Origin of the sequence: Methylobacterium platani (assembly GCF_001653715.1) — a bacterium.
GTDB classification, from domain to species: Bacteria; Pseudomonadota; Alphaproteobacteria; order Rhizobiales; family Beijerinckiaceae; genus Methylobacterium; species Methylobacterium platani.
Genome location: NZ_LWHQ01000070.1, coordinates 1 through 44,414 on the forward strand (window position 1 = coordinate 1; position 44,414 = coordinate 44,414).

The window sequence follows — 44,414 nt, forward strand, 5'->3', positions numbered from 1 at the left end:
GCTCTCATGATCCGTGTCCGGATCACACAACCACACACGATGACGACACGACGGGCGGCCACAGCGGCCGCCGGTCACCATGCTTGCCCGAACGCGACGTGCTTGGCCGGTCTGGTGGTCTGAGCGGGGTGATCAGAACCCGATCCCATCTCGAACTCGGCCGTTAACCGCCCCAGCGCCTATGGTACTGTGTCTCAAGACACGGGAGAGTCGGTCACCGCCAGACCTGCCAAGCACGTCACACCTTCCCTCATCGCGAACACACCCTGGCGCGGGGTGGAGCAGCCCGGTAGCTCGTCAGGCTCATAACCTGAAGGTCACAGGTTCAAATCCTGTCCCCGCAACCAAGACAACGAAGAAGCCCGCTGGCGAAAACCCGCGGGCTTCTTCGCGTTGGCGCAGATCATGCGCGCGCAAGCCGAACTCGGGATCCCCGCTTGGGTGGAGCCGGAAGGGGAGGGGGGATGCGCCATATCCCGCCTGCGACCTCCGACGATCTCGCCGTCGAGCAGCGTGAGCCCGCGCGTTCGGGACGGGAGGCGCAGCCGGGGGCGAGCGCATCGTCGTTCTCGTCCAGGGCGATCCGCAGACCGCCGGCTCGCCGGGCTTGGTCTTTGCCGCGCGTCGTTCCGGCGGGGTGTGGCGTCGAGGTGCCGAGGTCTCGCGGAGCCGGCAGCGACAAGCGTCATGGCCTGCGATCTCTCTCGGCATCCCGGCCCGGCCCGGTCGATAGCGACGGTCGCGGCAACGACATCCGCATGATGGTCGACGACGTCGCGCCGCCGTGCCGGCGAGGGCGGGCGCCCGGAGACACCCGCCGGGTCGTCGTTCGACTTCGGCGCTTCCCACTCCACCGCGTGCCGGACTTGCGGAAGTCGGACCGCGAGCCTTCATCGCGGCGACGTTGCGGGTGAATGCGTCCGACGTGACGATCCGGACGGTCGCCCGGGCGAACCATCGAGTGCCGCTCACAGCGGCCCGGCCCGCGGCTCGTCACGCTCCGGCGTGGGCGGGCCCCTCGCCCTTCTTCTGCGGCCGGATCCGGTACCAGCCGACATAGAGCGCCGGCAGGAAGAACAGAGTCAGGAAAGTCGCCGCGATGATGCCGCCGATCATCGCGTAGGCCATCGGGCCCCAGAAGACCTCGCGGGCGATCGGGATCATGCCGAGGCTGGCGGCCGCCGCCGTGAGCAGGATCGGGCGCATGCGGTGGCAGGTCGCCTCCACCACCGCGTCCCAGGGATTCATGCCCTCGGCCTCGAACTCGTCGATCTGGGTGACGAGGATCACGGCGTTGCGGATGATGATGCCGATCAGCGCCAGCACGCCGAGGATCGCGACGAAGCCCATCGGTGCGCCCGAGGGCAGCAGGGCCGCGACGACGCCGATCAGGCCGAGCGGCGCCACGCTCGCGACGAGAAACAGCTTCTGGAGGCTCTGGAGCTGCACCATCAGGAAGAACGCCATCACGAGCAGCATCACCGGCACCACCGCGGCGATCGGGCCCTGGCCCTTGGCGCTCTCCTCCACCGCGCCGCCGGTCGCGAGGTCGTAGCCGTCGGGAAGCTCGGCCCGGAACCGCGCCATGGCGGGCTCGAGCGCCGCCACCACGGTCGGCGGCTGGGTCGCGTCGGTGATCGCGGCCCGCACCGTGATGGTCGGCATCCGGTCCCGGCGCCAGACGATCGGCTGTTCGAGGTCGGAGTGGATCTTCGCGAAGGCCAGGAGCGGCACGGTCGCGCCGCCGGCGGTCGGCACCTGCAGGCTCTGGAGGGTGTCGACGGAGCGGCGCTCCGGCCCCTGCGCCCGGCCGACCACGTCGACGAGGTAGATCGCGTCGCGGACCTGGGTGATCGTGGTGCCGCCGACGATGCCGTTGAGGATGCCGGCGATGTCCTGCGAGGTCACGCCGAGCTGGCGCGCCTTGTCCTGCAGGATCTCGACCCGCAGCACCTTGCCGGGCTCGTTCCAGTCGAAGGTCGGCAGGCCGACATGGGGATTCTGCGCCACCACGTTGGCGAGCCTGAGGGCCTGGGTGCGGACCACCTGCAGGTCGGGCCCGCTGATCCGGTACTGGATCGGCCGGCCGACCGGGGGGCCGAGGTCGAGGGGATGCACGAACACGTCGGTGCCGACGAAGTCGCGTCGCGCCAGCGCGGTGAGCCGCGCCATGGTGCGGTCGCGGGCTTCCAGCGACACGGTCTCGATCACGATCTGACCGTAGAAGGCGTTCTGCAATTGCTGGTCGAGGGGCAGGTAGAAGCGGATCGCACCCTGGCCGACATAGGAGCTCCAGCGCTTGATCTCGGGGTCACCGGTCAGCGCCGCCTCGAACCGGTCCATCTGGGCCTTGGTCTCGGCAATGCTGGCATTCTGCGGCAGGGTCAGGTCGACCAGCACCTCGGGCCGGTCGGAGGAGGGGAAGAACTGCTGCTGCACGTGGCCCATGCCGACCACCGCGAGCCCCAGCATGCCGACGCACACGGCCACCGTGATCCAGCGGAAGCGCATCGCCGGCAGCAGCAGCGCCCGGAAGGCGGAGAGCAGGCGGCTGGGCTTGTCGTGGTGACCCTTCATGGTCTTCGGCAGGATCTTCACGCCGATCAGCGGCGCGAACAGCACCGCCACCACCCAGGAGACGAGCAGCGCGGCCGCGATCACCACGAAGAGCGAGTAGGTGTACTCGCCGGCGGCCGAGCCGTTGAAGCCGATCGGCAGGAAGCCCGCCACGGTGACGAGGGTGCCGGTGAGCATCGGGAAGGCGGTCGAGGTATAGGCGAAGGTCGCGGCCTTGTGCAGGCTGTCGCCGGCTTCCAGCCGCGCCACCATCATCTCGACGGTGATCATCGCGTCGTCGACGAGGAGGCCGAGCGCGATGATGAGGGCGCCGAGCGAGATGCGCTGCAGCGTGACCCCCATCACCTCCATGACGACGAAGACGATGGCGAGCACCAGCGGGATCGAGAACGAGACCACGAGGCCCGCCCGCATCCCGAGGCTGAGGAACGAGACCACGAGCACGATCACCACCGCCTCGACGAGGGCCTTGGTGAATCCGCCGACCGCCTCCTCGACGATGCGCGGCTGGTCCGAGACGAGGTGGATGCCGACGCCGACGGGAAGCTCCGCCTCGACCTGGCGCATCCGGGTCTTCAGCGCTTCGCCGAAATCGAGCAGGTTGCCGCTCTGCTGCATGGCGATGGCGAGCCCGATCGCCGGCCGGCCGTTGTAGCGGAACAGCGGCTCGGGCGGGTCGGCGTAGCCGCGCTCGATCTCGGCGACGTCGGAGAGGCGGAAGAAGCGGTCGTTGACCCGCAGGTTGATGGCCTTCAGGCTGTTCTCGTCGGTGAACTGGCCGCCGACCCGGACCGAGACCCGCTCCGGCCCGGCCTGGATCACGCCCGACGGCGCCACCGCGTTCTGCGCCTGCAGGGTCTTGATCACCGACTGGATGTCGACGCCGAGCCCGGCGAGCTTGCGGGTCGAGAAGTCGAGATAGATCATCTCGTCCTGGGCGCCGATGATCTGGGTCTTGCCGATGCTCGGCACCTTGATGATCCGGGTGCGCACCGTCTCGACGTAGTCGCGCAGCTGGCGCATCGACAGGCCGTCGGCGGTGAAGGCGTAGACGTTGCCGTAGACGTCGCCGAACTCGTCGTTGAAGAACGGGCCCTGCATGCCCTGCGGGAAGGTGCCCTTGATGTCGCCGAGCCGCTTGCGGACCTGGTAGAACAGCCACGGGATGGTCTGCGGCGGGGTCGTGTCGCGCAGGTTGACGAACACCGTCGCCTGGCCGGGCGTGGTGTAGCTCTTGGTGTAGTCCACCGCGCTGATCTGCTGCAGCTCCTTCTCGATCCGGTCGGTGACCTGATCGAGGGTGTCCGCGATGGTGGCGCCGGGCCAGCTCGCCTGCACCACCATGGTCTTGATCGCGAAGGCCGGATCTTCCTCGCGGCCGAGCTTGCGGTACGACATCGCGCCGGCGACGATCGCCACGGCCATCAGGAACCAGACGAAGGAGCGGTGCGACAGCGCCCATTCGGAGAGGTTGAACGACTTCATCGGGCGCGGCCTCGCGCTGAACGGGGTCGGGACGCGGGCCGTCGGGCCGCGCGCGGGAAATTCGGGCGAGAGGTCAGAGCCCGGACGCGGCGAGGCGCACCGCCTGGCCGTCGGCGAGGCTGTGGACGCCCGCCACCACCACGGTCTCGCCCGCGCTCACGCCGTCGCTCAGGGTGACGGTCGCGCCGTCGCGCTCCGCCGGACCGCCGCCCGCGACGAGCGTCACGTCGCGGCGCGCGACCGACCTGCCGTCCGGTGCGACGACCCAGACGCTGGTGCGGTTCTCCGCCCGCAGCAGGGCGGTGGCCGGCAGGGTGATGCGCGGCGAGGTCGGGCGTTCCAGCGCCACCGTGACCGTGGTGCCGAGGCGGAAGGCCTCCGGCGGGTCGACGAGGGTCATGCGCACCCGTCGCGTGCGCGTCGCCGGATCGGCGAGGGGACCGATCTCGCGCACCCGGCCCCCGGCGGTGATGGTGGGGGCGGCCTGCAGCGTCACCGTGAAGGCGGTGCCGGCCTCGATGCCGGCCATCAGCCCGTCCGGGATGTCGACCACCGCCTCGCGGATGTCGGGGCGGGCGAGCGTCACCACCGCCTGGCCGGCGCTCACCACCTGGCCGATCTCGGCGTTCCAGGCCGTCACCACTCCGTCGACGTCGGCCTTCAGGGTGGCGTAGCCGAGCTCGTCGGTCGCCTTCTGCAGCGCCGCCTTGCCCTGCGCGAGGCGCGCCGCCGCGGTATCGCGGCTCGCCACCGCGCCGTCGAGGGCGGCCTGCGTGACGTTGCCGCCCTCGAACAGGGTGCGCTGGCGCGCCTCGACGGCGCTGGCATTGGCGAGCTGCGCCTCGGCATCGGTGACGTCGGCCCGCGCCCGGGTCACGGCGAATTGCAGCACGGTCGGATCGAGGGCGGCGAGCCGCGCCCCCTTGGGCACGAGGTCGCCGACATAGACGTCGCGGGCGACCATCCGGCCCGGCACCCGGAAGCCTCCTTGCGTCTGGTAGCGCGGCTCCACCGTGCCGGCGAAGGGCCCGAAGGTCTCCGCGGTGCGGACCTCGACCCGGGTGGTGAGCACCGGGCGCACGGGGGGCGGCGCCTCGGTCTTCTCCGCCTGGCAGCCGGCGACGGCGACGAGGGCCAGGAGGGCGATCGCGGGCTTCGTCATTCGCGCGGGTGTCGCGCGCTGCGCGGGGCTCACTTGCCGTCCTCCCCCACCACAGCGACCGTCTGGCCGGGGCGCAGTAGCTGGATGCCGGCGGTGACCACCCGCTCGCCCGGCGCGATGCCGTCCGACAGGACGATGGCCGAGCCGGCATAGCGGTCGATCGCGACGGTCTTCGGCGCGACGGTGCCGCTCGCCGGATCGAGCACCCAGACCGCGGGCCGGTCCTGCCAGCGGAACAGCGCGCTCCAGGGCAGGCTCACGGCCTGCCGGGCGCGGAAGCGGCCGAGGCCCGCCACCGCGGCGCCGAGCGACATCTCGGGCGGGGCCTTCGCGAGGCCGATCTTCACCCGCACGCCGCCCGAGGCGGGATCGACCGCCGGCGAGATCTCGCGCACCGTGCCGGTGGTGCGCACCTTCGGGTCGGAGAGCAGGATGATGTCGATCGTCTTGCCTTCCGGCGGCTCGGCGAGCAGCGTCTCGGAGACGATGAACACCGCGTCGCGCGGCCCGTCCTGGGCCAGGGTGAACACGGTCTGGCCGGACTGCACCACCTGGCCGGCTTCCGCGTTGCGCGCCGTGATGATGCCGGCGACCCCGGTCTTCAGCTCGGTATAGGAGAACTGCTCGCGGGCATTGCCCAAGGCCGCCTTGGCGGAGTCCACCGAGGCCTGGGTGGTGCGCAGGGTCTGCTCGGCCTGGTCGTAGGCGGTGCGGGTGGTGTAGCCGCTGCGCATCAGCGATTGCTGGCGCTCGAAGCTGACCCTGGCCTGGGTCAGGAGAGCCTCGGCGGAGGCCAGCGCCGCCTGCGCGGTGTCGACGTTGACCTGCTGCTCCTGCGGCTCGAGCCGGGCCAGCACCTGATCGGCGCCGACGTGCTCGCCGATCTCGACCAGCCGCTCCTGGATCTTGCCGCTGACACGGAACGCGATGTTGCTCAGGAACTTGGCCTGGATGTCGCCGGTCAGAACGACCTGCGCCGAGACCGGGGCGAGCGCGGCGGTGACGACCCGGACCTCGGCCAGGGCGGGGTCGCGGGTCGCCGCAGGGGTCGTCGCAAGGGTCGTCGCAAGGGTCGTCGCGCTCCCGGCCTCCTTGGCATCGTGCCGCGCCGGGGCGGGCGCCTCGGCGCCGGCCGGGCTCGCGGCCGCCAGGACGAGGGCGATCAGGGCGGCGCCCCGCGGGATCGGGCTGGGTCTCATGGCAATTCGCGGGTACCGGTTCGGCGGGAGACGTTGGGAAACGTAGCGAAAAAACGAGGGGAGCACATGTGAAGGAGCGGCCGCGAGGGGGCGGATGCGGCCGCTCCTTCCAGATGCCGGGCGTTCTTTTCCGAAGGAGAGGGCGCCCGGCATCTGTGGGGGGAGCCCCGGCGATGCGCCGGGGCGAAGCTGCGATCGGAAAGGGCCGGCTCAGAGCTGGCCCGGCTCGACCGGGCCGGCGGGCCAGGCGGGCGCTACCGGGTCGAGGCGGGTCCAGGCCAGCAGGCCGGCCCATCCGGCGAGCGCGAAGAACAGGAGCGCCAGGGTCGAGGCCTGGATCCGCCGCGGCAGCAGCGGGCGGGCGACCGCCAGCGGAGGGGCGTGCAGGTCGAGGCCGTTCGGCAGGCGGCCGAACCGGAACCGGCCCGGTTCCGTTCGTTGCGGCGGGGCAACTCGGGTTCGGCCGATCACCGTACGGGGCAGGATCACCCGGCTGGGCATGGCGCGCTCCTTGAAGGCGACGCCCGCTTCGTACTAATAACTGACCAGGCAGTCAATAAGGAACGACATGGCTAGTGCGGGGCGGCGCCAGCGGCGCAAGGAGGAGCGGCCGGGCGAGATCGTGGAGGCGGCGTTCGAGGAATTCGCGCGCAGCGGCTTCGCGGCGACCAAGCTCGACGACGTGGCGGCGCGGGCCGGCATCACCAAGGGCACGATCTACCTGTACTTCCCGAGCAAGGAGGACCTGTTCCTCGCCACCGTGCGGGAGATGAACCGGCCGTCGCAGGAAAACCTCGCGGCGCTCACCGCCGCGCCGCAGGGCCCGGCGATGGCGATCCTGCGCAGCCACTTCGCCTTCGTGTACGAGCAGATGGTCGAGGACCGGCGCGCCCGCGAGATCCTGCGGATGCTGATGGCCGAGGTGAGCCGCTTCCCCGACCTCGCCGAGCGCTGGCGCGTCGAGGTGATCGGCCCGGCGGTGGAGGCCCTGCGGCGGGTGGTGCGCTACGGCATCGAGCGGGGCGAGTTCCGCCCCTCGGCGGCGGAGGAGTTCCCCCACCTGCTCTTCGCCCCGGTCATGATGGCCTGTACGTGGCGGATGATGTTCGGCGACGACCACGCCCTCGACCGCGCCGCGTATCTCGCGGGGCATCTCGACCTGATGGAGCGGGGGCTGGTGCGGGGGCCGGGGGAGGGGGAATGAGGGCGGCTTCACGCGCCGGATCGCAGGGTCGCCCTTCGGCCCTCCGTCTCGGGCTCCGTGCCTTCCTGACGAGCCTGGCCCTGTCCCGGATCTCCCTCCGCCGACGCTTCAATCACTCGTCCGGGAAAGAGCGGGTCGTCGCGCGGTCGGGTGACGCGCGGGGGCGGAGCGAACCGCCCCAGCCCGCCTCACGCGGCGACGCGGAACGCCTCCGGCGACCCCGCCACGGGCAGCACCCGCCCGGTCGCCCGCACCATGCCGGCGGCCCCGTCGAGGGCGCCTGGCACGAGGTCGAGGGCCAGGAACCGCTCCGGCGCGAACGGACCGGGCAGGCTCAGGGCGCCCACCCGCTCGCGGGTGAAGCCGAAGCGGGCGTAATAGGGCGCATCCCCGACCAGGATCACGGCGCGGTGGCCGAGGGTGGCGGCGCGGGCGAGCGCCTCGCGCATCAGCCGGTGGCCGAGGCCGAGGCCCTGCAGGGCCGGATCGACCGCGATCGGCCCGAGCATCAGGGCGGGAATGCCGCCGGCATCGACGTTCCACAGGCGCACGGTGGCGACGAGACGGTCCTGCATCTCGACCGCCAGGGCGAGCCTCTCCGCCGGCAGGCGGCCCTCGCGCAGGCGCTCGCAGGTCTTGGTGAAGCGGGCCTCGCCGAAGCACGCATCGAGCAGGTGCTCGCGGGCGGCGCCGTCGGCGGCGCGCTCGTCGCGGATCTGGATCACGGCCGTACCCTCCCGAGACTGACAAGACGGGCAAAGGACAGCCCTCGCACCTGCCGCGCGCGGCAGGCCGTCCGGGACTTCGAAGGATGAGGATGGAGGCGCGGACGCGCCGGGGCCCCGATAACGGCGAACCCGGCGCATCGTTCCGGCGGTCTGCGCCCGGAAAGGCGCAGACCGATCAGATCACGTAGGACTGGAGCGGCGGGAAGCCGTTGAACGCCACCGCCGCGTAGGTGGTGGTGTAGGCACCCGCGCCCTCGATCAGCACCTTGTCGCCGATCGCCAGCGAGATCGGCAGCGGGTACGGGGTCTTCTCGTAGAGCACGTCGGCCGAGTCGCAGGTCGGGCCGGCGAGCACGCAGGGGACCGTGCGGTCATCGTCGTGCTCGGTGACGATGCGGTAGCGGATCGACTCGTCCATCGTCTCGGCGAGGCCGCCGAACTTGCCGATGTCGAGGTAGACCCAGCGCACCTCGTCGGCGGCGTCGGACTTCTGGGAGACCAGCACCACCTCGGCCTCGATCATTCCGGCATTGCCGACCATGCCGCGGCCCGGCTCGATGATCGTCTCCGGCAGCTGGTTGCCGAAATGCTTGGTCAGCGCCCGGAAGATCGCGTCGCCGTAGGATTCCACGCCCGGCACCGCCTTGAGGTACTTGGTCGGGAAGCCGCCGCCGAGGTTCACCATCGAGAGATGGATGCCGCGGGTCGCGCATTCGCGGAAGATCATCGAGGCGGAGGCGAGCGCCCCGTCCCAGGCTTCCGTGTTGCCCTGCTGCGAGCCGACGTGGAACGACACGCCGTAGGCGTGGAGGCCCGCCCGGGTGGCGTGCTCGAGCACGTCCACCGCCATCTCCGGCACGCAGCCGAACTTGCGCGACAGCGGCCACTCGGCTCCGGCGCCGTCGCACAGGATGCGGCAGAACACCTGCACGTCCTCGCGGGCGACGTTGACCGCCTCGGCGGCGCGGGCGATCTTGTCGACCTCGGCCTGGCAGTCGACCGCGAAGAGCCGCACGCCGAGCTGGAGGGCGCGGGCGATGCAGCGCTCCTTCTTGATGGTGTTGCCGAACGACACGCGGTCGGCGGTGGCGCCGGCGGCGAGCGCCATCTGCACCTCGACCACCGAGGCGGTGTCGAAGCAGGAGCCCATCTCGGCGAGCGCGCGCAGCACCTCGGGGGCCGGGTTCGCCTTGACGGCGTAGAAGACCCGGGTGTCCGGCAGGGCGCGGGCGAAGGCGGTGTAGTTGTCGCGCACGACGTCGAGGTCGAGGACCATCACGGGACCCTCGTCCCGGCCGAGCTCGCGGCGCACGCGCAGGAAATCGCGGATGCGATCGGTCATGATCAGCCCCACCAAAGGTTCGAGAGGGCTCCCGCGGGAACCCGAAGTCGAGATCGAGACGGCGCGCGTCGGCCGTCCGGCGTCAGGGGGCGATGCGGCGCGGCGCGGACGTGCTGTGGAGACACGCCGTGCGACGCGGGCGCAGAGCACCCGGAAGCTGCCTTTGCTTGGAACGGGGAAACCCGATCCGCACTCGGGGCAAGGAGAAACAAGCCTCTTCGGTGTCGGCCTTTGGAGGGCCGACGAGACCAAAAAAGCCCGTTCGTCGTTGCTTTAAGCTGCGTCCCCCGTGGAGAGCGGGGTTCGCCGGTTTTGCCTCCGGCTGCCGGTTGTTGTCGGGGTCCGGTGTCGCCACCTGGATGCCGGCCGGAGGGATCCACCCTTCCCGGCCATCGATCCTTTAAGACCCCTGGCGGCTGTCCGGCCTCTTGTCCGGATGCCCACCAACCGGCACGCGGCCACAGGCACGTGCGAAATTGGGCAAGGCGGTAGATACGGACCACGGACCCCCGCCGCAAGCCCTGTCACGCCGATTTCCGCCGGATTTTCCCGCCGTGGCGTGCAGGACACGGACCCGCCCCGCGGCATGGAGAAAGCGTCACGTCGCGGGCCCTTCTCAAGTGGCGCCGGACGGGCCATTCAACCGGGCGACGCACGGGCGCGCGTTCAGCCGGCGCGCCTTATTCTCCGGGACACCATGACCATCGCACCCTCGCGCCGCGCGCTGCTTGCCGGCCTGCTCTCCTCCGCCGCCCTCTCCCGGGCCGCCGCCGCCCAGGTCGGGCCGACCCAGCCCGGACCGAGCGCCCTGCCGCCGCCGGCCCCGAGCCCGGCTCCGGCCGGCCCGCCGCGCTTCCGCTTCGACGAGGTGGTGCGGCGGGCGCGCGCGCTCGCGGGAGCCCCGTTCGAGGCCGGCGTGGCGCCGCTGCCGGCGCCGCTCGCCGCCCTCGACTACGACGCCTGGCGCGACATCCGCTTCCGGCCCGACAAGGCCCTGCTGGGGGACCAGGACGGGCCGTTCCGGCTCCAGCTGTTCCATCTCGGCTTCCTCTATACCCGGCCGGTGACCGTGAACGTGGTGCGCGACGGCGTGCCGACGCCGGTGCCCTACCAGCCCGGCCTGTTCGATTACGGCCGCACCACCATCGACAAGCCGCTGCCGGTCACCCTGGGCTTTGCCGGCTTCCGGCTGCACTATCCCCTCAACAAACCGGGCGTGCTCGACGAGCTGATCTCGTTCCTCGGCGCGAGCTACTACCGCTTCCTCGGCCGCGACCAGCTCTACGGGCTCTCGGCGCGGGGGCTCGCCGTCAACGTCGAGGGCGTCGGCGGTCCGGAGGAGTTCCCGGTCTTCCGCGAGTTCTGGATCGAGATGCCGCCGAAGGGCGCCGACCGGGCGGTGATCTACGCGCTGCTCGACGGGCCGTCCTGCACCGGCGCGTTCCAGTTCCTGGTCTATCCGGGCGACGAGACCGTGGTCGACGTGCGCTGCTCGCTGGTCCCTCGCCGGGAGCTCGCCGCGGTCGGCATCGCGCCGCTGACCTCGATGTTCTTCATCGGCGAGAACGACCGCCACCACTCGGACGATTACCGGCCCGAGCTGCACGATTCCGACGGGCTGCTGATGCAGTCCGGCGGCGGCGAGTGGATCTGGCGCCCCCTGCGCAACCCGAAGGAGCGCTGGATCTCGGCCTTCCAGGACCGCAACCCGAAGGGCTTCGGGCTGATGCAGCGCGACCGGGTGTTCGAGGATTACCAGGACCTCGAGGCGTTCTACCACCGCCGCCCGGGCTACTGGGTCGAGCCGCAGGGCGAGTGGGGCGAGGGCACGGTGCGCCTCGTCGAACTGCCGACCGAGAACGAGACCCACGACAACATCGTGGCCTCCTGGCAGCCGAAGCAACCCTACCAGCCGGGCGAGGCGGTGGAGCTTTCCTACAGGGTCCGGGCGCTCGCCGAGACCGACGACCTCCATCCCGGCGGACGGGTGGTGAACACCTACGTCGCCCGCACCACGGCGAGCGGCGGCACGGCCGACGGCAGCGCCCCGCTCACCCGCCGCTTCCTCGTCGACTTCTCGGGCGGCGACCTCGCCTACTGGCTCACCGACCCGAAGGCGGTCGAGATCGTGCCCTCGACGACGGCGGGCAGGATCACCGCGGTCTCGCTGGTGCCGAACCTGCACGTGAAGGGGTTCCGCGCGGCGATCGACGTGCGCCTCGACCAGCCCGGCCAGGCGACCGACCTGCGCGCCTTCCTGCGCGCCCGCGGCCAGACCCTGACCGAGACCTGGACCTATCCGTGGAAGGCCGCGTGAGCGGTCCTCCGTCCCACCCGCCGGCGGTCGCGATCCGGCCGGCGATCCGGGCCGATCTCGACGCCCTGATGGCGCTCGAGGCCGCGGCCTTCGCCACAGACCGGGCCGAGCGCCGGGCGATCCGCCACGCCATCGCCTCGGCCTCGATCTCGCTCCTCGTCGCCCTCGACGATGCGGTGCTGGTCGGCGCCGCCACGATCGAGCGCCGCCGCGGCAGCCGCCGCGCCCGCCTGTCCTCGATCGCGGTGGCGCCGAGCCGGGCCGGCACCGGCCTCGGCCGGGTGCTGCTCGCGGCCGCCGAGGCCGAGGCCCGGGCCCGGGGCTGCGACGCCCTGCGGCTCGAGGTCCGCGAGGATAACGGCGCCGGCATCCGGCTCTACGAGCGCAGCGGCTACCGCCGGTTCGAGACCGTGCCGGACTACTACGAGGACGGCACCACCGCCTGGCGTTACGAGAAGCCGCTCGCGGCCGGGGAGGGGAGCGGGCCTGTCCCGTCCTGATACGGCCCGGCACTGTCCGGGACCGGACATTCGCCGCCGACGCCGCTTTCCGCTGCGGCATGTGCCATCACGGCATGGTTTCCGGTTTGTTGCGGTTGGCACGCCGGACGCAGAGATCCCGGGGACCGAGGCATCAGGTGCCTCACTCCGGGATCTTCGAGGACAAGGTGGCAGCCATGGCCGTGACCAACGCCGATTTTCGCAGGATGATCGCCGGGAGCCGCGGTGCCGTTGCAGAGGCGTTGCCGCCCCTGACCGTGCCGGACCGGCTGCCTCATCGTTTCGAGCCGGCGTCCCGCCTTCCCGCCCGGGCCGAGCCGCGCACCATCGAGATCGTCTGGGCCCCCGCCGCGCCGGCCGGCGGCCGCTGGCTCGGCGGCCTCGCCACGCTCGCCAAGGTGCTGGCGGTGCCGGTGCTGCTGGCCGGCGGCCTCTACGCCCGGCCGGTCTACGAGTGCCACAAGCAGAAGAGCCACGGGATGCTGTATTATGGCACCACCGTGCAGATGTGCGTCGGCGAGCGCATGGCCGAGAAGGTCGAGAGCGTGCAGGCCTTCGTGAATCGGCAGATGCGCGCGTTGTGAGGAGCCGGCCGGACGTGGTTCAGGGCGCGCTTGGCCGGCAAGAGCGCCGATCTGCCGCGCGCCTCGACACCTCTCCACGTCATCCTGGGGCTCGCCGCAGGCGAGAGCCCGGGATGACGTGAGGACGGCGGACCGGGCTGATCCGATCCACCGATCGCCTCCGGATCAATACGCCACCCGCTTCTCGACGTACCGGAACTGGATCGCCGTCAGCCCGATGACGATCGCCATCAGCACCACCGACTGCGCCGCCGAGCCGCCGAGATCGGCGCCGATGCGGCCGTCCTGGTAGACCTTGTAGACCAGGGTCTGGGTCGCCCGGCCCGGCCCGCCATGGGTGAGCACGTCGATGACGCCGAACGTCTCGCAGAAGGCGTAGACGACGTTGACCACCATCAGGAAGAACGTCGTCGGCGAGAGCAGCGGGAACACGATGGTCCAGAACCGCCGCGCCGGGCCGGCGCCGTCGATCGCCGCCGCCTCGATCACGCTGGCGGGGATCGCCTGGAGGCCGGCGAGGAAGAACAGGAAGTTGTAGGAGACCTGCTTCCAGGCCGCCGCCATCACCACCAGGATCATGGCGTGGTTCCCGTCGAGCAGCGGGTTCCACGGGATGCCGATCTGGGTGAGCCCGCGGGCGACGAGGCCGAGGCCGGGCTGGAACAGGAAACCGAACAAGACGCCGGCCACCGCGGGGGCGACCGCGTAGGGCCAGATCAGCAGCGTGCGGTAGAGGCCGGCGCCGCGCAGCTCCCGATCCGCCATCGCGGCGAGCAGCAGCGCGAAGCTCAAGGAAAGCCCCGCCACCGCCGCCGCGAAGACCAGCGTGGTGACGAGGGACTGGTAGTAGCCCGGGTCCGAGAACAGGGCCCGGTAGTTCTCGAACCAGACGAACTCCGTCGAGAGCCCGAACGCATCCTGCATCTGGAACGACTGCCAGACCGCCTGCACGGCCGGCCAGTAGAAGAACAGGCCGACGATGAGGAGCTGCGGCGCGATCAGCGCCGCCGGCAGCAGCCGGCCTCCGAAGGTGACGCGCTCGGGACCCATGATGCTACCGTCCGGCCTGCTTCTCGAACTGGCGCAGCATCGTGTTGCCGCGGGCCGCGGCCTCGTCGAGGGCCTGCTTCGCCGTCTTCTTGCCGGCGAGCGTCGCCTCGATCTCCTCGGCCCACATGTCGCGCATCTGCGGCAGGTTGCCGAGGCGCAGGCCGCGGGAATTCTCGGTCGGCGGCTTGTTGGTCAGCTCCTTGATCGGCACCTCGAGGGCCGGGTTCTTGTCGTAGAAGCCCTCCGCCTTCGATTTCTCGTAGGCCGCCTTGGTGATCGGCATGTAGCCGGTGGTCTGATGGAGCTTGGCCTGCCGGTCGGTGTCGGACAGGAAGGCGAAGAACTTCGCCACGCCCTTATACTCGTCGGGCTTCTTGCCGCCCATCACCCACAGCGAGGCGCCGCCGATGATGCTGTTCTGCGGCGCGCCCGACACGTCGGGATAGTACGGCATCGGCGCCGCGGCCCAGGCGAATTTCGCCGCGCCCTTGACGTTGCCGTAGGAGCCGGACGACCCGAACATGATCGGGCACTCGCCGGCGGTGAAGCGGCCGAAGCCGCTGTCGTAGCGGCCGGAATAGTCGAAGGACTTGTCCTTCTGCGCCTCGGCGAGGTTGGTCAGGTGCTTGACCTGTACCGGGCCGTTGATCTCGAGCGTGGTGTCGAGGCCGTCCATGCCGTTGGCCTTGGTCGCCACCGGCACGTTGTGCCAGGCCGAGAGCTGCTCGATGTTGAGCCAGGTGACCCAGGTGGTGGAGAAGCCGCAATTCGGGAAGCCGTTCTGCGTCAGCTTCTTGGCCGCCGCGAACAGGTCCGGCCAGGTCTTCGGCGGCTCGGAGAGGCCGATCGACTTCAGCGCGTCGAGGTTGGCCCACATCACCATCGACGACGAGTTGAACGGGAACGACAGCATGTCGCCCTTGGTCGTCGAGTAGTAGCCGGTGATCGCCGGAAGGTAGGCGTTCGGGTCGAACGGCTCGCCGGCATCCTTCATCAGCTGGTAGACCGGCTTGATCGCGCCCTTGGCCGACATCATCGTGGCGGTGCCGACCTCGAACACCTGCATGATGTGCGGCGCGGTGCCGGCGCGGAAGGCCGCGATGCCGGCATTCAGCGTCTCGCCGTAATTGCCCTTGTAGGTCGGCACCACCTTGTAGTCGCTCTGGCTCGCGTTGAACTCGTCGGCCAGGCGGTTGACGGCGTCGTTGTTGGCGCCCGTCATCGCGTGCCACCATTGCAGCTCGGTCACGGCGAGCGCCGGGGTTGCCGCCAGCGCCAGGCTCAAGCCCGCGAGCGCGATGCGGATGGTCGTCGTGGGGGCCATCGGGGTGTCGTCTCCTCGTGTGCGGCCCCTCATGCGGGGCCGGCGTGACACTCCGACGACAGGGACGCCGGGGGACACGCGGCCCGCACCGTCTTGGGGCGGCGGGGCGCTTGTTAGTAGCTGGCTAAGCACAGCCGTGATCGTGGGACAAGTGCGGTCACGGGAGTCTGCTCGATCCACCCGGCGGAATTGAAGCGCTCGGGGTCATCCCGGGCTCGGCTGCGCGGCCCCGGGATGACGCGGAGGATGGCGGGACTGTCGAGGGTCGTCGGAACAGCCGCCTCGGAGGATTACGACCGCTTGCGGTCCCGCAGCGCCTGGATCGTCGTCGTCGGCGTGATCGCCTCGGGGTCGATCGGGCAGTGCAGGATCGCCGGCAGGCCCGACGCGATCGCCCGCGTCAGCGCCGCCGGGAAGTCCTCGGTCCGCTCGACCCGCTCGCCGTAGCCGCCGAAAGCGGTGGCGTAGGCGGCGAAGTCGGGGTTCTTGAGCGCGGTACCGGAGACGCGGCCGGGATATTCGCGCTCCTGGTGCATCCGGATCGTGCCGTACATGCCGTTATCGACCAGGATGACGATTACCGGCAGCCCGTACTGCACGGCGGTGGCGAATTCCTGCCCGTTCATCAGGAAGTCGCCGTCGCCCGACACCACGACGACGGTGCGCTCCGGCAGCAGGCGCTTGGCGCCGATGGCCGCCGGCACGCCGTAGCCCATCGAGCCCGAGGTCGGGGCGAGCTGGCCGTCATGGGCGCGGAACGGCCAGAACCGGTGCACCCAGGTGGCGAAGTTGCCCGCGCCGTTGCACAGGATCGCGTCCGCCGGCAGCGCCTCGCGCAGGTGGGTCATCACGCCGCCCATCTGGAGCGTGCCCGGCGTGGTGATCCGGGCCGGATCGCTCCAGGCGAGGTAGTCGGCGTGCAGCGCCTCGGTGCCGGCGGCCCAGGGCAGGGCGCGGGGCGGCTGCACCGTCTCAATCGCCGCCGCGAAGGCGGTCGGGCTGGCGTTGATGGCGAGCGCCGGGCTGTAGACCCGTCCCAGCTCCTCCGGGTCCGGATGGACGTGGACGAGGTGCTGGCGGGGGCCTGGAATGTCGAGGAGCGTGTAGCCCTGCGACGGGATCTCCGACAGCCGCCCGCCGACGACGAGGAGCAGGTCGGCCTCCTTGATCCGGGCGAGCAGCTTCGGGTTGACGCCGAGGCCGAGATCGCCGGCGTAGCAGCGGTGGTCCGCCGGGAAATGGCCCTGGCGCCGGAACGAGCAGGCGACGGGGAGCGAGAACAGGTCGGCGAAGCGCGCGAAGCGCCGCACGGCTTCCGCCGACCAGCGGCTGCCGCCGAGGATCGCGAAGGGTTTCTCGGCTTTCGCCAGCATGGTCTGCAGCGCGACCATCTGGGACAGGGCCGGATGGGTCTCGACCGGGGTGAAGGCGGGGGCGTCCGCCACCGTCGCGGTCTCGACCAGCATGTCCTCGGGCAGCGCGATCACCACCGGGCCGGGCCGGCCGGCGGTGGCGACGTGGAAGGCGCGGGCGATCAGCTCGGGGAGACGGTCGGCGCTGTCGATCTCCGTCACCCACTTGGCGATGGTGCCGAAGACCGCCCGGTAATCGAGCTCCTGGAACGCCTCGCGCTCCCGCGCCGCCCGGTCGATCTGGCCGACGAACAGGATCATCGGGGTCGAATCCTGCTTCGCGATGTGCAGGCCGGGCGAGGCGTTGGTCGCACCGGGGCCGCGGGTGACGAAGCAGATGCCGGGCTTCCCCGTCAGCTTGCCGTGCGCCTCCGCCATCATGGCGGCGCCGCCCTCCTGCCGGCAGACGGTGAGGCGGATCTGCGCGTCGTGCAGCGCGTCGAGCACCGCGAGGTAGCTCTCGCCGGGGACGCAGAAGATGTCGCCGACGCCGTGACGGGCGAGCTGGTCCACCAGGATCTGCCCGCCGGTGCGGGGGCGGGGGGCGTCGGTCATGGGTGTGTCCTCTGTCGAGCGACGGTCTTGAGTTGCTTCTCTCGGGTATTCGAAAGCGGACCAGTCCACGCAAGAAACGGACGGAATCGGCTCGCCATGATCATGCATCGTCGGCCGACCTCACACCTCACGGTTTGAGAATCCGTGCCAGCGCGATGACGGCGCCGATGATCGCGAGTGTCTGAAAACCGATCAGTCCGGCGACCCATTTGATGATGTCGCTCTTCGTCGATTCGATGCGCGCTTCCAGACGCAGCTCGGTTTCCCGCTGGCTCGCCTTGACGCCGTCGATATCCGATTTCGTGCTGGCCCGCAGCGCATCGACGCTGGCCTTGACGCCGTCGATATCCGATTTCGTGCTGGCCCGCAGCGCATCGACGCTGGCCTTGACGCCGTCGATGTCCGATTTCGTGCTGGCCCGCAGCGCATCGACGCTGGTCTTGACGCCGTCGATATCCGATTTCGTGCTGGTCCGCAGCGTGTCGACGCTGGCCTTGAGGCCTTCGATACTGGCTTTGACGCTTTCGATGTCCGACTTCGTGCCGACCCGCAATGCGTCGATGCTCGCCTCGACGTCCTTGAGATCCGCTTTCGTCGGAATATCGCCCTGGATCGCTTCGAGAAGAGCGTCGGACAGACCTTCCGCCTGCTCGGGAGACATCTTCGCCCGGTCGCGCAACGTCCGGGCGAATTTGAGCGTGTCGAACGCGATCGAGGTCATGGAGTTCGGGCGTTTTCCGGAAGGCTCGTACCGAGCAATATAGCAGTCCGCGGGGGTCTTGGCTCGCGCAGCCTGCACCGGCGACGGCCGTCACCCGCCCCAGGCCGGATCCGCCAGCACGCTCTGCGTATGATCCCCCACCTGCGGCGAGGCGGTCTCGGCCGCCATCGGCACGCCGTCGATGACGATCGGCGAGCGCACGCTCGGGATCGTGCCGCCCTTCGCGCGCGGATCGGCCAGATCGAGGCGCATCCCGCGATGGACCACCTGCGGGTCGGAGAAAACCTCCGCGAGGTCGTTGATCGGGCCGACCGGCACGTTGACGGCGCCGAGGCGGGCGAGGAGATCGGCCTTGCTGTGGCGGCTCGTCTCGGCCGCGATAAGCGGGATCAGCACGTCGCGGCGCGTCACCCGGCCCGGATTGGTCGCGTAGTCCGGATCGAGGTGCCAGGTCGTGCCGAGGACGCCGCAGAACTTCTGGAACTGCCCGTCGTTGCCGCAGGCGACGATGATGTGGCCGTCCGCGGTCGGGAAGACCTGGTAGGGCACGATGCTGGTATGCTCGTTGCCCATCCGGGGCGGCAGCATCCCGGAGACGAGATAGACCAGCGCCTGGTTGCCGAGCACCGAGACCTGCGTGTCGAGGAGCGCCATGTCGATGTGGCAGCCCTTGCCGGTGGCGTGCCGGCCCTGGAGGGCGGCGAGGATCGCCACGGTGCCGTAGACGCCGGTGAACACGTCCGCGAAGGCGACCGCGGTCTTGACCGGCTCGCCCTCGGGCTCGCCGGTGAGCGACATGATCCCGCCGAGGCCCTGGATCATGAAGTCGTAGCCGGCGCGCGGCGCGTAGGGGCCGTCCTGGCCGAAGCCGGTGACCGAGCAGGTGACGAGCCGCGGGTTGAGGGCGCTCAAGGCCTCGTGGTCGAGCCCGTACTTCTTCAGGCCCCCGACCTTGAAGTTCTCGATCACCACGTCGGCATGGGCCGCGAGCTTGCGCACCACCGCCTGACCTTCCGCGGTCTCGAAATCGGCCGCGACCGAGCGCTTGCCGCGATTCGTCGAGTGGAAATACGAGGCGGAGAGCGTCGCGCCGTCCGCGCCCGCGACGAAGGGCGGGCCCCAGGAGCGGGTGTCGTCGCCGACGACCGGGCGCTCGACCTTGACCACGTCGGCGCCGAGATCCGCCAGGAGCTGGCCGATCCAGGGACCGGCCAGGATGCGGGCGAGCTCGAGCACCTTGATGCCGGCGAGGGGCTTATGCACGAAGAACGGACCTCCCAACCCGGCGCCTCCCGTTCGCGGGATGGCGCGTCAGATCCCACCATCCGGGACCCCGTGCCGCCTGCATAGACCGCGGCTTGGCCGGCGGGAACGCATGCCCGCTCCGGTCAGCCCTGCGCCAGCCGCCGCCCGGTGGCGGGGTCGAACAGGTGCAGGCTCCGTCCGTCGATCCCGAGCCGCACCGTGTCGCCCTCCTGCGGGCCCGAGCCCGCCGGCACCTGCACCGCCACGTCGGTGCCGGCGAGCGGCCCGTGCAGCAGGCGGGTGGCGCCGAGCTCCTCCACGAAGGCGATGCGGAACGGCAGGCCGTCCTCGGCGATCCGCAGGTCCTCGGGCCGGATGCCGGCCTCGACCGCGGTGCCGGGGACGAGGCCGGCCGCCGGGATCACCGTCCCGTCGATCCGCACGCCGCCGGCCACGGCCTCGGCCGGGAGAATGTTCATCGGCGGCGAGCCCATGAAGGTCGCGACGTAGCGGGTGGCCGGGCGGCGGTAGATTTCGATCGGGGTGCCGACCTGCTCGATCTCCCCGCCGTTCATCACCACCAGCCGGTCGGCCATGGTCATCGCCTCGACCTGGTCGTGGGTGACGTAGACCGTGGTGACGCCGAGCTGGCGCTGCAGGCGGCGGATCTCGACCCGCATCTGCACCCGGAGCTTGGCGTCGAGGTTCGACAGCGGCTCGTCAAACAGGAACACCTGCGGCTTGCGCACGATCGCCCGCCCCATGGCGACGCGCTGGCGCTGGCCGCCCGAGAGCTGGCGCGGGTAGCGCGTCAGCATCGCCTCGAGGCCGAGGAGCCGCGCCGCTTCCCTCACCCGGGTCTCGATCTCGCCCTTCGGCGTGCCGCGGTTGCGCAACCCGTAGGCGAGGTTGTCGTAGACGCGCATGTGGGGATAGAGCGCGTAGTTCTGGAACACCATCGCGATATCGCGGTCGGCCGGCTCGACGTCGTTGACGGTGCGGTCGCCGATGGTGATCGCCCCCGAGGTCACGGTCTCGAGGCCGGCGATCATGCGCAGCACGGTGGACTTGCCGCAGCCAGAGGGGCCGACGAGGACACAGAAGGCGCCGTCCGGCACCTCGAGCGAGACGCCGCGCACCGCGTCGACGCCGCCGGAATAGGTCTTGCGCAAGGAGTCGAGGGCGAGGCCGGCCATCAGACGCATCCGATCGTACGGAAAGAGGTCACTTCTCGGTCTCCACCAGGCCGCGCACGAACAGCTTCTGCATCGCGAACACCACGACGACCGGCGGCAGCATCGCCAGGACGGCGGTCGCCATGACGATCTGCCACTCGGTGAGCTGGTCGGTGATCGAGGTCATCTTGCGCAGGCCGATCACCACCGTCTGCATGTCGTCGCGGGTGGTGACGAGGAGCGGCCAGAGATACTGGTTCCAGCCGTACAGGAACTGGATCACGAACAGGGCCGCCATCGTGGTGCGCGAGAGCGGCAGCAGGGTGTCGAGGAAGAACCGCACCGGCCCGGCCCCGTCGATGCGGGAGGCCTCGACGAGCTCGTTCGGCACCGTGAGGAAGAACTGGCGGAACAGCAGCGTCGCCGTCGCCGAGGCGATCAGCGGCAGGGCGAGGCCCGCATAGGTGTCGAGAAGGCCGAGATCGGCTGCGACCTTGTAGGTCGGGTAGATGCGGACCTCGACCGGCAGCATCAGGGTGACGAAGATCGCCCAGAACGCGGTCTGCCGGAACGGAAACTTGAAGTAGATCAGCGCGTAGGCCGAGAGCAGCGAGATCGAGATCTTGCCCAGCGCGATGGCGAGCGCCGTGATCGTGCTGTTGAGGAGCATCAGCCCGACCGGCGCGCCGGCCATGCCGGATTCGGTCAGCGCCCGCCGGTAGGTCTCGAGCCCGTGGGTGCCGGGCCAGAGCGGCATCTGGCCGTTGGCGATGGTAGCGGCGTCGTGGGTCGAGCCGATCAGCGCGAGGTAGACCGGGAAGACGACGACGCCGACCCCGAGGCAGAGCACGAGATGCGGGATCAGGTTGCCGAAGCGGCGGTTCTCGACCAAAGGGGCCGCTCCCTGGCGGATGGTTTCTTGACTGCCGTGCCGCACGCCCGTGACGGACGTGCGACGCTCGCGTCCCGGTGCGCCGCAGCCTGTCTTCGCAAGACCGGCAACCACCGTTGCGAAGCCGGCTTAGCATCGGTCAAGCTCTGACGGAAGCGCCCGCAGCCAGGGGCTGCCTACAGCCCCGACTGCTCGGCCAGCGCCTTGAGGTCTCCTTGCGGCCGGGCGCCGAGATGCGAGATCACCTCGGCCGCCGCGACCGCGCCGAGGCGGGCGCAATCGGCGTGGTCGAGGCCGCGGGCGAGGCCGGCGAGGAAGCCCGCCGCGAACAGGTCGCCGGCGCCGGTGGTGTCGACCACCGCGCGCACCGGCGAGGCCGGCACCGACCGGGTCTCGTCGCCCGAGACCACCAGGGCGCCCTCTTCCGAGCGGGTGACGATCCCGAGGAGCCCCGTCTCCTGGCGCAGCGCCGCCAGGGCCGTGTCGGCATCGGCGGTCTGGTACAGGCTCTTCAGCTCGTGGATGTTGGCGAACAGGATGTCGAGGCTGCCGTCGCGGATGAGCCCCAGGAACTCGTCGCGGTAGCGGTCGACGCAGAAGGCGTCCGACAGGGTCAGCGCGACCTTGTTGCCGGCATCGTGCGCGATCTGCGCCGCCTTGCGGAACGCCTCCTTGGCGGCCGGCGGGTCCCACAGGTAGCCCTCGAGGTAGACGTGGCGCGCGCTCCGCACCGTCTCCTCGTCCACGTCCGAGGCCGAAAGGCCCTGGCAGGCGCCCAGATAGGTGTTCATGGTCCGCTCGCCGTCCGGCGTCACCAGCACGAAGCAGCGCGCCGTGGCCGGGCCCTCGCTCGCCGGGGCGACGTCGAAGCGCACGCCGGTGGCGTTGAGGTCGTGGGAGAACAGCCGGCCGAGCTCGTCGTCGCGCACCTTGCCGACGAAGCCGGCCCGCGCGCCGAGGAGGGCGGCGCCCACCGCCGTGTTGGCGCCCGAGCCGCCCGAGATGATCGTGGCGGGGCCCATCACCTGAAACAGGTGCTCGGCCCGGGCCTCGTCGATGAGCTGCATCGCGCCCTTGTGCACGCCCTCGCGCACCAGGAAGGCCTCGTCGGTGCGGGCCATCACGTCGACGATGGCGTTGCCGAGGACGAGGAGATCGAGGGGAGCGGTCATGCAGGGGCTCGCGCGCAAGGTGTTGGAGCGCCTGTCGCATCCGCGGTCGGGAGGGTCAAGCGCGGGAGCTCACGGCTCCTCGAACAGGGCGGCGACAGGGAGTTCGAGGCCCGGCGGGTCGAGGACCAGGGTGCCGTCCTGCAGGAGGGTGGTCTCGATCTCGCTGCCTGCGCGGCGGTGATGGACGACCATGCGCCGGTCTGGATCGACCATCAGGTAGTGCCGGATGCTCGGGACCCGGAAGTAGCCGGTGAGCTTCTCGCTCGAATCCGTCCGGCGGGTGCTCGGCGACGAAACTTCGACGACGATGACCGGATCCGGCACTTCGACGGACTTGGGGTCCCGGCGCGGTCCGCAATAGACAAGGGCATCCGGCTCGTAGGCCGTGCGGGCGTCCACGCGCACCGTCATTCCATCGGGGATTGCCCAGCAGGGAAGGCCGGCCGCACGGATGCCGCGCCGCAGCGCCGTGTAGACGGCGGCCTTGACCTCCGCGTGCAGCAGGCGTTGTGGCGTCATCTCGTAAACCTCACCGCGCACGAGTTCGTACCGTCCCGGATTGGTCTCGCTCCAGGCCAGGTACTCGTCGACGGTCATGCGGGTCTGCGGAAACGGCTTCATCGCGTCGAACCTGCCGATGGCTCCTTGCCCCGGCATCGTAGCACGCCGCTCACTGTTCGCCGAAGAGATCCTCTGCCGCGATCGCCGGCGGCGGCGCCTCGACCGCGTCGGGATCCATCCGGGATCGGGGCGGGCCAGCCATGGACTGAGCCTGCCACGGGACAAGCCTGCCACGCCCCCGTCACTGCAGCGACTGCATCTCGCAATTGGCGTAGGCGACGCTGCCGTCGGCGTAGGCCTTGAGCTTGCGGGCGTAGGCCTCGGCACCGGTGCGGTAGGGGCCGAGCTGCGCGTTGTAGGCCTTGATCCCGTCGTTGTAGGTGTAGGCCTCCCAGCCCGGGCAGCCGCCCTTGGCGTCGAGGCAGGCGGGTTTCTGCGGCAGGGCGGGCTTCACCGGCTTCTCGCTCGCCGGCGGCGGCATCGGCGCGGTGCAGGCGGCGTGGGCCGCGACGGGTGTCAGGAGCAGGAGGGCGGCGAGGGCTGTACGGGACACGGCTTGTCTCCTCACGGGGCGGGCTTTCGCGCTCGCGAAGGCCTCTCACGCCATCGTGTGGTCGGCGGCCCGGGTCAAACCCCAGCTCGCGGCTTATCTGTGGCGCATTCCGCATCGCATTCAGGTCCCGTATGACCGTCCACCCCCGGATCGCCGCTCCTCCGCCCGCTCCGTCTCGCGCCGTCTCCGCTCGGATTGCCTGGCCGTGGCTCGACCGGGCCGGCCGCCTGTCGCGGTTCAAGCTCGCGGTCTTCCTCCTCGCCCTGGCGCCCGGCCTGTGGTTCACCGGGGCCTACGCCCTCGACCGGCTCGGCGCGAAGCCGCTCACCGCCTACCTGCACGCCATGGGCGACTGGTCGGTGCGGTTCCTGATCGTCTCGCTCGCGGTCACGCCGATGCGGCGCATCGCCAACGCGCCGAAGCTCATCCTGGTGCGGCGGATGCTGGGGCTCACCGCGCTCGCCTACGCGGTCTTCCACTTCACCCTGTACATCGCCGACCAGAAGTTCGACCTCGCCCGGGTGGCGAGCGAGATCGCGTTCCGCATCTACCTCACGATCGGCTTTGCCGCCCTGCTCGGCCTCGTCGTGCTCGGCGTCACCTCGACCGACGGGATGATCCGGCGCCTCGGCAAGGCCTGGCCGCGGCTGCACCGGCTGGTCTACCCGCTCACCGCCCTGGCGCTGCTGCACTTCTTCATCCAGTCGAAGATCGACGTCTCGAACCCGGTCTACTGGAGCGGGCTGTTCCTGGCCCTGATGGGCTGGCGGCTGATGCACCGGCTCAAGGTGCCGACGGCGCCGCTGCCGCTCCTGGGGTTGAGCGTGGCGGCCGGGCTCGCGACCGCGGCGGTGGAGGCCCTGTGGTATGCCCTCGCCACCAACGTGCCGGCCACGGCGGTCCTGTCCGCAAATCTCGACTTCACCGACGACGTGCGGCCGGCCTGGTGGGTGTTCGCCACGGTGATCCTGATCGTGCCGCTCAACCTGTGGCAGAACCGGACCGTCTCCGGCGGCAAAGGGCCGGCGGCAAAGGGGTCGGTGCGCACCGCCAAGGCCTGATCGGGTGCGCTGACGGAACGGGAGTTTCTCGGTCATCCCAGGGCCGCGCAGCGGTGCCTGGGATGCATGGACGCCGACGGTTCAGGATGATGCGGGGGGATGACCGACTGGTGCTCGCCGCGGATGCGACGTCGAGCCCTCTTCCTCTCCGGCACGTCGAGACGGCCTCTCGGACAAGCTGGTTCAGCTCGCGTGCCGGCAACAAATCGTCGTTTGAGGAATGAAGAGAAATGGTGCCCGGGGACGGAGTCGAACCGCCGACACTGCGATTTTCAGTCGCATGCTCTACCAACTGAGCTACCCGGGCGCACCGGCCGCGCAAGGCGACGGTCCAAGCGCCAGAGATCGTCCCCCTCGAAGGACGGCACCACCCTTACCGACGATAAGGAAGTGGTGCCCGGGGACGGAGTCGAACCGCCGACACTGCGATTTTCAGTCGCATGCTCTACCAACTGAGCTACCCGGGCCCGCCGGCTGCGTGGGGCAGCGGCGTTGAGCGGCGGTATAGAGACGCTCGGTTCGCCTGTCCAGCCGTCTCATGCGGGCGCGCGGGCGATTGTTTGCCGGCACCGGCCTCACGCCCCGGCGGCGCGGCGGCGGCGCGGCGCGCGGCCCGGGCTCGCGGCCGCGCGGGGGCGGCGGGCCTTCTTCGCGGGCGTCTCGCGGGCGGGGGGCGCCTTGCCCGCCTTGGCCTCGCCGCCCGCATGGGCGTCGAGGAAGGCGCGGCAGGCGGCGAAGTCGGTCTCGATCTCGGGCGGCAGCGCCTCCAGGCGCTTCTCGCGGGCGAGCGAGGCGGCGAAGCGGAGCATCGCCGGGGTCGGCGGGCGGGCTTTGCCCTCGCCCGCCGGGGCCGCCTTCGGTCCGGCATGGGTGTTGAGGAAGACCCGGCAGGCGCCGGCCTCGCGCGTCGCCTCCGGCGGGAGGGGGATTCCCTTGCGGGCCGCCAGCGACTTGGCGAACGACACCATCGCGGCGGTCGGCGCGCGGCCGCCGCCGCGGGACGGCGCCTCGGCATCCACCTCCAGACGCTCGACCCCCGACACCGCGCCGATCAGCGCCTCGACCCGCTCGCGGGTGCGCTGGCGAAACGCCTCGGCCCGGCGTAACGCCTCCGCCTTCGTCGTCGCCCGGCCGATCTCGGCGAGCTCCGATTCGAACACCGCCCGCCCGACCGGATCGCCGTAGGCTGGGAACACCCGGCGCACCGCGGCGACGAAGGCGAGGCCGACCTCCGTCACGGCGATCGCCGGGTCCTTGCCCTTCAACAGCGTGACGTAGTGGCTCTTCATCAGCTTCGGCAGCACCGCGTCGCGGGTCGCGGCGGTGCCGAGACCCTTCGGCTCGGTCGGGTTGGCGGGGTTCTCCAGCGCCCGCTTCAGCGCCGGATCCTCGATCTGGTCGATCAGCCGGCCCATCACCACCGGCAGCTCGCCCCGGGTGATGCGCCGCGGCGGCTCGGTCCGGGCGGTCTCGATCACCGGCTCGCCGCCGGTGCCGGCCTCGCCGTCGCGGACCGCCGGCAGGCGCCCGGTCGTCGGCTCGTCGTCGGCCTTGGCCTTGCCGGGCACGACCTCGTCCTCGTCGGCCTCGGTGCCGTAGAGGGCGCGCCAGCCCGGCACCTTCACCACGCTGCCGGTGATGGCGAAGCGCTTCTGGCCGAGCGGGGTCGCGATATCGGCCGTCACCGTGGTGCGGGCGTCGATCCCGTCGGCCATGTGGGCGGCGAGGAAGGTCTTGGCGACGAGCAGCCACAGCCGCAACGCCTCGGGCGCCACGTCGCCCGGCCCCGGCACCTTGCGCAAGGGGACGATGGCGTGGTGCTCGCCCGGATCCTTGACGTAGTGGCCCCTCGGCCCGCGGCGGATCTGCGGGGTGTCGGGCGCATGCGCCGCGATGGTCGTGTCGGCGGTTGCGATCGCGGCGATCACCGCGGCGGCGTCCTTTCCTTGCGACTCCGGCAGGTGGATCGATTCGGTGCGGGGATAGGTGAGGTACCCCTTGTCGTAGAGCGCCTGGGCATGGCGCGCCGTCACCTGCGGGTCCCAGCCGAAGCGCTTGGCGCAGGCGCGCGCCAGGGTGTCCTTGGAATGCAGCTTCGGGGGCGTCCGCCGCACGTCCTTCTGCATCACCGCGAGCGGGCCGGCCCAGCCCGTCGCCGCGTCGCGGATCGCCTCGGCGTCCTGTATGTCGAAGATCTTCTCCTTCGGCGCGTGCCAGAGCGTCAGGCTCGCGCCGCTCTCGATCGTGACCGGCAGGGCGATCTTGTAGAAGTCGCGCGGCACGAAGGTGCGGATGCGCTCCTCGAGATCGGCGAGGATCGCCAGCGTCGGGGTCTGCACGCCGCCGAAGCGCCACGGCTCGCGGAAGGCCGGCGGGCGCAGGCGCAACGACACCGCCCGGGTACCGTTGAGGCCGAGATGCCAGTCCTCGTATTGCCGGCACAGGGCCTCGAGATAGGCCGCGTAGTCGCGCTCGCCGGAATCGTCCTCACGGGCCAGCAGCCCGAAGGCGCGGCGGATCGAGATCTCGTCCAGCGCCCCGAGCCGAAGCCGGTCGACCCGGCCGCGCCAGCCGAGATGCTCCAGCACCTCCCAGGCGATCATCGAGCCCTCGCGGCCCGGATCGGTAGCGATGATGACCCGCTCGACGCCGCTCAGCGCCTGGCGGATCGCCGCGATCTTCGGGGCATGCGACTGGCCCGAGCGGCCGTGGCCGGGGGCGACCGGCAGGCGCTCCATGGCGATCGGCAGCGCGTCGAAGCGCCAGGGCTTCCAGTCCGGCCGGATCTCCCCGGGCTCCGCCACCTCCAGCAGATGCCCCTCCGCCGCGACGCAGACCGTGCTGGCCGAGCGGAAGAACCGCTGCACCTGGCGCATCGCCGAGGGTTTCTCGAAGAAGAACAGCGTCTTGCCGCGGGAATCCGGACGGGACGACGAGCCGGGGGAGGTGGCCTGCGCCATGGCAGCGGGACGCTCCTGGACGGGCGGGCGGCCCGAACGAAGAGAGAACATACCGGAGGCGCCCGGGTACGGTCAACGCGGGGTTTCGGGAAAAGAATGGGCGCTGGTACTCCCCCTCTCCCCGCGGGCGGGGAGAGGACTTCATCGACCTTGTTGTCGATGAAGTGAGCGGAGGCGAAAGCCGGAGCGAGGGTGAGGGGGTCTCAACGAGTGAGGCTCCTCCGGAAGTACCTCCTCACCCTCGCGCTTCGCGCTACCTTCGCCCCCGGCAAGGGGGGCGAAGGCCTCTCCCCGCCCGCGGGGAGAGGGGGAGTACCCGCGCTTTGTCCTTTTCTCGGACCGCTCTGCCCTGAACCGGCGTAGCTCTCACCTCCGTGATTGCGTGCGATTCACCCCTCCCCGCCACGATCCCGCCCGCGTAAACGCCGCTTGCACCGTCGGCACTCCTCACATAAAGATATCTTTATGTTTCGCATCGGAGGCGAGGAGCCCCTCGGTATGACCGCCACCGTCCCCTTCGTCGACGCCCTGGGCGTGCTGCGGGCCGCCGCGGAGGAGACGCGCCTGCGCATCCTGGTGCTGCTCGGCGAGGGCGAATTGTCGGTTTCCGATCTCACCGACATCCTGGGCCAGTCGCAGCCGCGGATTTCCCGCCACCTCAAGCTCCTGGTCGAGGCCGGGCTGGTGGTTCGCCACCGCGAGGGTGCGTGGGCGTTCTTCCGCCTGCGCGAGGGCGCGGTCGGGCTGGTGGCGCCGCTCGTCGCCGCCCTCGATGCCGGGGAGCCGCCGCTCTCCGAGGACCGGGCCCGGCTCCAGGCGGTGCGGGCTCAGCGCGCGGAGGCCGCCCAGAGCTTCTTCGCCCGGCTGGCGCCGCAATGGGACCGGGTGCGCTCGCTCCACGTGCCGGAGGCCACCGTCGAGGCGGCGGTGCTCGAGGCGCTCGGCTCCGGCCCGATCGGCAGCCTCGTCGATCTCGGCACCGGCACCGGGCGGATGCTCGGCCTCCTGGCGCCGCGCGCCGCCCGGGCGACCGGGCTGGATGCCAACCACGCCATGCTGTCGGTCGCCCGCGCCAACCTGGAGCGCCAGGGCCTGACCCGGATCGACCTGCGCCAGGGCGACATCCATGCCCCGCCCTTCGGCCGGGCGAGCTTCGACCTCGTGCTGATCCACCAGGTGCTGCACTATCTCGACGACCCGGCCCGGGCCCTGCGCGAGGCCGCGCGCCTCGTCGCCCCGGGCGGCCGCCTGCTGGTGGTCGATTTCGCCCCCCACAGCCTGGAATTCCTGCGCGCGGACGAGGCGCATCGCCGCCTCGGCTTCGCGCCCGAGCAGGTCGCCGGCTGGCTCTCCGAGGCCGGCCTGACCGACGTGCGGCTGCGCCACCTCGCGCCTTCGGGGGGCGCGGAGCACCAGCTCACCGTCACGCTCTGGCTTGCCCATCACCCCGAATCCGCCGCCGGCCTGCCCGACCGCGCCGTCGCCTGAAGATCCGCCCTCATCCGTTCGCCGAGGCCGCCGATGTACCCCACCGCCTTCCGCCCGAGCCGCGACAGCCGCCGCCCGATCCGCGTTTCGTTCGAGTTCTTCCCGCCGAAGACCGCCGAGATGGAGGCGACCCTGTGGTCGTCGATCGAGCGTCTCGCGCCGCTCGGCCCGAGCTTCGTTTCGGTGACCTACGGCGCCGGCGGCTCGACCCGCGAGCGCACCCACAACACCGTGTCGCGCCTCGTCCGCGAGACCGACCTGAAGCCCGCCGCCCATCTCACCTGCGTGGCGGCCACCAGGGGTGAGGTCGACGAGGTGGTGCGCGCCTATCACGAGGCCGGCGTGCGCCACATCGTGGCCCTGCGCGGCGACCCGGCGGAGGGCGTCGGTACCGCCTACACGGCGCATCCGGGCGGCTACGAGCGCTCCTGCGACCTCGTCGCCGGCATCAAGCGCATCGGCGACTTCGAGGTCTCGGTCTCGGCCTATCCGGAGCGCCACCCCGAGGCCGGCTCCCTCGACCAGGACCTCGACGCGCTGAAGGCCAAGGTCGATTGCGGCGCCGACCGCGCCATCACCCAGTTCTTCTTCGACAACGACCTGTTCTTCCGCTACCTCGACCGGGTGCAGGCGCGCGGCATCGACATCCCGATCATCCCGGGCATCCTGCCGGTGCAGAACTTCAAGCAGGCCGCCAACTTCGCCCGCCGCACCGGCGCCTCGGTTCCGGACTGGCTCGCCGCCCGCTTCGAGGGGCTGGACGACGACGTCGCCACCCGCAAGCTGGTGGCCGCGGCGGTCGCCGCCGAGCAGGTGCTGGACCTCGTCGACCGCGGCGTCACCGACTTCCACTTCTACACCATGAACCGCGCCGACCTCGTCTACGCGATCTGCCACCTCTTGGGCTTGCGCGCGGCGTCGCCTGCGGCGGAGAAGGCGGCGGCCTGATACCCCGATGTCTCGACATCGCTGACGTTCGTCCGGGCCGCATGACGCGGCCCGGACCGATTCCATACCTCGATCGACCCGCTGGAAACCCCACCCCGATGACCGATTTCCGCCCCGCCGACGGTGCCGACATCCTGACCGCCCTGCGCCGGCGCGCGGCGGAGAAGATCCTCGTCCTCGACGGGGCGATGGGCACGGTGATCCAGCGCCTCGGCCTGACCGAGGCCGATTTCCGCAGCGACCTCTTCCGCGACCACGCCCACGACCAGAAGGGCAACAACGACCTCCTGATCCTCACTCAGCCCGACGCGATCCGGCAGATCCACCTCGACTACTTCCTCGCCGGCGCCGACGTCGTCGAGACCAACACCTTCTCGGGCACCACGATCGCCCAAGCCGATTACGGCATGGAATCGGTGATCCACGAGCTGAACGCGCAGGGCGCGCGGCTCGCCCGCGAGGCGGCGGTTCTCGCCGAGAAGCAGGACGGGCGCCGCCGCTTCGTCGCCGGCGCCATCGGCCCGACGAACCGCACCCTGTCGATCTCGCCGGACGTCAACAATCCGGGCTACCGCGCCGTCACCTTCGATCAGGTCCGCGAGGCCTATGCCGAGCAGGTGCGCGGCCTGATCGCCGGCGGCGCCGAGCTGATCCTGATCGAGACGGTCTTCGACACGCTGAACGCCAAGGCGGCGGTGGCGGCGGCCTGGCAGGTCTTCGAGGAGACCGGCACCCGGCTGCCGATCATGATCTCGGGCACCATCACGGATCTCTCGGGCCGCACCCTGTCGGGCCAGACCCCCACCGCCTTCTGGCACTCGTTGCGCCACGCCGATCCGCTCACCTTCGGCCTCAATTGCGCGCTCGGCGCCCGCGAGATGCGCGCCCATATCGACGAGCTCTCGCGCACCTGCGACACGCTGGTCTGCGCCTACCCCAATGCCGGCCTGCCGAACGAGTTCGGCCTCTACGACGAGAGCCCGGAGGCGATGGCCAAGCTCGTCGGCGAGTTCGCCGAGAGCGGCCTCGTCAACATGGTCGGCGGCTGCTGCGGCACCACGCCGGACCACATCCGGGCCATCGCCGGGGCGGTGGCCGGCAAGGCGCCGCGCCGGGTGCCGACCGTGAAGCCGCTGATGCGGCTGTCGGGCCTCGAGCCCTTCACGCTGACGCCCGAGATCCCGTTCGTGAACGTCGGCGAGCGCACCAACGTCACCGGCTCGGCGCGCTTCCGCAAGCTCGTCACCAACGGCGACTACGCCGCCGCCCTGGATGTCGCCCGCGACCAGGTCGCGGCCGGCGCCCAGATCATCGACGTCAACATGGACGAGGGCCTGCTCGATTCGCAGAAGGCGATGGTCGAGTTCCTGAACCTCGTCGCCGCCGAGCCCGACATCGCCCGGGTGCCGGTGATGATCGACTCGTCGAAGTTCCCGGTCATCGAGGCCGGCCTGAAATGCGTGCAGGGCAAGGCGATCGTGAACTCGATCTCCCTCAAGGAGGGGGAGGAGAAGTTCATCCACGAGGCCAAGATCTGCCGCTCCTACGGCGCCGCCGTGGTGGTGATGGCCTTCGACGAGCAGGGCCAGGCGGATTCGCTCGAGCGCAAGGTCGCGATCTGCACCCGCGCCTACAAGGTGCTGACCGAAAAGGTCGGCTTTCCCCCTGAGGACATCATCTTCGATCCCAACGTCTTCGCGGTGGCGACGGGCATCGAGGAGCATGACGGCTACGGCGTCGCCTTCATCGAGGCGGCCCGGATCATCCGCGAGACGCTGCCCCACGCCCATATCTCGGGCGGCATCTCGAACCTGTCCTTCGCCTTCCGCGGCAACGAGCCGGTGCGCGAGGCGATGCACGCGGTGTTCCTGTACCACGCCATCAAGGTCGGCATGGACATGGGCATCGTGAACGCGGGCCAGCTCGCGGTCTACGACGAACTGCCGGCGGAGCTGCGCGACTTGTGCGAGGACGTCGTCCTCAACCGCCGCGAGGACGCGACCGAGCGCCTGCTCGACGCCGCCGCTCGCTTCAAGGAAGGGGGACAGGCGCAGGCCAAGACCGCCGACCTCGCCTGGCGCGAGGCGCCGGTCGAGAAGCGCCTGGAGCATGCGCTCGTCAACGGCATCACCGAGTATATCGAGGCCGATACCGAGGAGGCGCGGGCAAAGGCCGAGCGTCCGCTCCACGTCATCGAGGGCCCGCTGATGGCCGGCATGAACGTGGTCGGCGACCTGTTCGGCGCAGGAAAAATGTTCCTGCCGCAGGTGGTGAAGTCCGCCCGCGTGATGAAGCAGGCCGTGGCCTACCTGATGCCGTTCATGGAGGAGGAGAAGGCCGCCAATGGCGGCGTCGGCGGCCGGCAGGCGGCCGGCAAGGTGCTGATGGCGACCGTGAAGGGCGACGTCCACGACATCGGCAAGAACATCGTCGGCGTCGTGCTCGCCTGCAACAACTACGAGATCATCGATCTCGGCGTGATGGTGCCGGCGGCGAAGATCCTGGATACGGCGCGGCGTGAGAACGTCGACATCGTCGGGCTGTCGGGCCTCATCACCCCGTCGCTCGACGAGATGGTCCACGTCGCGGCCGAGATGGAGCGCGAGGGCTTCGACGTGCCGCTGCTCATCGGCGGGGCGACGACCAGCCGGGTCCACACCGCGGTAAAGATCCACCCGGCCTACGCCAAGGGCCAGGCGGTCTACGTGACCGATGCCAGCCGCGCCGTCGGCGTGGTCTCGAACCTGCTCTCGCCCGACACCAAGGGGCAGACCATCGAGACGGTGCGGGCCGAGTACAAGCGCGTCGCCGAGGCCCATGCCCGCTCAGAGGCCGACAAGCAGCGCCTCCCCCTCGCGCGTGCCCGCGCCAACGCCTTCAAGGCCGACTGGTCGGCCTACACACCGGTCAAGCCGACCTTCACCGGGACGCGCGTCTTCCGCAGCTACGAGGTGGCGGAACTCGTCCCCTACATCGACTGGACGCCGTTTCTCCAGACCTACGAGTTCAAGGGCCGCTATCCGGCGATCCTCGACGACCCCGAGCAGGGACCGGCCGCCCGCGCCCTGTTCGAGGACGCGCAAGCCATGCTGCGCCAGATCGTCGAGGAGCGCTGGTTCAACCCGAAGGCGGTGATCGGCTTCTGGCCGGCCAACGCGGTCGGCGACGACATTCGGCTGTTCACCGGCGAGAGCCGGACGGAGACGCTCGCCACCTTCCACGGCCTGCGCCAGCAGCTCTCGAAGCGCGACGGGCGGCCCAATACCTGCCTGTCGGACTTCGTGGCGCCGGTGGAGAGCGGGCTGCCCGACTATGTCGGCGGCTTCGTAGTCACGGCGGGTCTCGAAGAGGTGCGGATCGCCGAGCGCTTCGAGCGCCAGAACGATGATTACAGGTCGATCCTGGTCAAGGCGCTGGCCGACCGCATCGCCGAGGCCTTCGCCGAGCGGATGCACGAGCGGGTGCGGCGGGAATTCTGGGCCTACGCGGCGGACGAGGCTTACTCGCCGGCGGATCTCGTCACCGAGCCTTATGCCGGCATCCGCCCGGCCCCGGGCTACCCGGCCCAGCCCGACCACACCGAGAAGACGACGCTGTTTTCCCTGCTCCAGGCCGAGCCGCGGATCGGCGTCAAGCTCACCGAATCCTACGCGATGTGGCCGGGCTCCTCGGTCTCGGGCCTCTACCTCGCCCATCCGGACGCGCATTACTTCGGCGTCGCCAAGGTCGAGCGCGACCAGGTCGAGGATTATGCTGCCCGCAAGGGGATGGACGTCGCCGAGGTCGAGCGCTGGCTCGGCCCGGTGCTGAACTACGACACGGCGCGGTATCGCGCGGCGGCCGAGTAGGGGCGCGGGCTCAGGCGTACGGTGCCGCGGCGGTGACCTGCCGCTGCGGCATGCGCTTGCGTCGGGCCTCGTCCGGCTCCATCTTGGACGGGAACCCCGGAGGCGCGCATGGGCGAGATCGCGAAGCTGTTCTGGACCGACGGCGCCCAGGCCGTACGGCTACCGGACGGATGGTGCCTCGAAGGCGAGGCGGTGCAGGTGCGCCGCGAGGGCAACGCATTGATTCTGGAGCCGATACCGGGGAACTGGGCTTGGCTGAAAGCTCTCGTCGGCCCGGTTGATGATGATTTCGCGGCGGCTGTTGCTGAGCAGCCGCCGCTGCCGGACAGCGACATGTCTGATGTCTTTCCGTGATTTACCTCCTCGACTCTAATGCCGTGATCGGCCTGTTGAAGGGGCATGCCGGGCTTTGGGCCCGGGTCGATCAGCAGAACGATACAGATGTTATTGTCTCAAGTATCGTTGCCCACGAACTCTTCTATGGAGCGTTCCGTAGCCAGAATCGAGCAGGATCCCTTGCTCGCGTCGATGCCTTGCGGTTTCCGATCCTGCCTTTCGACGCCTCCGATGCCCGCCGGGCTGGGGAAGTGCGAGCGTCTCTGGTAGCTATCGGTACGCCGATCGGTCCCTACGACGTGCTGATCGCCGGACAGGCCATTCAGCGAGGCTTGGTGCTGGTGACGCATAATCTGCGAGAGTTCCGCCGCGTCCCTGGTCTCGCGGTGGAGGACTGGGAAGCCGCAGACCTTGCCCCCTGACCCGGGCTTGACCGCCGCGCCCGCCCCGGCTCAAAGCTGGGCTTAAGGATGCGGGAAGGATCGGGGATGCGGACAGGACCAGGGGGGCTCGCCCTCGTCGCCGTGGCGGGCGCCGTCGTGGCGACGGCCGGCTGCACCGAATTCTCCTACATCTCGAAGACCTATGTCGGCCTGCCGCCGCAGGTGGTCACGATCGGCTGCAACGATCCCTACGAGGTCTACGACCAGCGCCAGCAGCGCAAGGTCCTGATCGTCTCGAACGGCCTGCGGGAATTCACCGGCTGCGGGCTCTCCGGCCAGGACCCGGCGCTGACGCGCCGGCGCCGCTTCTCGGAAGCGGCGACGACCTATCTGCGCGAGACGGCGCGGGACACCTGCACCATCGTCGGCGAGACGGTGTTCACCGACCTCCAGACCGAGTTCGTCTATTCCTGCGCCGAGCCGATCGAGAAGCCCGGCACCAAGGTGCCGCGGCTGCCGGGCCGGTACTGACCGCTCAGCCCTCGTCGGCGAGCGGCGGGTGCGGGAAGGTGCGCTCGGCCGCGTCGCCGGCGGCGGCCAGCATCGCCCGGGCGAAGCGGCGCGCCTCGGCCCGGTCGAGGGCGATCGCCGCCGTGACCGGCGCGCCGTCGAGATCGGCGAGGTCCAGCTCGAGCCGCACGCCCGCCTCGGTCGGGCTCACCCGCAGGGTCCAGTCGCGATCGCTCATCCGTCCGCTTCGTCTCTTCGGGGGCGGGACGCCCCGACCCTCGGCCTATAGACCAATTTCCGGACAGGTCGATGGGTTCGCCACCGTTGACGCTGCGGCGTGTGCCGTGGTCGACCCGCGCCGGGACTCGAACCTGAGGAATCGGACCATGAGCGAGATCGTCTTCCGCACCGGCGAGGCCACCGTGCTGGCGGCCGAGGGCCAGTATACCGACGCGATGCCCGAGGTGCTGATCGGCTCGGTGCGCGGGCCCGTGGGCCAGGCCTTCGCCTCGATGATGGGGCAGGTCCAGGGCCATACCCGGATGTTCGTGGTGCGCGACCTCAACCAGCTGGTGCGCCCGGCCACGATGATGACCACCAAGGCGACGATCCACACCGCCGAGTACGTCGAGCTCCTCGGCGGCGTGGTCCAGGCCGCCACCGGCGACGCCATCGTCGACTGCATCATCGAGGGCATCCTGCCCCGCGACGGGCTCGACGAGCTGTGCATGATCATCATGATCTGGCTCGACCCGCGCTGCCCCGAGGATCCGAACCTCGACCGCAAGGACCTCTACCGCACCAACTACGAGGCGACGAAGCTCGCCATCGCCCGGGCGCTGAAGGGCGAGCCGAGCGTCGACGAGCTGATCGCCAACCGCCACACGGTGCGCCACTACGCCCTCGAGGGCGTGCTCGACGACGAGGCCTGAGCGCGGGATCGGAGCCCGATCTGCGCAGTTGACCGAAGTTTGACAGCGCCCCAAGGTGCGGCGCCCGCGAGAGCGGGGCCATTTTCGTCACGCCTTGGGGCCGAACGATGCGTCCATCCCGCGCCGCGTTGATCCTGTCTGCTGCCCTGTCCGCCTGGGCCGTCCTGCCCGGTGCGGGGCTCGCGCAGCCGGCGCCGGCGGGCGGGCGCGCCGCCACACCGGCACAACCGGCCATCACGGTCTGGGACGCCCGGATCGAGGCCGGCGACCTCACCGTCTCGGGCAGCGTCGGCAAGGCCGGCGTGGTCGTCACCCTCGACGACGACATCCCGGTCACCTCGGACAAGCGCGGGCGCTTCACCCTGAAGGTGCCCTACGTGCCGCAGAACTGCGTCGCGACCCTCAAGGCCGGCGAGGCCTCCCGGGAGATCGCGATCGCCAATTGCGGCGCCACCGGCGCGCCGGGCCCGAAGGGCGAGCCGGGCCCGACCGGGCCGCAGGGTGTGGCCGGGCTCGCCGGGCCGAAGGGGGATGCGGGCCCCAGGGGCGAGATGGGACCCAAGGGTGATGCGGGCCCGAGAGGCGAGGCGGGGCCGAAGGGCGACGCCGGCCCGAGGGGCGAGCCGGGTGCTCCCGGCGCGAAGGGCGAGGCGGGCCCCTCCGGGCCGCAGGGGCCGGCCGGATCGGCGGGCGCCACGGCGGCGGCGACCGCCGCCCTGCCGTTCCGGATGCTGCGCACCGACGGCTGCGCCAAGCCGCATTGCGAGCTCGTCTGCGACGAGGGCGAGACCTTCGTGTCGGCCTATTGCCTGCGCGGCGGCAACCCGAACTTCACCCGCCGGGAGAGCGGCGAGGCGGTGGCGCTGTGCCCGCCGGACAGCTCGGGCATGGTCGGGTTCTGCGCGAAGCTGTGATCCCTCACCGCTCCCCGAGCCACGCCAGCGCCCCCTTCGCCGCCGCCCGGCCGCCGGCGAAGCTCGCCTGGAGCAGGTAGCCGCCGGTCGGCGCTTCCCAGTCGAGCATCTCGCCGGCCAGGAACGTGCCGGGGCGCGTTCGCAGCATGAAACGGTCGTCGAGAGCCCCGGCGGTGACGCCGCCGGCGCTCGAGATCGCCCGCTCGATCGGCCGCAGGCCGGTGAGCCGCAGCGGCACCGCCTTGACGAGGGCGGCGAGGGAGGCGGGGTCGGCCGGCAGGTCGCGCGCCGCCTCGCGCAGCAGGCCGGCCGCGGGCGGGCTCAACCCCGCCGCCTTGCGCAGCACCGTGGCGCGGGACTCCTTCGGCCGGGCGCCCGCGAGGCGGCGCGCCAGCGCCGCCGCGTCGAGGTCCGGCCTCAGGTCGAGCCGGACCACCGCCTCGCCCCCGGCCTCGATCGCCTCGCGGATCGGCCGCGACAGGGCGTAGACCGCGCCGCCCTCGATCCCGTCGCGGGTGATCACCGCCTCGCCCCGCACCGTGCCGGATCCGAGGGAGAGCGCGATGCGCTTGAGCGGCGCGCCGGCGAAGCGCTCGGCGAAGACCGGCGACCAGGCGGCGGTGAAACCCGCATTGGCCGGCCGCAGCGGGCTGACGGCGATCCCCTCGGCCTCCAGCACCGGCACCCAGGCACCGTCGGAGCCGAGCCGCGGCCAGCTCGCGCCGCCGAGCGCCAGGACCGTCGCGTCGGCCTGCAGCGTCGCCGGGCCGTCCTCGCCCGACAGCGCTAGGGCTCCCCCGGCGTCCCAGCCGGTCCAGCGGGTGCGGGTGCGAAGCCGGACGCCGAGGCGGTCGAGCCGCGCGAGCCAGGCCCGCAGCAGTGGCGAGGCCTTGAACGCCTCCGGGAACACCCGGCCGCTCGACCCGACGAAGGTCGGCTGGCCGAGCCCCTCGCACCAGTCGCGCAGGGCCTGCGGCGGAAAGTCCCGGATCGCCGCGTCGAGGCGCCGCTCCGGCGGGGCGTAGCGGGCGAGGAAGCGCTCCAGCGGCTCGCTGTGGGTCAGGTTGAGGCCGCCGCGCCCGGCGATCAGCAGCTTGCGTGCCGGCGACGGCATCCGCTCGATCACGGTGACCGCGAGGCCCGCCTCCGCCAGGATCTCGGCGGCCGCAAGGCCCGCGGGACCGCCCCCGACCACCGCCACGTTTCGCACGCTCAGTCTCGTCATGCGCGCCCCAAGGCCGCGACGGCGGCCGGCCTGTCAACCTGCCGCAGGGGCAGCGCGCGAAAAATACAGCGTGGCCGCAAGGCCGGGCCGCCCTTGATCCGCCGCCATCCGGGACATAAGTCCGACCCATCGGCTGCGGGCCCCTCTGGCGAGCTGCGCTTCTCGCGCTCGTGATGTCGGAGCCGATGCTTTCTTCCTCGAAGCATCACGGTCCCGCGATGGTCGATTTCCTGTATATGACGTGGCTCGGCAAGCCGATCTGGATGTGGCTCGGCTTCCATGCCGTCATCTTCATCCTGCTCGCCCTCGATCTCGGCCTCCTGCATCGCGACAAGAGCCGCGAGATCGGCGTGAAGGAGAGCCTGCTCCTCACCGCCTTCTACCTCAGCCTCGGGCTGCTCTTCGGCGGCTGGGTGTGGTGGTATCTCGGGCCCCAGGCGGGCCAGGAATACCTGGCCGGTCTCATCGTCGAGAAGTCGTTGTCGATGGACAACGTCTTCGTCATCGCGGTGATCTTCGGCTATCTCGGCATTCCCCGCAACGCCCAGCACCGGGTGCTGCTGTGGGGCATCCTGGCGGCGATCGTGCTGCGCGGGCTGATGATCGGGCTCGGCGCCGCCCTCGTCCACCAGGCCGAATGGGTGCTGACGATCTTCGCCGCCTTCCTGATCTATGCCGGCATCAAGATGCTGGTCTCGGGCGACGAGGAGGAGGGCGAGAACACGTCCGCCGACCGCTTCACCGGCTTCATGCGCAAGCACATGCGGGTGACCGACGAGCTCGACGGCCAGAACTTCACCACCCACCGGCCGGACCCGAAGACCGGCAAGCCGGTGCGCTGGCTCACCCCGCTCGCCCTCGCCCTGGTGCTGGTCAACGGTGCCGACGTGATCTTCGCGGTCGACAGCGTGCCGGCGATCTTCGCGATCACCACCGACACCTACGTGGTCTACACCTCGAACATCTTCGCGATCCTGGGCTTGCGCGCGCTCTATTTCGCGCTCGCGGCGATGGTCGACCGCTTCGCCTATCTCAAGACCGCGCTCGCCCTGATCCTGATCTTCATCGGCCTGAAGATCGTGGTCGCCGACACCTTCGAGCTGATCGAGATCCAGCCCTGGGTCGCCCTGGTGGTGACCGTGGTCCTGCTCGCCGGCGGCATCGTCTACAGCCTGTGGCGCACCCGCGGCGCGGCCGAGGCGCCGGCCGAGCTCCCGCCCCAGGCCGAGGCCCCGCGCGAGCGGCTCGGCAGCAGCCACGGGTGAGGGACGATCGTCGAGGGGCGCCGAACGCGCCCCTCCGGCGCCCGGGTGTCTTCCCGGGCCGCCCCGACGCCTACCGGGAGGCGCCGGTGGCCGTCGCCACGTAGAGGGCGACGGCGGCGACCTGCTCCGGGGTCAGGTCCTCGAAGGCCGGCATCACCCCGATGCCGGTCGTCACCGCGGTGGCGACCCGGCCCGCATCCGGCTTCAGCGTGTCGAGGACCGGCCCGACCGTCCCGGTCGTGCCGGCATCCGCCAGCGTGTGGCACACCCCGCATCCCGGCTCGGCCAGCTCGGTGAAGACCCGCTTGCCGAGGGCAAGGCGCGCCGGATCCGCCGAGGCCGGGGCCGCGGCGAAGGCCAGGACGAGGCAGAGGACGGGACGGGTCGCAGCGTTCATCGCGAGCTTTCGCGGCCGGGATGCGGGCCGGAGGGCGGGAAGGGGGCTCAGGCGGTTCTCAGGGTGAGGGCCGGCCCGCGCCAGCCGTTGTAGCTGTAGCCGCCGCCATTCGGCGGCGTTTCCTCGGGCTGGACGTTGCCGGCCGCATCGGTCGCCCGGCTCACGAGGACGTGCGTGCCCGCCGGCAGATCGACCGGGAGGGCGAATTGCCGCCAGGCGTAACGCCCGAGATCGGGGCCGATGAAGGGCGCATCGCTCCAGGTGCGGCCGCCATCGATCGACACCTCGACGCGGGACACCGCGTTCATGCCGCCGAAGGCGACGCCGGTGACGATCGCGCGGCCCGCCGCCCCGTCCTCCAGGGGCGCGGTGATCCACGAGCGCACCGGCTGTTCCCAGACCGACGGCTGGGCGGGGCCGGCCTTCTCGCCGACGCCGTGCATGCGGTAGCTCGCGGCCTGGATCTTGGCGTCGGTCTCGACGGCCGTCAGCGCCACCGCCTTGACGTACTAGATGTTGTTCACGCCCGAATAGCCCGGCACGATCATCCGCAGCGGGCCGCCATGCGCCAGCGGCAGCGGCTCGCCGTTCATCTCCCAGGCCAGGAGCACCGTGTCGAGGGTCGAGATCGGGACCGAGCGCTCCACGATCACGTCCTTGGGCTTCAGCCCGTCCGGCAAGTCCTCCCCGCCCGTCCCGGTGACGAATTTCGCCCCGGCCGCCGGACCACCGAGCGCGTCGACCACGGCCTTGAGCGGCACGCCGGTCCAGATCACGCAGCCCGCCGCCCCGACCGTCCAGGGCGTGCCCGCGATCTTCTGGCCCGGCTGCAGCGCGTCCTGCATGTACTTGCGCCCGTTGCCGGAGCATTGCAGCACCGTGGCGACGCTCGCGAGGCCCAGGCGCTTCAGCTCGGCCAGCGTCAGCGTGCGCGGTTCGGCCACACCCGCGATGTCGACTTGCCAGGCATTCCGATCGGCGACGATGCCGTCCGAAGGCGGGTTGACGTTGTTGCGGATGAACAACCGGTCGACGGGCGTGACGACGCCGCTGCCGGCGCGGCCCCGCTTCGTCTCCACCGTCTGGTTGGAATGGACGATGAAGGCATCCGGGTCCTTCCAGGCGATGTAGCCGGGCAAGCCTTTGGCGTCGGGCTTCTGCGGCGCTGGCTTGACGGGATCCGCGCCGGGGCTCTGGGCGCGGGCGGAGGAGGTCATGCCGATCGCCCCGGCGGCCGTGCCGGCCAGGAAGCGTCGTCGATGCAGGATCGTCGGCTCGGACACGCGAAAATATCCTCCCGCTTCTTATCGTTGGAGAAGATGTTTCTGCGGCGTGCCCCTCGGGCCGTCAAGCGGCCGGCGCCGCCGCGGGTCCCTTCGGCCGCCGTCGGGCACGCCTCACGCCGGCTTGCCGGCGAGCAGGTCCCGCAACGTCGTGATGGTCGAGGCATCCGCCACCCCGTCGGCCCGGGCCGGCCGGAAATGGCGCTGGAACGCCGTCACCACGGCCTTCGTCCTCGCGTCGAAGGTGCCGCTCACCGGCACGTCGTAGCCGTAGAGCGCGAACATCGATTGCAGCGCCTCGATCGGCTGGCCGGCATCGCCCTCCGAGAAGAAGCGCCCGTCGCGGATCGGCGTCGGCGCGACCCAGTGGCCGATCCCGTCCCGGGCGAGGGCGCCCCAGGGAAAGCTCTCGCCCGGATCGATCTTGCGCTCGGGCGCGATGTCGGAATGGCCGAGCACCCGGTCGGGCCGGATCGGCCAGCGCGCGAGGATGTCGCGACAGAGCGCCGTCACCGCCGCCATCTGCGCCTCCGGATAGGGTGCCAGCGTGCCGTCCCCGGCATGGCCCGGATGGGCGATCTCGATCCCGATCGAGCGCGAGTTCACGTCGCGCACGCCCTCCCAGGCCGAGATCCCGGCATGCCAGGCGCGGCGGGCCTCCGGCACCATCTGCACGACCCGGCCCTCCTCGAAGACGAGGTAGTGCGACGAGACCTTGGACAGCGGGTTGCAGAGCCGCAGCAGCGCCTCGGCGGCGCTCGCCATGCCGGTATAGTGCAGGATCAGCACGTCGACCGGCAGGGTCCGCTCGTCGTGGTTGGGGGAGGGCACCACCTGGGTGGCGACCGGGCTGTCGGGGGTGAGGCTCATGGCGGGGGAAGGCCCTCGGGCTCAGCTCAGGTGCCGCTCGGCGGCGATGCGGTCGTAGGCGGCGTTGATCGCCGCGAGACGCCGGGTCGCGATGGCCACCGCGGCGGGCGGGAGGCCGCGGGCGATCGCCCGGTCGGGATGGTTCTCGGAGACCAGCGCCCGGTAGCGCGCCTTCAGCTCGGGCCCGGCGAGCGAGCGGTCGACGCCCAGGACCTCGTAGGGATCGTCGGCGACGCGGACGTGCCGGGCGGTGATCGCGGCGAAGCGGGCCTCGTCGACGCCGAAGATCTCCGCCACCGCGGCGAGGTAGCGCGCCTCGCTCTCGTGGATCGCGCCGTCCGCCTTGGCGATGTGGAACAGGCCGTCGAGCACGTCCTCGAGCAGGGCCGGCTCGTCGCGGAAGGCCTCGGCGACCTGGCTCGCATAGCCCTCGAAGCCGCTGGTGGTGCGCTTGGCGAGGTCGAACAGCCGCTCGACGCCGGCGCGCTCGCCCTCGGGCACCTGCACGATGTCGGCGAAGGCCGCGACCTCGGAGGGCGTCACCACCCCGTCCGACTTCGCCATCTTGGCGGCGAGCGCGACGAGCCCGGTGGTGAACACCACCTCGCGGGGGGTGGGCCCGAACAGCGAGCCCTCGCGGTCGAGGAGGAAATGGCCGGCGACGGCGCCGATCAGCGCGCCGAGCGGACCGCCGGCGGCCAGCCCGATGCCGGCGCCGCCGAGCTTGCCCCAGACGCCCTGGCTCACGCGCGCCTCCCGGAGTGGAAGCGGTGGCGGAGGAGCGTCGATGGTCGGGCGGAAGCGAGCGTCATGACGCTCTTCTAGCGCCCCGCACGCTTCCGCGGAATGTGGAAGCGCACGTCGGGACGAGCCCGGCGGCCGCGCCGCCGGGACCGTCATGCGACGCCGATCAGCGGCAGTAGACGTTGCCGTAGGGGTCGCGATAGGTGCCGTACGGGCATTGCGGCGCGGTGGCCGCGCCGACCACGGCGCCGCCGGCCGCGCCGATGAGGCCGCCCGCGAGCGCGCCGCCGGCCCGGCCCGTGGCCGCCGCGCCGATCGCCGCGCCGGTCAGGCCGCCGAGGGCGGCGCCGCCGGCCGCGCGGTCGCCGGGGGTGTTGCAGGCGCCGAGCGAGAGCGCCAGGGCGCCGGCGAGCGTGGCGGCGATGAGCTTCTTCATGATCCTATCCCCTCGTGCGTGTCGCGGTCCGGCTTCCGGGCGTCGCGCCCGCGCCGCTGCCTCCCAGCTTAGCCGTGCCGCAGCTTAACGCCAAATGAGCTTGGCCGTGCGATGGTTCCCCGGGCTGCCGCCGGCTGGGTAACGAACCGTTAAGGTGCGGCGGCAGGGCCACACCGGGCCGCGGGAAGCCCTGCCGCATGACGGCGAAATGCTCTACAGGGAGGCCCGAACGCACGAAGCCCGCGAGGAGCCCTCCGCCCATGCAGCGCGCCACCACCATCGTCCGCAAGGCCGCCGTACGCCCCGATGCCGTCGCCGACGAGGTCGCCCTCGACCACGCCGCCCGCTCGCGCCGCCACGCCGACCTGACCGCGCAGGGCGGCCTCGCCGTCCGGCTCGACCTCGACCGCGAGACCACGCTCGAGGACGGCGACGCGGTGCGCCTCGAGGACGGGCGCCTGGTGCGCATCCTCGCCGCCCCGCAGGCCCTGCTCGCGGTGACGGCCGAGAACCCGGCCCGCCTGACCCGCCTCGCCTGGCAGCTCGGCAGCAACCACGTCCAGGCCGAGGTGACGGCCGAGGGGCTCTTCGTCCTCGACGATCCGGCGGTCGCCGAGCTGATCCGCGGCCAGGGCTGCACCGCGACCGCGCTGCAGCGCCCCTTCCGTCCGGAGAAGGAGGCGGCGGCGCACGACCACAGCACCTGCGGGCACGACCATCATCACCACGGCTATGAGCACCATGGGCATGATCATCACGGCCATGAGCACCATGGGCATGAGCCCCACGACCACGGGCATCACGCGCACGATCCTCACCGTGATCACGGCCATCAACACGGCCACGCGCACGACCGCCACGATCAAGGGCACGTCCACGGCCCGGACTGCAAGCACGGTCACTGACGCCGGTTCGGGGGCGCGTCCGGCGGACCATCGTCCGCCGGGCCGGTCGACGCCTCAAGGCATCCTCCCCGGCGAATCGTCGATGAGAAGGCGCAGGATCGCGCGTGTCAACCGGTGCGTACCCAGCCCTCAGGGCCATTCAAAGAAAGCC

General features: G+C 71.0%; 38 protein-coding genes, 3 tRNA genes, 1 rRNA gene and 1 pseudogene. 17 read left to right on the top strand and 26 right to left on the bottom strand.

Annotated features, from left to right (window positions below; genetic code table 11):
* The first annotated feature begins 110 nt into the window (after positions 1–110).
* A 5S ribosomal RNA gene (gene rrf, locus A5481_RS27700) occupies positions 111–226 on the top strand.
* A gap of 44 nt (positions 227–270) precedes the next feature.
* Positions 271–347: transfer RNA gene (locus A5481_RS27705), tRNA-Met, on the top strand.
* Between the two features lie 646 nt (positions 348–993).
* On the opposite strand, the gene A5481_RS27710 is transcribed toward A5481_RS27705, so the two are convergent.
* The 4 genes from A5481_RS27710 to A5481_RS27725 all read right to left on the bottom strand — a co-directional run bounded on the left by A5481_RS27710 (position 994) and on the right by A5481_RS27725 (position 6,924).
* Positions 994–4,062, bottom strand: a complete 3,069-nt coding sequence (locus A5481_RS27710) for an efflux RND transporter permease subunit (RefSeq protein WP_048435124.1) — start codon at positions 4,060–4,062, stop codon at positions 994–996.
* A gap of 73 nt (positions 4,063–4,135) precedes the next feature.
* Positions 4,136–5,224 carry an efflux RND transporter periplasmic adaptor subunit gene (locus A5481_RS27715; RefSeq protein ID WP_048435125.1) on the bottom strand — a complete coding sequence of 363 codons (1,089 nt, stop codon included), beginning with the start codon at positions 5,222–5,224 and terminating at the stop codon, positions 4,136–4,138.
* A 29-nt stretch (positions 5,225–5,253) separates the two neighbouring features.
* Positions 5,254–6,423 carry an efflux RND transporter periplasmic adaptor subunit gene (locus A5481_RS27720; protein ID WP_048435126.1) on the bottom strand — a complete coding sequence of 390 codons (1,170 nt, stop codon included), beginning with the start codon at positions 6,421–6,423 and terminating at the stop codon, positions 5,254–5,256.
* Between the two features lie 210 nt (positions 6,424–6,633).
* A complete protein-coding gene (locus A5481_RS27725) occupies positions 6,634–6,924 on the bottom strand; it encodes a hypothetical protein (protein ID WP_064504436.1) in 291 nt (96 codons plus the stop codon).
* A gap of 67 nt (positions 6,925–6,991) precedes the next feature.
* On the opposite strand from A5481_RS27725, the gene A5481_RS27730 reads away from it, so the two are divergent.
* Positions 6,992–7,627, top strand: a complete 636-nt coding sequence (locus A5481_RS27730) for a TetR/AcrR family transcriptional regulator (RefSeq protein WP_064504437.1) — start codon at positions 6,992–6,994, stop codon at positions 7,625–7,627.
* A 188-nt stretch (positions 7,628–7,815) separates the two neighbouring features.
* Here A5481_RS27730 and A5481_RS27735 read toward each other — a convergent pair whose 3' ends face one another.
* Together A5481_RS27735 and A5481_RS27740 are read right to left on the bottom strand one after the other, a co-directional pair.
* Positions 7,816–8,352 carry a GNAT family N-acetyltransferase gene (locus tag A5481_RS27735; protein ID WP_064504438.1) on the bottom strand — a complete coding sequence of 179 codons (537 nt, stop codon included), beginning with the start codon at positions 8,350–8,352 and terminating at the stop codon, positions 7,816–7,818.
* A gap of 178 nt (positions 8,353–8,530) precedes the next feature.
* The gene (locus A5481_RS27740) at positions 8,531–9,697 is read right to left on the bottom strand and encodes a type III PLP-dependent enzyme (RefSeq protein ID WP_048437192.1); all 1,167 of its coding nucleotides are present in this window, start codon (positions 9,695–9,697) and stop codon (positions 8,531–8,533) included.
* Positions 9,698–10,394: 697 nt separating this feature from the next.
* Here A5481_RS27740 and A5481_RS27745 point away from each other — a divergent pair.
* The 3 genes from A5481_RS27745 (at position 10,395) to A5481_RS27755 (ending at position 13,098) form a co-directional block, all read left to right on the top strand.
* On the top strand, positions 10,395–12,014 hold the full coding sequence (locus tag A5481_RS27745) for a glucan biosynthesis protein G (protein WP_048437181.1): 1,620 nt from the start codon (positions 10,395–10,397) through the stop codon (positions 12,012–12,014).
* Positions 12,011–12,514, top strand: a complete 504-nt coding sequence (locus tag A5481_RS27750) for a GNAT family N-acetyltransferase (protein ID WP_245239199.1) — start codon at positions 12,011–12,013, stop codon at positions 12,512–12,514. The genes A5481_RS27745 and A5481_RS27750 overlap by 4 nt, the downstream gene beginning before the upstream one ends.
* A gap of 137 nt (positions 12,515–12,651) precedes the next feature.
* Positions 12,652–13,098 (top strand): hypothetical protein, encoded by a 447-nt coding sequence (locus A5481_RS27755; protein ID WP_156312144.1) that lies wholly within the window; start codon positions 12,652–12,654, stop codon positions 13,096–13,098.
* 165 nt (positions 13,099–13,263) lie between these two features.
* Here the strand turns inward: A5481_RS27755 and ugpA are convergent, their stop codons facing one another.
* The 10 genes from ugpA to A5481_RS27805 form a co-directional block, all read right to left on the bottom strand.
* Positions 13,264–14,148, bottom strand: a complete 885-nt coding sequence (gene ugpA, locus A5481_RS27760; protein ID WP_048437184.1) for a sn-glycerol-3-phosphate ABC transporter permease UgpA — start codon at positions 14,146–14,148, stop codon at positions 13,264–13,266.
* A gap of 4 nt (positions 14,149–14,152) precedes the next feature.
* Positions 14,153–15,472: a sn-glycerol-3-phosphate ABC transporter substrate-binding protein UgpB gene (ugpB, locus tag A5481_RS27765; RefSeq protein ID WP_048437185.1), complete on the bottom strand. Its 1,320-nt coding sequence runs from the start codon at positions 15,470–15,472 to the stop codon at positions 14,153–14,155.
* Positions 15,473–15,762: 290 nt separating this feature from the next.
* Entirely contained in the window at positions 15,763–17,439 is a 1,677-nt protein-coding gene (locus A5481_RS27770) for a thiamine pyrophosphate-binding protein (RefSeq protein WP_048437186.1), read from the bottom strand.
* A 127-nt stretch (positions 17,440–17,566) separates the two neighbouring features.
* Positions 17,567–18,160, bottom strand: a complete 594-nt coding sequence (locus A5481_RS27775; RefSeq protein WP_048437187.1) for a coiled-coil domain-containing protein — start codon at positions 18,158–18,160, stop codon at positions 17,567–17,569.
* Positions 18,161–18,250: 90 nt separating this feature from the next.
* Complete coding sequence (locus tag A5481_RS27780) at positions 18,251–19,423, bottom strand: CaiB/BaiF CoA transferase family protein (protein WP_048437193.1); 1,173 nt, start codon at positions 19,421–19,423, stop codon at positions 18,251–18,253.
* Positions 19,424–19,548: 125 nt separating this feature from the next.
* Positions 19,549–20,601 carry an ABC transporter ATP-binding protein gene (locus A5481_RS27785; protein ID WP_048437188.1) on the bottom strand — a complete coding sequence of 351 codons (1,053 nt, stop codon included), beginning with the start codon at positions 20,599–20,601 and terminating at the stop codon, positions 19,549–19,551.
* A 28-nt stretch (positions 20,602–20,629) separates the two neighbouring features.
* Entirely contained in the window at positions 20,630–21,445 is an 816-nt protein-coding gene (gene ugpE / locus A5481_RS27790; protein WP_425339772.1) for a sn-glycerol-3-phosphate ABC transporter permease UgpE, read from the bottom strand.
* 203 nt (positions 21,446–21,648) lie between these two features.
* On the bottom strand, positions 21,649–22,644 hold the full coding sequence (locus A5481_RS27795) for an adenosine kinase (RefSeq protein ID WP_048437190.1): 996 nt from the start codon (positions 22,642–22,644) through the stop codon (positions 21,649–21,651).
* Between the two features lie 69 nt (positions 22,645–22,713).
* Positions 22,714–23,265, bottom strand: a complete 552-nt coding sequence (locus A5481_RS27800; protein ID WP_048437194.1) for a Uma2 family endonuclease — start codon at positions 23,263–23,265, stop codon at positions 22,714–22,716.
* A 181-nt stretch (positions 23,266–23,446) separates the two neighbouring features.
* Positions 23,447–23,758: a hypothetical protein gene (locus A5481_RS27805; protein ID WP_048437191.1), complete on the bottom strand. Its 312-nt coding sequence runs from the start codon at positions 23,756–23,758 to the stop codon at positions 23,447–23,449.
* A 131-nt stretch (positions 23,759–23,889) separates the two neighbouring features.
* Here A5481_RS27805 and A5481_RS27810 point away from each other — a divergent pair, with 131 nt between their 5' ends.
* Positions 23,890–24,819 (top strand): protein-methionine-sulfoxide reductase heme-binding subunit MsrQ, encoded by a 930-nt coding sequence (locus A5481_RS27810; protein WP_082173579.1) that lies wholly within the window; start codon positions 23,890–23,892, stop codon positions 24,817–24,819.
* Between the two features lie 231 nt (positions 24,820–25,050).
* Here the strand turns inward: A5481_RS27810 and A5481_RS27815 are convergent.
* The 3 genes from A5481_RS27815 to A5481_RS27825 all read right to left on the bottom strand — a co-directional run bounded on the left by A5481_RS27815 (position 25,051) and on the right by A5481_RS27825 (position 27,779).
* Positions 25,051–25,126: transfer RNA gene (locus tag A5481_RS27815), tRNA-Phe, on the bottom strand.
* An 84-nt stretch (positions 25,127–25,210) separates the two neighbouring features.
* A tRNA-Phe gene (locus A5481_RS27820) sits at positions 25,211–25,286 on the bottom strand.
* A 108-nt stretch (positions 25,287–25,394) separates the two neighbouring features.
* Positions 25,395–27,779, bottom strand: a complete 2,385-nt coding sequence (locus A5481_RS27825) for a type IA DNA topoisomerase (RefSeq protein ID WP_156655660.1) — start codon at positions 27,777–27,779, stop codon at positions 25,395–25,397.
* Positions 27,780–28,277: 498 nt separating this feature from the next.
* Between A5481_RS27825 and A5481_RS27830 the strand changes: the two genes are divergently transcribed.
* The 6 genes from A5481_RS27830 (at position 28,278) to A5481_RS27850 (ending at position 35,313) form a co-directional block, all read left to right on the top strand.
* Positions 28,278–29,267, top strand: a complete 990-nt coding sequence (locus A5481_RS27830) for an ArsR/SmtB family transcription factor (RefSeq protein ID WP_048434553.1) — start codon at positions 28,278–28,280, stop codon at positions 29,265–29,267.
* Between the two features lie 33 nt (positions 29,268–29,300).
* A complete protein-coding gene (metF, locus tag A5481_RS27835; RefSeq protein WP_048434554.1) occupies positions 29,301–30,215 on the top strand; it encodes a methylenetetrahydrofolate reductase [NAD(P)H] in 915 nt (304 codons plus the stop codon).
* Positions 30,216–30,313: 98 nt separating this feature from the next.
* Positions 30,314–34,063, top strand: coding sequence for a methionine synthase (gene metH / locus A5481_RS27840; RefSeq protein WP_048434555.1), 3,750 nt, complete (start codon positions 30,314–30,316; stop codon positions 34,061–34,063).
* 108 nt (positions 34,064–34,171) lie between these two features.
* Entirely contained in the window at positions 34,172–34,417 is a 246-nt protein-coding gene (locus A5481_RS27845; RefSeq protein WP_048434556.1) for an antitoxin, read from the top strand.
* On the top strand, positions 34,414–34,821 hold the full coding sequence (locus A5481_RS32920; protein WP_082173173.1) for a type II toxin-antitoxin system VapC family toxin: 408 nt from the start codon (positions 34,414–34,416) through the stop codon (positions 34,819–34,821). Before A5481_RS27845 ends, A5481_RS32920 begins: the two co-directional genes overlap by 4 nt.
* 66 nt (positions 34,822–34,887) lie before the next feature.
* Positions 34,888–35,313, top strand: a complete 426-nt coding sequence (locus A5481_RS27850) for a hypothetical protein (protein ID WP_048434557.1) — start codon at positions 34,888–34,890, stop codon at positions 35,311–35,313.
* Between the two features lie 4 nt (positions 35,314–35,317).
* Here A5481_RS27850 and A5481_RS27855 read toward each other — a convergent pair whose 3' ends face one another.
* Positions 35,318–35,530, bottom strand: coding sequence for a hypothetical protein (locus A5481_RS27855; protein ID WP_048434558.1), 213 nt, complete (start codon positions 35,528–35,530; stop codon positions 35,318–35,320).
* Positions 35,531–35,678: 148 nt separating this feature from the next.
* Between A5481_RS27855 and A5481_RS27860 the strand changes: the two genes are divergently transcribed.
* Together A5481_RS27860 and A5481_RS27865 are read left to right on the top strand one after the other, a co-directional pair.
* On the top strand, positions 35,679–36,224 hold the full coding sequence (locus tag A5481_RS27860) for a formaldehyde-activating enzyme (RefSeq protein ID WP_048434559.1): 546 nt from the start codon (positions 35,679–35,681) through the stop codon (positions 36,222–36,224).
* Positions 36,225–36,331: 107 nt separating this feature from the next.
* On the top strand, positions 36,332–37,138 hold the full coding sequence (locus A5481_RS27865) for a collagen-like protein (protein ID WP_048434560.1): 807 nt from the start codon (positions 36,332–36,334) through the stop codon (positions 37,136–37,138).
* 4 nt (positions 37,139–37,142) lie between these two features.
* Here the strand turns inward: A5481_RS27865 and A5481_RS27870 are convergent, their stop codons facing one another.
* Positions 37,143–38,363 (bottom strand): TIGR03862 family flavoprotein, encoded by a 1,221-nt coding sequence (locus A5481_RS27870; protein ID WP_048434561.1) that lies wholly within the window; start codon positions 38,361–38,363, stop codon positions 37,143–37,145.
* Positions 38,364–38,581: 218 nt separating this feature from the next.
* Here A5481_RS27870 and A5481_RS27875 point away from each other — a divergent pair, with 218 nt between their 5' ends.
* On the top strand, positions 38,582–39,628 hold the full coding sequence (locus A5481_RS27875) for a TerC family protein (protein ID WP_048434562.1): 1,047 nt from the start codon (positions 38,582–38,584) through the stop codon (positions 39,626–39,628).
* 70 nt (positions 39,629–39,698) lie between these two features.
* On the opposite strand, the gene sorU is transcribed toward A5481_RS27875, so the two are convergent.
* The 5 genes and pseudogenes from sorU to A5481_RS27900 form a co-directional block, all read right to left on the bottom strand.
* Positions 39,699–40,025, bottom strand: a complete 327-nt coding sequence (sorU, locus tag A5481_RS27880; RefSeq protein ID WP_048434563.1) for a SorU family sulfite dehydrogenase c-type cytochrome subunit — start codon at positions 40,023–40,025, stop codon at positions 39,699–39,701.
* Between the two features lie 47 nt (positions 40,026–40,072).
* Positions 40,073–41,308: pseudogene (gene sorT, locus A5481_RS27885) on the bottom strand (SorT family sulfite dehydrogenase catalytic subunit).
* 114 nt (positions 41,309–41,422) lie between these two features.
* Positions 41,423–42,178, bottom strand: coding sequence for an N-acetylmuramoyl-L-alanine amidase (locus A5481_RS27890; protein WP_048434564.1), 756 nt, complete (start codon positions 42,176–42,178; stop codon positions 41,423–41,425).
* Positions 42,179–42,199: 21 nt separating this feature from the next.
* A complete protein-coding gene (locus A5481_RS27895) occupies positions 42,200–42,925 on the bottom strand; it encodes a J domain-containing protein (protein ID WP_048434565.1) in 726 nt (241 codons plus the stop codon).
* 163 nt (positions 42,926–43,088) lie between these two features.
* The gene (locus tag A5481_RS27900; RefSeq protein ID WP_048426387.1) at positions 43,089–43,358 is read right to left on the bottom strand and encodes a hypothetical protein; all 270 of its coding nucleotides are present in this window, start codon (positions 43,356–43,358) and stop codon (positions 43,089–43,091) included.
* 260 nt (positions 43,359–43,618) lie between these two features.
* Between A5481_RS27900 and A5481_RS27905 the strand changes: the two genes are divergently transcribed.
* Positions 43,619–44,263: an urease accessory protein UreE gene (locus A5481_RS27905; RefSeq protein ID WP_048434566.1), complete on the top strand. Its 645-nt coding sequence runs from the start codon at positions 43,619–43,621 to the stop codon at positions 44,261–44,263.
* Positions 44,264–44,414 lie beyond the last annotated feature (151 nt).

Bases quoted from the DNA above. Each gene is read 5' to 3' on its own strand.
- A5481_RS27845 (WP_048434556.1), top strand. From the start codon at position 34,172: ATGGGCGAGATCGCGAAGCTGTTCTGGACCGACGGCGCCCAGGCCGTA.
- A5481_RS27900 (WP_048426387.1), bottom strand. From the start codon at position 43,358: ATGAAGAAGCTCATCGCCGCCACGCTCGCCGGCGCCCTGGCGCTCTCG.
- sorU (WP_048434563.1), bottom strand. From the start codon at position 40,025: ATGAACGCTGCGACCCGTCCCGTCCTCTGCCTCGTCCTGGCCTTCGCC.
- A5481_RS27785 (WP_048437188.1), bottom strand. From the start codon at position 20,601: ATGGCCGGCCTCGCCCTCGACTCCTTGCGCAAGACCTATTCCGGCGGC.
- A5481_RS27725 (WP_064504436.1), bottom strand. From the start codon at position 6,924: ATGCCCAGCCGGGTGATCCTGCCCCGTACGGTGATCGGCCGAACCCGA.
- A5481_RS27800 (WP_048437194.1), bottom strand. From the start codon at position 23,265: ATGAAGCCGTTTCCGCAGACCCGCATGACCGTCGACGAGTACCTGGCC.
- A5481_RS27905 (WP_048434566.1), top strand. From the start codon at position 43,619: ATGCAGCGCGCCACCACCATCGTCCGCAAGGCCGCCGTACGCCCCGAT.
- metH (WP_048434555.1), top strand. From the start codon at position 30,314: ATGACCGATTTCCGCCCCGCCGACGGTGCCGACATCCTGACCGCCCTG.
- ugpA (WP_048437184.1), bottom strand. From the start codon at position 14,148: ATGGGTCCCGAGCGCGTCACCTTCGGAGGCCGGCTGCTGCCGGCGGCG.
- A5481_RS27775 (WP_048437187.1), bottom strand. From the start codon at position 18,160: ATGACCTCGATCGCGTTCGACACGCTCAAATTCGCCCGGACGTTGCGC.
- A5481_RS27710 (WP_048435124.1), bottom strand. From the start codon at position 4,062: ATGAAGTCGTTCAACCTCTCCGAATGGGCGCTGTCGCACCGCTCCTTC.
- metF (WP_048434554.1), top strand. From the start codon at position 29,301: ATGTACCCCACCGCCTTCCGCCCGAGCCGCGACAGCCGCCGCCCGATC.
- A5481_RS27850 (WP_048434557.1), top strand. From the start codon at position 34,888: ATGCGGACAGGACCAGGGGGGCTCGCCCTCGTCGCCGTGGCGGGCGCC.
- A5481_RS27865 (WP_048434560.1), top strand. From the start codon at position 36,332: ATGCGTCCATCCCGCGCCGCGTTGATCCTGTCTGCTGCCCTGTCCGCC.
- A5481_RS27825 (WP_156655660.1), bottom strand. From the start codon at position 27,779: ATGGCGCAGGCCACCTCCCCCGGCTCGTCGTCCCGTCCGGATTCCCGC.
- ugpB (WP_048437185.1), bottom strand. From the start codon at position 15,472: ATGGCCCCCACGACGACCATCCGCATCGCGCTCGCGGGCTTGAGCCTG.
- A5481_RS27745 (WP_048437181.1), top strand. From the start codon at position 10,395: ATGACCATCGCACCCTCGCGCCGCGCGCTGCTTGCCGGCCTGCTCTCC.
- A5481_RS27890 (WP_048434564.1), bottom strand. From the start codon at position 42,178: ATGAGCCTCACCCCCGACAGCCCGGTCGCCACCCAGGTGGTGCCCTCC.
- A5481_RS27860 (WP_048434559.1), top strand. From the start codon at position 35,679: ATGAGCGAGATCGTCTTCCGCACCGGCGAGGCCACCGTGCTGGCGGCC.
- A5481_RS27740 (WP_048437192.1), bottom strand. From the start codon at position 9,697: ATGACCGATCGCATCCGCGATTTCCTGCGCGTGCGCCGCGAGCTCGGC.
- A5481_RS27810 (WP_082173579.1), top strand. From the start codon at position 23,890: ATGACCGTCCACCCCCGGATCGCCGCTCCTCCGCCCGCTCCGTCTCGC.
- A5481_RS27870 (WP_048434561.1), bottom strand. From the start codon at position 38,363: ATGACGAGACTGAGCGTGCGAAACGTGGCGGTGGTCGGGGGCGGTCCC.
- A5481_RS27875 (WP_048434562.1), top strand. From the start codon at position 38,582: ATGGTCGATTTCCTGTATATGACGTGGCTCGGCAAGCCGATCTGGATG.
- A5481_RS27715 (WP_048435125.1), bottom strand. From the start codon at position 5,224: ATGACGAAGCCCGCGATCGCCCTCCTGGCCCTCGTCGCCGTCGCCGGC.
- A5481_RS27720 (WP_048435126.1), bottom strand. From the start codon at position 6,423: ATGAGACCCAGCCCGATCCCGCGGGGCGCCGCCCTGATCGCCCTCGTC.
- A5481_RS27770 (WP_048437186.1), bottom strand. From the start codon at position 17,439: ATGACCGACGCCCCCCGCCCCCGCACCGGCGGGCAGATCCTGGTGGAC.
- A5481_RS27730 (WP_064504437.1), top strand. From the start codon at position 6,992: ATGGCTAGTGCGGGGCGGCGCCAGCGGCGCAAGGAGGAGCGGCCGGGC.
- A5481_RS27795 (WP_048437190.1), bottom strand. From the start codon at position 22,644: ATGACCGCTCCCCTCGATCTCCTCGTCCTCGGCAACGCCATCGTCGAC.
- A5481_RS27855 (WP_048434558.1), bottom strand. From the start codon at position 35,530: ATGAGCGATCGCGACTGGACCCTGCGGGTGAGCCCGACCGAGGCGGGC.
- A5481_RS27830 (WP_048434553.1), top strand. From the start codon at position 28,278: ATGACCGCCACCGTCCCCTTCGTCGACGCCCTGGGCGTGCTGCGGGCC.